46 protein-coding genes are annotated in these 57671 nt (G+C 61.1%); 5 read left to right on the top strand and 41 right to left on the bottom strand.

Annotated features, from left to right (window positions below):
- Positions 1 to 93: 93 nt before the first annotated feature.
- The 3 genes from rplT to infC form a co-directional block, all read right to left on the bottom strand.
- Complete coding sequence (gene rplT / locus HMPREF2749_RS09000; protein ID WP_005507127.1) at positions 94 to 474, bottom strand: 50S ribosomal protein L20; 381 nt, start codon at positions 472 to 474, stop codon at positions 94 to 96.
- Between the two features lie 114 nt (positions 475 to 588).
- The gene (gene rpmI / locus HMPREF2749_RS08995; RefSeq protein ID WP_004006287.1) at positions 589 to 783 is read right to left on the bottom strand and encodes a 50S ribosomal protein L35; all 195 of its coding nucleotides are present in this window, start codon (positions 781 to 783) and stop codon (positions 589 to 591) included.
- Between the two features lie 197 nt (positions 784 to 980).
- Positions 981 to 1682 (bottom strand): translation initiation factor IF-3, encoded by a 702-nt coding sequence (gene infC, locus HMPREF2749_RS08990; protein ID WP_005507875.1) that lies wholly within the window; start codon positions 1680 to 1682, stop codon positions 981 to 983.
- 293 nt (positions 1683 to 1975) lie between these two features.
- Here infC and HMPREF2749_RS08985 point away from each other — a divergent pair, with 293 nt between their 5' ends.
- Positions 1976 to 2398 (top strand): DUF1844 domain-containing protein, encoded by a 423-nt coding sequence (locus HMPREF2749_RS08985; RefSeq protein ID WP_070594146.1) that lies wholly within the window; start codon positions 1976 to 1978, stop codon positions 2396 to 2398.
- Between the two features lie 173 nt (positions 2399 to 2571).
- Here the strand turns inward: HMPREF2749_RS08985 and HMPREF2749_RS08980 are convergent, their stop codons facing one another.
- The 3 genes from HMPREF2749_RS08980 to HMPREF2749_RS09170 all read right to left on the bottom strand — a co-directional run bounded on the left by HMPREF2749_RS08980 (position 2572) and on the right by HMPREF2749_RS09170 (position 4917).
- The gene (locus tag HMPREF2749_RS08980) at positions 2572 to 3360 is read right to left on the bottom strand and encodes a HisA/HisF-related TIM barrel protein (protein ID WP_049350157.1); all 789 of its coding nucleotides are present in this window, start codon (positions 3358 to 3360) and stop codon (positions 2572 to 2574) included.
- Positions 3360 to 4127, bottom strand: a complete 768-nt coding sequence (locus HMPREF2749_RS08975) for a type 1 glutamine amidotransferase family protein (protein ID WP_080977156.1) — start codon at positions 4125 to 4127, stop codon at positions 3360 to 3362. Before HMPREF2749_RS08975 ends, HMPREF2749_RS08980 begins: the two co-directional genes overlap by 1 nt.
- 118 nt (positions 4128 to 4245) lie before the next feature.
- Positions 4246 to 4917, bottom strand: a complete 672-nt coding sequence (locus HMPREF2749_RS09170; RefSeq protein ID WP_049350156.1) for a LysM peptidoglycan-binding domain-containing protein — start codon at positions 4915 to 4917, stop codon at positions 4246 to 4248.
- 839 nt (positions 4918 to 5756) lie between these two features.
- On the opposite strand from HMPREF2749_RS09170, the gene lexA reads away from it, so the two are divergent.
- A complete protein-coding gene (lexA, locus tag HMPREF2749_RS08965) occupies positions 5757 to 6431 on the top strand; it encodes a transcriptional repressor LexA (protein WP_005507121.1) in 675 nt (224 codons plus the stop codon).
- 245 nt (positions 6432 to 6676) lie between these two features.
- Here lexA and HMPREF2749_RS08960 read toward each other — a convergent pair whose 3' ends face one another.
- Both HMPREF2749_RS08960 and hflX read right to left on the bottom strand, forming a co-directional pair.
- Positions 6677 to 8749, bottom strand: coding sequence for an ATP-dependent DNA helicase (locus tag HMPREF2749_RS08960; protein ID WP_070594145.1), 2073 nt, complete (start codon positions 8747 to 8749; stop codon positions 6677 to 6679).
- A gap of 6 nt (positions 8750 to 8755) precedes the next feature.
- The gene (gene hflX, locus HMPREF2749_RS08955; protein ID WP_070594143.1) at positions 8756 to 10468 is read right to left on the bottom strand and encodes a GTPase HflX; all 1713 of its coding nucleotides are present in this window, start codon (positions 10466 to 10468) and stop codon (positions 8756 to 8758) included.
- Between the two features lie 142 nt (positions 10469 to 10610).
- On the opposite strand from hflX, the gene HMPREF2749_RS08950 reads away from it, so the two are divergent.
- Positions 10611 to 11234 carry a class I SAM-dependent methyltransferase gene (locus HMPREF2749_RS08950; protein ID WP_049352687.1) on the top strand — a complete coding sequence of 208 codons (624 nt, stop codon included), beginning with the start codon at positions 10611 to 10613 and terminating at the stop codon, positions 11232 to 11234.
- A gap of 126 nt (positions 11235 to 11360) precedes the next feature.
- On the opposite strand, the gene dapF is transcribed toward HMPREF2749_RS08950, so the two are convergent.
- From dapF to miaB, 3 genes are all read right to left on the bottom strand, one after another.
- Positions 11361 to 12296: a diaminopimelate epimerase gene (gene dapF, locus HMPREF2749_RS08945; RefSeq protein ID WP_070594141.1), complete on the bottom strand. Its 936-nt coding sequence runs from the start codon at positions 12294 to 12296 to the stop codon at positions 11361 to 11363.
- A gap of 96 nt (positions 12297 to 12392) precedes the next feature.
- Positions 12393 to 13313, bottom strand: a complete 921-nt coding sequence (gene miaA, locus HMPREF2749_RS08940) for a tRNA (adenosine(37)-N6)-dimethylallyltransferase MiaA (protein WP_070594139.1) — start codon at positions 13311 to 13313, stop codon at positions 12393 to 12395.
- Positions 13314 to 13397: 84 nt separating this feature from the next.
- The gene (miaB, locus tag HMPREF2749_RS08935) at positions 13398 to 14912 is read right to left on the bottom strand and encodes a tRNA (N6-isopentenyl adenosine(37)-C2)-methylthiotransferase MiaB (protein WP_049341725.1); all 1515 of its coding nucleotides are present in this window, start codon (positions 14910 to 14912) and stop codon (positions 13398 to 13400) included.
- A 35-nt stretch (positions 14913 to 14947) separates the two neighbouring features.
- Between miaB and HMPREF2749_RS08930 the strand changes: the two genes are divergently transcribed.
- Positions 14948 to 16330 (top strand): hemin ABC transporter substrate-binding protein, encoded by a 1383-nt coding sequence (locus HMPREF2749_RS08930; protein WP_070594137.1) that lies wholly within the window; start codon positions 14948 to 14950, stop codon positions 16328 to 16330.
- A 178-nt stretch (positions 16331 to 16508) separates the two neighbouring features.
- Here the strand turns inward: HMPREF2749_RS08930 and HMPREF2749_RS08925 are convergent, their stop codons facing one another.
- From HMPREF2749_RS08925 to dapB, 11 genes are all read right to left on the bottom strand, one after another.
- Positions 16509 to 18470 carry a regulatory protein RecX gene (locus HMPREF2749_RS08925; RefSeq protein ID WP_070594135.1) on the bottom strand — a complete coding sequence of 654 codons (1962 nt, stop codon included), beginning with the start codon at positions 18468 to 18470 and terminating at the stop codon, positions 16509 to 16511.
- A gap of 224 nt (positions 18471 to 18694) precedes the next feature.
- Complete coding sequence (gene recA / locus HMPREF2749_RS08920; protein WP_005507111.1) at positions 18695 to 19798, bottom strand: recombinase RecA; 1104 nt, start codon at positions 19796 to 19798, stop codon at positions 18695 to 18697.
- Positions 19799 to 20188: 390 nt separating this feature from the next.
- On the bottom strand, positions 20189 to 20410 hold the full coding sequence (locus HMPREF2749_RS08915; RefSeq protein ID WP_005507110.1) for a DUF3046 domain-containing protein: 222 nt from the start codon (positions 20408 to 20410) through the stop codon (positions 20189 to 20191).
- A gap of 145 nt (positions 20411 to 20555) precedes the next feature.
- Positions 20556 to 20963, bottom strand: coding sequence for a helix-turn-helix domain-containing protein (locus HMPREF2749_RS08910; protein ID WP_012903910.1), 408 nt, complete (start codon positions 20961 to 20963; stop codon positions 20556 to 20558).
- A 290-nt stretch (positions 20964 to 21253) separates the two neighbouring features.
- Positions 21254 to 21844 (bottom strand): CinA family protein, encoded by a 591-nt coding sequence (locus HMPREF2749_RS08905; RefSeq protein WP_070594133.1) that lies wholly within the window; start codon positions 21842 to 21844, stop codon positions 21254 to 21256.
- A 99-nt stretch (positions 21845 to 21943) separates the two neighbouring features.
- Positions 21944 to 22591: a CDP-diacylglycerol--glycerol-3-phosphate 3-phosphatidyltransferase gene (pgsA, locus tag HMPREF2749_RS08900; protein ID WP_049356045.1), complete on the bottom strand. Its 648-nt coding sequence runs from the start codon at positions 22589 to 22591 to the stop codon at positions 21944 to 21946.
- A gap of 199 nt (positions 22592 to 22790) precedes the next feature.
- A complete protein-coding gene (locus HMPREF2749_RS08895) occupies positions 22791 to 25985 on the bottom strand; it encodes an FtsK/SpoIIIE family DNA translocase (protein WP_070594131.1) in 3195 nt (1064 codons plus the stop codon).
- Positions 25986 to 26242: 257 nt separating this feature from the next.
- Positions 26243 to 27958, bottom strand: coding sequence for a ribonuclease J (locus HMPREF2749_RS08890; RefSeq protein WP_070594129.1), 1716 nt, complete (start codon positions 27956 to 27958; stop codon positions 26243 to 26245).
- Positions 27959 to 28349: 391 nt separating this feature from the next.
- Positions 28350 to 29285 carry a 4-hydroxy-tetrahydrodipicolinate synthase gene (gene dapA, locus HMPREF2749_RS08885; RefSeq protein ID WP_005507104.1) on the bottom strand — a complete coding sequence of 312 codons (936 nt, stop codon included), beginning with the start codon at positions 29283 to 29285 and terminating at the stop codon, positions 28350 to 28352.
- Between the two features lie 193 nt (positions 29286 to 29478).
- A complete protein-coding gene (locus HMPREF2749_RS08880; RefSeq protein WP_049348889.1) occupies positions 29479 to 30141 on the bottom strand; it encodes a tetratricopeptide repeat protein in 663 nt (220 codons plus the stop codon).
- Between the two features lie 9 nt (positions 30142 to 30150).
- On the bottom strand, positions 30151 to 30921 hold the full coding sequence (dapB, locus tag HMPREF2749_RS08875) for a 4-hydroxy-tetrahydrodipicolinate reductase (protein ID WP_070594127.1): 771 nt from the start codon (positions 30919 to 30921) through the stop codon (positions 30151 to 30153).
- A gap of 253 nt (positions 30922 to 31174) precedes the next feature.
- Here dapB and HMPREF2749_RS08870 point away from each other — a divergent pair, with 253 nt between their 5' ends.
- Positions 31175 to 33121, top strand: a complete 1947-nt coding sequence (locus HMPREF2749_RS08870; RefSeq protein WP_070594125.1) for an acyltransferase family protein — start codon at positions 31175 to 31177, stop codon at positions 33119 to 33121.
- Between the two features lie 206 nt (positions 33122 to 33327).
- Here the strand turns inward: HMPREF2749_RS08870 and HMPREF2749_RS08865 are convergent, their stop codons facing one another.
- The 19 genes from HMPREF2749_RS08865 to HMPREF2749_RS08775 form a co-directional block, all read right to left on the bottom strand.
- Complete coding sequence (locus HMPREF2749_RS08865; protein WP_005507100.1) at positions 33328 to 34659, bottom strand: M16 family metallopeptidase; 1332 nt, start codon at positions 34657 to 34659, stop codon at positions 33328 to 33330.
- A gap of 200 nt (positions 34660 to 34859) precedes the next feature.
- Positions 34860 to 37079, bottom strand: a complete 2220-nt coding sequence (locus HMPREF2749_RS08860; RefSeq protein WP_070594123.1) for a polyribonucleotide nucleotidyltransferase — start codon at positions 37077 to 37079, stop codon at positions 34860 to 34862.
- Positions 37080 to 37484: 405 nt separating this feature from the next.
- On the bottom strand, positions 37485 to 37754 hold the full coding sequence (gene rpsO, locus HMPREF2749_RS08855; RefSeq protein WP_005507098.1) for a 30S ribosomal protein S15: 270 nt from the start codon (positions 37752 to 37754) through the stop codon (positions 37485 to 37487).
- Positions 37755 to 38043: 289 nt separating this feature from the next.
- Positions 38044 to 39459, bottom strand: coding sequence for an amino acid permease (locus tag HMPREF2749_RS08850; protein ID WP_070594121.1), 1416 nt, complete (start codon positions 39457 to 39459; stop codon positions 38044 to 38046).
- 252 nt (positions 39460 to 39711) lie between these two features.
- A complete protein-coding gene (locus HMPREF2749_RS08845; RefSeq protein ID WP_049341701.1) occupies positions 39712 to 40050 on the bottom strand; it encodes a hypothetical protein in 339 nt (112 codons plus the stop codon).
- A gap of 248 nt (positions 40051 to 40298) precedes the next feature.
- Positions 40299 to 41192, bottom strand: coding sequence for a 5'-methylthioadenosine/S-adenosylhomocysteine nucleosidase (gene mtnN, locus HMPREF2749_RS08840; protein ID WP_049341700.1), 894 nt, complete (start codon positions 41190 to 41192; stop codon positions 40299 to 40301).
- Positions 41192 to 41650 (bottom strand): S-ribosylhomocysteine lyase, encoded by a 459-nt coding sequence (locus HMPREF2749_RS08835; RefSeq protein WP_049341699.1) that lies wholly within the window; start codon positions 41648 to 41650, stop codon positions 41192 to 41194. Before HMPREF2749_RS08835 ends, mtnN begins: the two co-directional genes overlap by 1 nt.
- A 261-nt stretch (positions 41651 to 41911) precedes the next feature.
- Positions 41912 to 42928 (bottom strand): bifunctional riboflavin kinase/FAD synthetase, encoded by a 1017-nt coding sequence (locus tag HMPREF2749_RS08830; protein WP_049345127.1) that lies wholly within the window; start codon positions 42926 to 42928, stop codon positions 41912 to 41914.
- A 262-nt stretch (positions 42929 to 43190) separates the two neighbouring features.
- Entirely contained in the window at positions 43191 to 43928 is a 738-nt protein-coding gene (locus HMPREF2749_RS08825; protein ID WP_070594119.1) for a DUF4345 domain-containing protein, read from the bottom strand.
- A gap of 221 nt (positions 43929 to 44149) precedes the next feature.
- A complete protein-coding gene (gene truB, locus HMPREF2749_RS08820) occupies positions 44150 to 45247 on the bottom strand; it encodes a tRNA pseudouridine(55) synthase TruB (RefSeq protein WP_070594118.1) in 1098 nt (365 codons plus the stop codon).
- Entirely contained in the window at positions 45248 to 45688 is a 441-nt protein-coding gene (gene rbfA, locus HMPREF2749_RS08815; RefSeq protein ID WP_005507090.1) for a 30S ribosome-binding factor RbfA, read from the bottom strand.
- A 173-nt stretch (positions 45689 to 45861) separates the two neighbouring features.
- A complete protein-coding gene (gene infB / locus HMPREF2749_RS08810) occupies positions 45862 to 48729 on the bottom strand; it encodes a translation initiation factor IF-2 (RefSeq protein ID WP_070594116.1) in 2868 nt (955 codons plus the stop codon).
- A gap of 219 nt (positions 48730 to 48948) precedes the next feature.
- Positions 48949 to 49290, bottom strand: a complete 342-nt coding sequence (locus HMPREF2749_RS08805; RefSeq protein ID WP_049341695.1) for a YlxR family protein — start codon at positions 49288 to 49290, stop codon at positions 48949 to 48951.
- Between the two features lie 253 nt (positions 49291 to 49543).
- Positions 49544 to 50629 (bottom strand): transcription termination factor NusA, encoded by a 1086-nt coding sequence (gene nusA / locus HMPREF2749_RS08800; protein WP_070594115.1) that lies wholly within the window; start codon positions 50627 to 50629, stop codon positions 49544 to 49546.
- A gap of 109 nt (positions 50630 to 50738) precedes the next feature.
- Positions 50739 to 51410: a ribosome maturation factor RimP gene (rimP, locus tag HMPREF2749_RS08795; RefSeq protein WP_049341694.1), complete on the bottom strand. Its 672-nt coding sequence runs from the start codon at positions 51408 to 51410 to the stop codon at positions 50739 to 50741.
- 100 nt (positions 51411 to 51510) lie between these two features.
- Positions 51511 to 53343 carry a proline--tRNA ligase gene (locus tag HMPREF2749_RS08790; protein WP_070594113.1) on the bottom strand — a complete coding sequence of 611 codons (1833 nt, stop codon included), beginning with the start codon at positions 53341 to 53343 and terminating at the stop codon, positions 51511 to 51513.
- Between the two features lie 112 nt (positions 53344 to 53455).
- Positions 53456 to 54694 (bottom strand): GNAT family N-acetyltransferase, encoded by a 1239-nt coding sequence (locus HMPREF2749_RS08785; RefSeq protein ID WP_083301097.1) that lies wholly within the window; start codon positions 54692 to 54694, stop codon positions 53456 to 53458.
- A gap of 192 nt (positions 54695 to 54886) precedes the next feature.
- Positions 54887 to 56029, bottom strand: coding sequence for a flavodoxin-dependent (E)-4-hydroxy-3-methylbut-2-enyl-diphosphate synthase (gene ispG, locus HMPREF2749_RS08780; RefSeq protein WP_044142245.1), 1143 nt, complete (start codon positions 56027 to 56029; stop codon positions 54887 to 54889).
- Between the two features lie 139 nt (positions 56030 to 56168).
- The gene (locus tag HMPREF2749_RS08775) at positions 56169 to 57524 is read right to left on the bottom strand and encodes a M50 family metallopeptidase (RefSeq protein ID WP_012903941.1); all 1356 of its coding nucleotides are present in this window, start codon (positions 57522 to 57524) and stop codon (positions 56169 to 56171) included.
- Positions 57525 to 57671: the final 147 nt, after the last annotated feature.

The following is a 57671-nucleotide window of genomic DNA, read 5'->3' as shown; positions in this document are numbered from 1 at the left end:
CGCCCACACTCAAAAGTGCAGACGGCCGCTCATGACGCTTAAGTATCCTACCCCGAACCTAGATCTTCGAGGTAAGAACACAACCTAGGCTAATTAAGCCTTGGGAGCCGAGGTGTCCTCGGGCAGGTTGTTCTTAGCAATCTCAACCAGTGCGTTGAAGGCAGCGGGCTCGTTAACAGCCAGCTCAGCCAGCATACGGCGGTCAACCTCAACACCAGCAGCCTTCAGGCCCTGGATGAAGCGGTTGTAGGTCAGGCCCTGTGCGCGGGAAGCAGCGTTGATACGCTGAATCCACAGGCGACGGAAGTCACCCTTCTTCTTACGACGGTGGTCGTAGCTGTAAACCAGCGAGTGAGTGACCTGCTCCTTAGCCTTACGGTACAGGCGAGAACGCTGACCGCGGTAGCCGGATGCACGATCGAGAATAGTACGGCGCTTCTTGTGCGCGTTAACCGCGCGCTTCACACGTGCCACGTGTGTCTCCTTCGTCTTATGTCCTGAACAGCTCACATATCACGCTGAACAGGAGCGAGTCTTTAATCAGTGCGCACCACTATCGGTGCGCCAGGTGCAGAGAGTAAGCGTTGCTTACTTACCCAGCATCTTCTTGACAACCTTTGCCTGGCCGCCGGTAACGATCTGGTCAGAAGCCAGACGACGGGTCAGACGAGAGGACTTGTGCTCCAGGTAGTGGCGACGGTTCGCCTGCTGGCGCTTAACCTTGCCGCTACCGGTGAGCTTGAAGCGCTTCTTAGCACCAGAGTGGGTCTTCTGCTTCGGCATAGCTGCCGTTCTCCTTACATTCATCCCCCGCCACAACGGCGGGGTAGCTTAGTGGGGTTGAGCGATACACGCATCAGCCCCAAGGACCAAAGGTGAGGCACCCCCAACGAGGTGCCTCGGAACCGGCACCGGGTGAACCCGCAACACCCACCCAACGGTGGAGGCGCGTGCCCATCCTAAAGTGACGACCCGGTTCCCTACTCGGCGGAAGCCTGTGCCTTCAACTCGGCAGGCATAGCGTCTGCCAGAGAATTAGTTACGGGCTTCGCCTTGGTCGTGTCAATACGCTCGCGACCCTTGCGACCGCCGGCGCCCTGCTCACGGCGAGCCTCTGCCTTACCGCGAAGCGGAGCCAGAACCATCACCATGTTGCGGCCATCCTGACGGGGGCGAGACTCGACGGTGCTCACCTCAGCCAGCTCAGCCGCCAGACGCTCCAGCAGACGCACACCCATCTCGGGGCGCTGCTGCTCACGACCACGGAACTGAATCATTGCCTTGACCTTGTCACCACCGGAAAGGAAACGACGAGCGTGTCCAACCTTGGTTTCGTAGTCGTGGGTATCAATCTTCAGGCGGAAACGGATCTCCTTCAGAACGGCATTAGCCTGCTTCTTGCGGGATTCACGAGCCTTGATTGCGGCTTCGTACTTGTACTTACCGTAATCCATGAGCTTGCACACGGGCGGCTTCGCGTTCGGGGCAACCTCGACCAGGTCGAGTTCGGCGTCCTCAGCCAGACGCAGAGCGTCCTTCAGAGGGACAACGCCTACCTGCTCGCCACCGGGACCGACAAGACGGACCTCGGGAACGCGGATACGATCGTTAATGCGTGGTTCGCTAATGACTAGCTCCTGTGCTCTGTGGGTTTCCCCGTGAATACTATCCGTTGCGGGCACTAAAAAAGCCCCCGCAGTTACACAAGCGGAGGCACAAACCAGCGTACGCCGAAAGTAGCGTACGAACCCGTTCACCTCAAAACTCGCAAACTAACGCCTGCGGCGGTCAACCGGGTGGGAGGCATGCTCCACTTGCAAACTGCCTACAACCATACCGCAGAATCCCCGATAGACGCAAGGAAATAGACGCAAAACACCATAAAAATTGCGGGGACTCCCCCAGAAAGTCCACAGAAGCGCCCACTCTTAAGGACGCATTTACCGAAACAAACGAAATATGAGATTCTAGGACTATGAGCACTGAAAACACGAGTTTCCGCTTCACCGCGGAAGAAGAAACCCCCGTACACGGCCACACCGAACTCACCGAAGAGCAGGTCGAAGCCGTCAACGAACAGCTGCGCGACATCGCAGACGTACCCGCCATCGAAATCATCAGCTCCGCAGCCATCCACATGATGAGCGCCGCAGCCGTCAAGTGCGGCCTCGCAGCCGAAGAAAACGCCGACGACCTCAAGGACCTCGACGAAGCACGCAAGCTCATCACCGCACTGGCAGGCCTCGTCACCGCCGCAGCACCCGAAATCGGCTCCCAGCACGCAGCACCCCTGCGCGACGGCCTGCGCACCCTGCAGCTCGCATTCCGCGAAGCATCCCCCTTCCCGGACGAACCCGGCAAGGGCCCCGGCGAAAAGCTCACCGGCCCGGTGTACTAAACCAACTGGTGTACTAAGCCAGGACGTGCGCTAAACCAGCAGGCCTACTAAGCCATATCTGGTGTATGCCATCACGAAGCCCCGCATCCCTCGTATTGAGGAAGACGGGGCTTCGTCATATATAAAACCTATGCGGATAAGAAATCTACGCGGGCTAAAGCAGAGCGGTAGCTTTAGCGGGAGCCAGCGACCTCAAGAGCCTGTTCAAAACTAAAGTTACCCACATACAGCGCCTTGCCAAGCACCACGCCCTCCAAACCATAAGGCACCATAGAACGCAGCTTCACAAGATCAGCCAGCGACGCCACACCACCGGACGCCACCACCCGACAGGCAGTCTGAGCCAGCACCTCATCCAGCAGCTCCGCACCCGGGCCCGCCAGAGAACCGTCCTTACTCACATCCGTGACGATATAGCGGCGCACACCCGCGCTCTCCAGCCACGCCAGCGCCTCCGCCAAATCAGGCCCCGACCAATCGGTACCGCGAGCCACCGTCACCCAGCCCCGCTCGGGGTTATAACGGGCATCGAGGCCAAGAGCCAGAAGATCAGAATCGGCATAATGAGCCAGAACACCTTCAAGCCAGGAAGAATCCGCCAGAGCCGCACTAGTCACGTTCACGCGGTCCGGATTCAGGCTCAGGGCGCGCTCCAGACTCTCAGCATTACGCACACCGCCACTGACCTGAACACGAACCGGAGCGGAGCCGGTCATCCAGGCATTCTCGGCGCGGACAGCGGCAACCACCTCAGCCAGAACCTCAGTATTCGTGCCACGACCAAACGCCAAATCAAGGTCAACCAGGTGAATCCAGCGAGCACCAGCCTTCACCCAGGTCAGAGCCGCCTCAACGGGGTCGAGGCGCTGCTCACCACCGGACAGGGTGCCACCCACCGGGCGCACCGCGTAGCCTTCAGAAATATCAACGGCGGGCAGAAGTTCAAGAACGGGTGCAGACATTAGTTACCTCCCGCAGCAGTAGCGGAGTCACCAGAAGACAGGCGACCGGTCGCCGCCAGGGATGCAACCCAGCGGCGCATAAACTCCGCACCCAGCTCACCAGATCCCACCGGGCAGAACTGCACCGCCGTCAGCGGACCGTTCTCAACCGCCGCGATATAGGCGGGCTCGGTGACAGTCCACGTCACCGCCGGAGGGGCAATATATTCAATGCTCTGATCAAAAGCCCACTCAAAAACGCCGTGCTCAGATTTGAAGTGAGCCTCACCCTCAAGATCCTTGAGCAACGTACTATCGGAGGAAGAACGCAGGGCAGAAGCACCGGGCGCCAGGTCTCGGGCAGAAAGCTCCACGCTCTCACCGGGCCACTCCCCCATGCACTGCACCTGAACCTGCCCCATCTGCGGATGCTCCACCGTCACCGAGTCGAAGAGGCAGCTCAACGCCGCACCGGCAACCAGCACCGGACGACCGCCAGCAACACGGCGACCAATCACGCGCTCAGCGTCCTTAGCTTTCAGGTCTTCGTACGCCTCGAGAGAGCTCACACCGCCGGTCACCACCATGCCGTCAGCTTCACGCAACTGGTCGGGCACAGCGGTCACGATAACGTCCGCCCCCGCATCCTGAAGAAGCTTCACCAGAGGACCACGAGTTCCGGGTTCCCCCAAAACGGCAACCACGGGACGAGCGGGCTGAGTGGTCTGTACAGATTCAGTTTCGACGGGTGTGGTTGCAGCGGGTGTGGGTTCAGCGGGAACAGGCATCGGTGCGCTCCTATTTCATAGGCTCAAGAATTCGACTCAAGCGCTCAGCTTGAGAGATAGCGGGTTCGGAGTCAAGACATCAACCTCATGCAGAAGCCAACCACGTACGTGTCCATGCTTAGCGCTGAGTCTGAGGAATTTCCAGACGCTGACCGGCATCAACAGAGGTGCTGGTCAACGAGTTCAACTCCATAATACGAACCACAGTATCACGGGTGTCACCCTGCGGATCCACCGCCTGAGCAATATCCCACAGGGTCTCGCCATGCTTGACCACAACGACGGTTCGAGTCACCGAAGCGTTCTCCACAGAAGCAGAAGCCGCCGGGCCAAAGAAGCTAATAGCACCGAGCACAATCAGCGCCGCCAAAGTCAGCAGAGGCAGCCCCTTCAGGAAACCGCGCACAGTACCAAGACGACGAATAGAAGCGGGAACCGCGCGCAGAAACTCGCCGCCCTTAGCCAGAAGAACACTCTTCACGCTAGGGGTCTGCGCATCAGAAGCAGTCTGCGCGCCAGAAGCTACAGAGCGAACCGGTGCCTGAATAGAGCCAGCAGGGGCAGAAGCGGCGGGAACACGAGTAGGCTGACCCACCTGAGCGGGGCGAGGCGCATGAGCCGCACGAGAAGAGCGAACAGACTGCGAAGACGCAGGCACACGAGAACGCCCCTGCATGGTGCGGGCCGACACGGTGCTGGCGGACGCAGTGCGGGCGGGGTGAAGTACCACCAAACCTGCCGGAAGGTGTGCAGAAGTGCCACGAGAAGCAATAGGTGCTGCAGTAGTCATTGTGGTTCCTTTCTCTCAGCTCGCCCCGGGGTTGCCCCGCGGGTCTAGCAATGCCGAGCGATACCCGCTCGGAGGTCCTAGTTGAGTGATAACTATGGAGTGGTGATTGTTAGGCGATAACTATTGGGTAGCTAGTCCCTAGTTAGGTCAGAGCGTCGGATGCACCGGGCTGCGCTGGGTCGCACTGGGTGACCCCGGAACCCCATCCCCTGCGCTCTCTCTTCGCCAGATGCTCCCTAGAGCATCCAAGGTAGATCATGCGAAGAGAGAGGCAGAGGATTCGAATACATTCGAACACCCATTCACTCTCCTCTCCCGAAAGACTCCGGGTTGAATCTTCGAATATTTTTCGAACATTCACCCGTAAATCCTGAATTCCAGGAGAGATTCAAGAGTATATACGAACTCTTGTTCTAAAGTCTAGCAGAGATGTACTAAAAATTTCTTCGAGTTTCGAAGAAAAAATCTAGAATATTTGTTTGAGTTTTTCGGTGTAGTGTTCTACACTGGTGTCAAGAGACGTTCCACACGCTCCTGATGAGTCCTACTCACAGCAGGTTTCTGTACCCGTTACAGCTTGGTTCTGTATCTAAATGCAGGTGCTGCTGACTGAGTTTTATAGGGCGGAGGCGCATACTCGTTGCCCGCGTATCGCTCCGGCACGGATAGAATTCCTCCACCCCCTGACGAGATAAGACCAATTTCAGCAGAACCAAAAAATTTTTAGGACACCATCGGAAAACGTGTGAAGCACCCATCCGTGCCCCGACCGGACTGTGTCTCAAACAGACTGCAGAGACCGGAATACAGAAATCGGGGCACAGACCGAAGGAAAAGAAATGGCAACAGCACCCCGTCCGGCGCTGACCGCGCGCCAGCAGAAGATTCTTGACGCGATCCGCACCGAGATTGAACAAAAGGGTTACCCGCCGTCCATGCGCCAGATTGGTGACATGGTGGGTCTTGCGTCCCTGTCTTCGGTCACTCACCAGCTCGGCCGTCTCGAGACCATGGGCTACATTCGCCGCGACCCCAAGCTCCCCCGCGCCATTGAGGTGCTGGATGAGAACGGCGTCGGCATCCACGGTAGCGCTTCCTCTTCCCTGCCCGAGCTGCCGAACTTCGAAGTCGGCGATGAGGACCTCGTACCCGTTCCCCTGGTTGGACGAATTGCAGCGGGCGGCCCCATTACCGCCGAGCAGTCCGTGGAGGATGTGCTTGCCCTGCCCCGCCAGCTGGTCGGTAACGGCAAGCTTTTCATGCTCAAGGTCAAGGGCGATTCCATGATTGACGCCGCAATCTGCGACGGCGACTGGGTGGTTGTCCGCGAGCAGCACACCGCAGACAACGGCGATATCGTTGCTGCTCTGCTCGACGATGAAGCAACCGTAAAGGTGTTCCGTCAGGTTGACGGCCACACCTGGCTCATGCCGCGCAACTCCAACTACGAGCCGATTATGGGTGACCGCGCAACCGTCATGGGTAAGGTCGTCTCCGTGCTGCGTAGTCTCTAGAAAACCACAGCCTCTAGAAGATGCAGTCTCTGAAAGACGCGGGCTCTAAACAGCCACAGCATCTCAAAGAAGCTGTTTTAAACAACACAGCCTCTAAAAGACATAGCTACGAGGCTTTTAGCTCTCTATAGAAATCACCCCGGTGATACGTAAACGTTCACGTATCACCGGGGTGATTTCTATATGTCTAAATCTATATGCCCAAAACGGGGCGGCGGCGCGGCAAGGAATGGATCTCGCCCGAGCTAACGCTCAATACTCGCCGAAAGACGAGCCAGCGCACCAATCACGGCTGCCTTATTCTGCGTCGACCACATCGGCGGCATCGCCTTCATCAAGAAACCGCCGTAACGTTTAGTCGCCACACGAGAATCCAGTACAGCCACCACGCCGCGGTCAGACACCGAACGAATCAGGCGGCCCGCGCCCTGCGCCATACGAATCGCCGCATGGTGAGCAGAAACCGCCATAAAGCCGTTACCGCGGTGACGGTTCACCGCCTCCGTACGAGCCTGCGCAATCGGGTCGTCCGGGCGGGGGAACGGAATGCGGTCCATCACCACCAGGCGGCAAGAGTCACCCGGAACATCCACGCCCTGCCATAGGCTCATCGTTCCGAACAGGCATGAGTCAACGTCCTCGCTGAACTCCTCCACCAGAGCCTTGAGCGAAGACTCACCCTGCAGAAGAATGTTCAGGTCGCTATGCTCACGCATGTACTCGGCGGCACGCTCAGCGGCACGCTTCGAGGAGAACAGGCCCAGGGCGCCGCCCTCCGACGCCTCGCACAGCTCACGCAGACGCTCCAGCTGACCCTCGTGCACACCAAATCCCGGAGGCTTCAAATCTCCGGCAACGTACATGATGCCCTGCTTGCGGTAGTCGAAAGGTGAACCCACATCGATACTCGTCCAGCGCGGCGCACCCTCCCCTTGCAGTCCCAGGGCAGCGGCTGCAACATCAAAAGAGTCACCCACCGTCAGGGTCGCACTCGTCAAAATCACGGTGCGGTCAGCGAACAGGCCGTCACGCAACTGCAGGCCAACGCTCAACGGAGCGATATTCAGGGTCGCCGGGTCGGTATCGGAAGCAGCCACGTAGCGGCCGTTCTCCCAACCACCCTGACGAGAAATCCACAGAACGTCCTGCTCGCCCGAAGCCTCCAGAATGCGGCTGCTCATATCGTGCACCTCAGAGACACGCGAGCGCGCCATCTGCAGGCCGGCGTCAACGTCCTGACCGTCCGGTTTGGTATCGGACAGGGCGGTGCGGGCGGCATCATTTACCGCAGAAATAGCGGTCAAAAGGCGACCGTCCAGGCCCTTCAGAAGGCCCTCGGCAAGACCCTCGAAAGCGGTCTCCAGGGTGCCAGCAGCCATTTCCAGCGCGCCGGAATCAGCCTTCGAATGCTTCTTCACGCTACGTGCCGCACGGCGAACCATCGCAACCGTCAAAGAACCAGACACGGCACCGGTCACACGGTCCACCAGTTCATGAGCCTCATCAATAATGACCGTCTCATGTTCGGGCAGAACCTTCATGCCTTCAAAAGCGTTAATCGCCAGCAGGGCGTGGTTCGTGATGACAATGTCAGCCTCAGCGGCACGGCTACGCGCCATCTCGCTAAAGCACTCTTCCACCAGCGGGCAGCGGCGGCCCAGACACTCGGCGGCACTGACCGACACCTGAGCCCAGGCGCGGTCAGAGACGCCGGGCTTCAGCTCGTCACGGTCGCCGGTCTCCGTGAGGTCAGCCCACTCGCGCAGGCGCACCACTTCCTCACCCACGCGGGAAGTCGAAGAAGGCATGTCAAAGAGAGCATCCGGCTCGTCTTCCGGGTAGCCGCCCTCCAGCTTGTGCAGGCAGAGGTAGTTATTGCGGCCCTTGAGCAGAGCCACTTGCGCCTGCGACTCCGGGCGCGGCTCCAGCGCTTGTAGAAGACGCGGAATATCGCGGTTCACGATCTGCGCCTGCAGGGCAAGGGTCGCCGTCGCAACGACAATCGGCTGGTCCGACTCCCCCACCCGCGCCAGGGCAGGAACCAGGTAGCCCAGGGACTTACCGGTACCGGTACCCGCCTGGACCAGCAGGTGACGCTGCAGTTCAAGAGCCTGCGCCACATGCGCCGCCATGGTGCGCTGACCGGCACGATTCTGACCGCCAGTGGCGGCAACCGCCTCATCCAGCAGGGTCAGGGCATCCTTCGCACCGGGCAGGGTCTCAAGCTCCTGCCCGGTGAATCGGGTGCTGTCGGTCGCCGATCCGGGCAAAGTTTCCGGGGCGTTTTTGGGCGCGTTGATGCTCTCGGTCACGCTCATCCGCTCCTAGAGAGCCTCAGAGTTAGAGGGCTGCTCGGAGTCAGATGCGGTCGCCTCAGTGAGGGCGTGTGCCTCCGCAAGTTCCTCTTCCAGGACCTCCAGCAGGTCGCCCTCCAGCACATACTCGGACAGTTCGGAGGCGACATCCTCACGGACCAGAGCCACCACGAAGGTGCCGTCCGATACGAAATCGGTGCTCTTAATTTCGGCGTCCCACTCGTGCAGGCGCGAAATAATCTCACCGTGCGAGTACGGAATCAGCAGCTTCACCTCAATGGAGGGGCGCGGAATGGTGTCCGCAATCTTCTGCTTCAGCTCCTCAATACCCTCACCGGTACGCGCCGAAACAATCACATGCTCCGGCTCGCGCTGGCGCATACGCTCCAGCACGAACGGGTCGGCGGCATCCGCCTTATTCAGCACAATGATCTCGGGGATATGGCGGGCGTCAACCTCCGCGATGACCTCGCGGACAGCACGAATCTGCCCCTCCGGGTCCGGGTGCGAAGCATCCACCACGTGCAGGATGACGTCAGCGTCAGCGACCTCTTCCAGGGTGGAGCGGAACGCCTCCACCAGCTGGGTCGGCAGCGAACGCACGAAACCCACCGTGTCAGAGAGGGTGTAGCCGATACCGTCCGGGGTCTGAGCCTTACGGACGGTCGGGTCCAGCGTCGCAAACAGGGCGTTCTCCACGAGCACGCCGGCATCGGTCAGGCGGTTCAGCAGGGAGGACTTACCCGCGTTCGTGTACCCGGCAATAGCCACCGAAGGCACGCGGTTACGGCGACGGTTCAGACGCTTCGTCTCACGCGCCGGCGCCATCGCAGCAATCTCACGCTTAAGCTTCGCCATGCGAGCGCGCAGGCGGCGGCGGTCCATCTCAATCTTGGTTTCACCGGGACCACGCGAACCGATACCCTCACCGGCTGCGGCACGGCCACCCGCCTGACGGGACAGGGACGCACCCCAACCACGCAGACGCGGCAGCATGTACTCCAGCTGAGCCAGCTCAACCTGCGCCTTACCCTCGCGGGACTTAGCGTGCTGAGCGAAAATATCGAGAATCAGGGCGGTGCGGTCAATAACCTTGACCTTCACAATGTCTTCGAGGGCGCGACGCTGAGAGGGAGCCAGTTCAGAGTCGACAATGACGGTGTCGGCGCCGGTCGCCTCCACAATGTCCTTGAGTTCCAGTGCCTTACCGGAGCCGAGGAAGGTGCCGGGGTCCGGCTTGAGGCGGCGCTGAACCAGGCCGTCCAGAACCTCGGAACCTGCGGTTTCAGCCAGTGCCGCGAGCTCACGCAGGGAGTTCTCTGCGTCCTCTACGGTGCCTTCAGTCCACAGACCAGCCAGCACCACGCGCTCCAAGCGCAGCTGGCGGTACTCGACCTCGGTGACGTCTTCAAGTTCGGTTGAGAGGTTCGCGGTACGGCGCAGGGCGCGGCGCTCAGCGAGATCTTCCTGATCACCGTCATATTCGGAGTGCTCGCGCTGAACGTCAGAAATTTCGCGCGCGCGAGTATCCAGCACGCGGCGGCTATTGTTACCGTGGGTGCTGGAGGAGTTATCACTGTGATGCGCGGTACCGGCGGCGTCATAAGTAGTGACGGAGGCGGCGGCCTGGGATCGGCCCAGAACGCGGTCTACGGTGCGGCGCAGCTGCTCATCGCTGGGCAGCTTTTCGGTATCAGATACGGGGGTGTTCTTAGAATTCATACGATTCTAATTCTACCGCCGTTGCCCGCATCGGGTAGGGGGTTCGGTCGCCTGTGCGCTCAGGGCGTGCAAGCTATTGCCCCACCCGCGCATACTCTGCCCGTGTGCGGCGGGTTCTTGCCCTACCGGTACACTGGATAGCATGAGCGAGCAGCATTATTTCTCTGAAACCCCCGAGACCGAGTTCAAGCCCCGCCCCGTGCAGGTGGAGCTTGCCGGTCGCAAGGTCACTGTCACTACAGCCAACGGCATTTTCAGCCCCTCCGGCATTGATAAGGGCACCGCTATTTTGCTGCAGGAAGCACCCGACCCGCAGGGCGAACGCATGCTCGACATCGGCTGCGGTTGGGGCCCCATCACCCTGACTTTGGCGATGCTCGCACCGCAGGCGCAGGTGCACGCGGTGGACGTGAACTCCCGCTCCATTAGCCTGACCGAACGCAACGCCGCCGCTCTCGGCCTGTCCAACGTCACCGTGGGAACCCCCGAATCGGTTGACCCCGAACTGCGTTTTGACACCATCTGGTCGAACCCGCCGATTCGCGTGGGCAAGGAGGTTCTGCACGAGATCCTGCTGACCTGGCTGCCGCGTCTGGCGCCCGGCGGTGACGCCTACCTGGTGGTTCAGAAGAACCTGGGCTCCGATTCACTACAGAAGTGGATGGACGCGCAGCTTGAGGAGCTGCACCCCGGCGAGTTTGAGGTGTCGCGCTATACGACTTCGAAGGGCTTCCGTATTCTGCAGGTGCACCGCTACGAGGACTAAAGCCCCTGGCGCTGATTCCTCTGGCGCTCATTGCTAAAAACGTAAAAGCGGCGGGTGTTTTCTGAATGTGTTATCAGAAAACACCCGCCGCTTTTCTCTATAAAATCTCTGTTCTAAAACAGCACGTTATCGCAGCACGACGGTTGCAACCATCTGCGCCGGACCAGCCAGAACAACATGCTCCAGGTCATCCGGGCCCAGCACGAAAGTCACCGCGAGGGTACCGCCGGGCACATGCACCAGCCACTCATCCGGTGCTTCCTCGCCGCCCCAGAAACGGGTCGCAGCAGCAGCCGCACACGCGCCGGTACCGCAGGACAGAGTCTCGCCCACGCCACGTTCGTGCACGCGCATACGGATAGCGCCCACATGCGCGCCGCTCTCAACGTCCAGGTCGACCGGCACCACAAACTCAACGTTCGTACCGTTGACCGGGGCGGGGCTCACCTGAGGCAGGCTGTGCAGGTCCAGGCCGTCCAGCTTACCGTCAGAGCCGAGCATCACCACGGTGTGCGGGTTACCCATCGAAATGGACAGGCCAGCACGCGGAGTCTTCAGGCCGCGAGCAGACACCAGGCAGTCCTCGCCACCCTCGCGGGCAGCCTCACCGTGAATGAAGCTCCACGGACCCATATCAATCGCGTAGCCCTCTTCGGTACGCGCCACAGTCTTCACGCCGGCACGGGTACCAATCTTGACGGTCTCGCCCACCTCAAGCTCAATCAGGCCCTCAGTGCGCAGGTACTCCACGAACGCGCGCACACCGTTGCCGCACATTTCAGCGATAGAGCCGTCACCGTTGCGGTAGTCCATGAACCAGACAGCGTCCGGGTGCTCCTCGAGCAGCTTCTGGCCCGCGCGGGAGGCGGTGCTGCGGGTAGCACGAATGAAGCCGTCCGCGCCAATGCCGAAGTGGCGGTCGCAGACGCGGGCTACCAGCTCGGGGGTAAGGGCAATTTCTGCGTTCTCATCCGTCAGAAAGATGAAGTCGTTACCGGTGCCGTGACCCTTGGTGAGGGTCAGGCCTGCCAGCTCGCCCCAGATGGAAGGGTTCTCGCTCATATGCTGTCCTTAAGGTTGGTGACCTGTCCGTTTATGATTTTACCGCGCCGACCGACTCGACGAGGTATCTGTTCGGCTGCGGCTCGTTATTGTGGCTTATCGGGTGCTTTCGCGGATGATGGCTTCCGCTTCGTCGGCAAGGGTGGGTGAGAGCGCGTCCAGCCAGTGCACGCGCGGGTCCGCGCGGAACCAGGTCAGCTGGCGGCGTGCAAACTGGCGGGTGGCAATCGTCGTATCCTCAATCGCCTGCTCCACGCTGTAATCCTCATCTTCAAGGGCGCGGGCAAACTGCGCGTAACCAATCGCGCGGGAGGCGGTCTTCCCCTCCTGCAGTCCCTGCTCGTTCAGGGTGCGCACCTCGTCCAGCAGGCCGCGCTCATGCATCAGCTCCACGCGGCGGTGCAGACGCTCGTGCAACAGGGTACGATCCATATCCAGGCCAATCTGCACGCTCTCAGTCACGTACTCGCGCACCGGCATGAACGCCGAGAACGGGCGGCCCGTCACCTCGAACACCTCCAGGGCTCGAATAATGCGGCGCTCATCCTTCACCCGCGCAGCCGACTCCGGGTCGACCTCCGCCAGGCGGGCGTGCAGAACACCAATACCCTCGGTACGTGCCTGCTCCTCCAGACGCTCACGCACCCGCGCATCCGTGCCGGGAAACTCCAACTTATCCAGGGCGGCACGCACATACAGGCCGGAACCACCCACCAAAATCGGGTACCGGCCACGGGCACGAATCTGCTCAATCAGCTCACGGCTACGCTCCTGAAACTCTGCCACGGACGCCTCATCCCGCACGTCCATAATGTCCAGCAGGTGGTGCGGAACGCCGCGCATCTCCTCCGCAGTGACCTTCGCGGTACCAATATCCATACCCCGGTAGAACTGCATAGAGTCAGCGTTAATGCACTCACCGTTCAGGCGCAGAGCCAGCTCAATGGCGAGCGCGCTCTTACCGGTGCCGGTCGGGCCCACAATAGCGATAACGGGCAGAGTTTCGGAGATAGTCATGCGCCCCATTCTACCGGTTCCCCCACCCCCACTTGCGGTGAGGATGAGGACCCGAAGAACAGGGCGCATGATTCGATATAGGTTTTAGGGGCGCAGACCGATGGTCGGCATGCCCAGACCCACCGGCGCACCGGGCACCTGGGTGGTGCCGGTACCGCAAGAGTCAGCCTGGGAGCGGTCCCACGCGTCACCGGCGCGGGTGCGGCGCAGCTGGTACTGCTCGGCGGTCGGGTCAGAAATCAGGTGGAAGGAACCAGCCTCGGTAATCGGCACGGTCACCATGTCGCCGGGGCGCGGAGTCTCGCAACCTTCGGGCACGGAGAAGTGCACGAGGCGCTGGTCCGGGCCGCGGCCCGAGAGGCGGTGAGTCTGCTCAGCCTTACGACCTGCCTCGGCAACGACCATCAGCTCAACGGTCTTACCGAGCTGCTTGCGGTTCTCTTCGCCGGCGATGCGGTCCTGCAGGGCAATCAGACGCTCGTAGCGTTCCTGCACGACTTCCTTCGGAATCTGGTTCTCCATGGTCGCCGCGGGGGTACCGGGGCGGATTGAGTACTGGAAGGTGAACGCGGAGGAGAAACGAGCCTGCTCCACAACCTTCAGGGTGTCCTGGAAGTCCTCTTCCGTCTCGCCGGGGAAGCCCACAATGATGTCGGTGGTAATCACGGCGTTCGGGATGCGCTCGCGCACCTTGTCCAGAATGTTCAGGAACTTCTTGGAGCGGTAGGAACGGCGCATGTCCTTGAGCACCTTGTCGGAACCGGACTGCAGCGGCATGTGCAGCACGGGCATGACGTTCGGGGTTTCGGCCATCGCGTCGATCACGTCGTCGGTAAACATGGCCGGGTGTGGGGAGGTGAAGCGTACACGCTCCAGCCCCTCAATCTCGCCGCAGGCACGCAACAGCTTGGAGAATGCCTGGCGGTCGCCGAACTCCACACCGTAGGAGTTCACGTTCTGACCGAGCAGGGTCACCTCAATAGCGCCGTCATCGACCAGCGCCTGAACCTCGGCGAGAATGTCGCCGGGGCGGCGGTCCTTCTCCTTACCGCGCAGAGACGGCACGATGCAGAAGGTGCAGGTGTTGTTACAGCCCACCGAGATGGACACCCAGCCGGAGTACACGTGGTCGCGCTTGGTCGGCAGGGTGGAGGGGAAAACTTCGAGGGATTCGAGCAGTTCTGCCTGCGCCTCGTGGTTGTGGCGGGCGCGCTCCAGTAGCGCCGGCAAGGAACCAATGTTGTGGGTACCGAACACGACGTCCACCCAGGGTGCCTTCTCAATGATGGCGTCCTGGTCCTTCTGCGCCAGGCAGCCGCCCACAGCGATCTGCATGCCCTTGTGGGCGCGCTTGACCGGCGCCAGCTGACCGAGGTTGCCGTACAGGCGGTTGGAAGCATTTTCGCGGACCGCGCAGGTGTTGAACACCACCAGGTCGGGCTGGGTGCCTTCCTCAGCGCGAACGTAGCCGTTAGCCTCCAGCAGGCCGGACATTCGTTCGGAGTCGTGCACGTTCATCTGGCAGCCGAAAGTGCGCACTTCGTAGGTGCGGGGGCTGGTTTCGGGGGTCTGGGCGGAATCGCTGAGGGTCGAAGTCATGCCCTATAGGGTATCCGATGGGGGATAATGGCTCTATGCAGGTTTCCCTTAGTAGCAACTTTCCGGCTCTGTCACCGAACGATTCTTCCGCCCCCGCCCCTGACGGGGAGCTTCTGAACACCCTCATTGAGGAGGCGATTGCCGCCTACTCCCCTGTTCCGCCTCAGGCGAGCGCTGATTCTGCCTCGATGCGTCAGACCCTGATGCAGCTGCTCAGCTGGGCGCATTCTTTGGAGCAGGTGGCTGCCCGCACGGTTGAGCGCGTGCAGATTCTGGGCACCGGCATGCGTTCCGTTGTGGTGCGTGTGGCGTATGAGCCTGCCGCCGAGTCTGCCCAGTCTTTCGAATCTGCACAGTCTTTGCCGACCTCGATTATTGTGAAGCGTTACCGCCGTAAGGATTCGACGGTGAACGCCGGCGGTTTCGGGTACCTGCGTGAGCGCTACGGTTTGGAGGCGCTGAACCGGCAGGTTCCGGGTCTGTTCCCGCAGCTCTACGGCGCGGATCCTGAGCTGCGCGTGCTGGCGCTGGAAGATGTGAGCGCCGGAACCGTTGAGGGCGAGCAGTATTCGGTCGCCCACGCCCTACTGGAGGGCACCGAACAGCAGGCGCTGGACGCGCTGAACTACTACATTGAGGCGTATCGTTCCCTTGCCGCCAGCGGCATTATGGGCGAGGCGGTGGAGGATTACCGCCTGAACCTGGCGCGTGCTGACCGCAAGGCACAGTTCCCGGGCGCTATTGCCTCGCCGGGGTTGGCCGAGCGCGGTTTGAAGAAGCTGTACGGTGTGACTGATGAGGCGCGCGCCCCCGAGCACGATGCTGACAGCCCAGCTTCCAGCTCTGCCGCGCATGGGGACGCGCCCGTTCTTCCCGCCGCCGTTGAGGAGCTGTCCTTCCGTTTCCGCCGCGTTCTGCAGCCTTTCTTTACCAAGCGCCCGCCGGTACCCGAGCAGTTCAAGCTCAACCGCGGCAGGGTATATATGCTCTCTTCGGGTGATTTTTCGCCGCAGAACGTGCTGATCGGTTCGGCAGACGGCGCGCAGGTACGCATGGTCGATGCGGAGGGCACCTGCCTGCACCACCGCGGCTTCCCCTTCGTTGAGGCGATGCTGGGCTTCCCTTCCTCGCCGGAGTACCCGCGCTACCGGGTGGACCGCAAGAAGGCGCTGCCGGCGCTGTACTCTGCCCTCTTTGAGGACGCCCCGCTGGATGAGCACCTGGCGGAGGATTTGGCGGTGTGCACGGCGGTGACCGTGTGCGCTCTGTTGGAGCTGTACTCTTCTTCGGCGCGTTCCGATCTGTTGCCTCGTATTCGCCGTGAAGGTGCGCAGCTGATGCGCCTGCTCCTTGAGATTGCCGGTTCTCAGGATGCAACCCTTGCCGAATTCGCGGACCGTCTGGGGGCCGCTGAATAAGCAGCAGAGTAAACAGCGGATATAGCCTTCGACAAGGCGTTTTATAAAGCTCAAAACGTAAAGGGGGAGCCCGCCACAGAGTGTGTCTGTAGCGGGCTCACCCTTTATTGTGCCTATTATTTTCACGGTCGCCCCGGCATGGGTCTATTCGTGCGTGCGAACCGTATTTATTCGCCCTCTACCAGAGCTCGTCCTCCTCACCGTAGGCGGCAAGCTCCTCACGAATCACCGACATCGACACCGAAGAGGAGTACCCGCGGCGCGCGAGCATCCCCAGCAGGCGACGGGTGACCCTATCCTTCTCGGCGCGGTCGCTCAGATCCATGCCGGGGCGCAGCTTCTTGCACACCAGCTCGGCGGCGTCCTCACGTTCCTGCTCGTCGGTGCGCTGGGCCAGGGCGTTCTCCGCTTCCTCGCCGCGCACCCCGCGCTCAGCGAGCTCACGGCGTAGCGCGGCGCGGGAGAGCTTCTTGGTGCGGCTCTTCTGCGCCACAAACGTTTGGGCGTATTCGGCGTCGTCAATGAGTTTTGCCGCCTCAAATTTATCGAGCAGCGGCTCAATGAGCTCCGCGTCGAAGCCTTCTGCCTGCAGCTTCTTCCGCAGCTGACCTCGGGTTTTTGCCGAGTACGCCAGCTGGTTGTACAGGATGGTTTTAGCGCGTGTGTAGGGGTCTGTTTCTTCCGCGGCTCGGGCGGCACGCACCTTCTGCTTCCAGGAAGGCACGTTACTTTCCGGTTGTGAGGAAGCATGTCCCATCTGAGAGCCGCCCGGTTGGGAGCCGCGTGCTCGAGAACCACCCTTTGGGGATCCAGCCGAAGCGGCACGGCGCTTGCCAATACCGACGCCCTGTGCTTCCTCCTCGGCAATACCGCGAATGAGTGCTTCTTCGGCGGGGGTGAGTTCTTCGTTCAAGCTACTTCCCTCCCTAAATAGGTTGCTCCCCGAGCCGCGGCCCGCAGGACTCTTGCGGGTTTCCTCGTCGTCATTTCGAGCCCCGAAGGCGGGCGCGTAGGGCGATCGGCTCCGCATTTTCTCTTGCTGCGCCGCACTCATGCGGCGGAACCCGCGCTTGTAGTCGGTGTTCTTGGAGGCACGCGAAGACTTGCGTTTCTTCTGCTTATCCCGCTGAGCGGCTTGCCTCTCGATTTCTTCCTTTTCTTCGGCGGTGAGCCCCGATCCGATGGAGGCGGCACCGGCTCGACTCATGCGCCCCGCCGCCATAGGGCGCGGCTCGGCACCGCCGGGGGTGAAGGCACGAGCGGGCGCTTCGTCAATGGAGACGGCGGGTAGGTTCGGGTCAACGAGCAGGCTACGGCGCGGCGATTCGCCATCTCCCCCAGAACTGCCATCTTCAAAGTTGCCGGGCACAGCCTGCAGGGGCAGCTCGGGCACGCGGAACTCCCCGGCGTAGTCGCCGCCGTTATCGCGGGCGATGCTTTCTTCAACAAAGCCGTGCGCGGCGGGGTGCCAGTCCGGGAACTCCTCAGCGGCTACCGAATCCGCGGTCCTGTTCCGCACCCACTTTTTGGGTGCGTTTTCTGTGGCCGCTGACTTCTTCTGAGGCGCTGGCTTCTTCTTATGCGCGGGCTTTTCAGCCTGCCGCGCTTTCGGCTTAGGTTTCTGGGGTGCGGTTTCTTGGCCCCCATGCTTCTTCGCTATCGCGTCTGCGGGTGCCGCTTCGTCCGAGGGCACCCAATATTCCCCCGCATAATATTCCCCTGTGTACTCTGCTTCAGGGTACAAAGGCTCTGCCGGATACGCAGGTTCATCCTCGTAGGGAGGCTCGTCAGGGTATGGGGGCTCATCCTCATACGGGAGCTCTCCAACAATAGGAGGCGCAACAACAGGAGGTGTCTCCCAGTTGAGGGTGGGCTCCGCCAGGGCGGCGGGCGCCTCAAAATTGAGCGCCTCGAAGCCGCCTACCTCAACCGGCGGGGCGGTAGATTCAAACGAACCGGTAGCTTCAAAGGAAACAGGCGCAGAGAAAGTCGAGTCCTCGAAGGCAGGGTCATGGAAGGCTGACCCCTGCAGAGCTGAGGAGCCGAAGTGCGGTTCGGTCGCATCCAGCGCCGCAAAACCAGCGTCGCCGTCACGCGCGCTGTTTCGCTCGTGCTCTTCATGACCGTTCTGTTCCGTCATGTTCAGTTCCTCCTCTCCCCTGTGTTGGCTCGCTTGATGGCCCGTGCGCCGGGGTTGTACGGCGCTCCCCCATTGTAACGAGGCTTTATCTCGGCGCCCCCGATACTCCCCTTAATGCACGCCCGTTAATGCGCTTCCGTTAACGACAGATTGCCGTGCACCGTGCGGAATGCACAGCACACGGCAATTAGTCGTGGCGTTAGCAAGAAGCTACGCGGGCCGGTTTAGAACTCCTCAGCCAGCTCGTCCAGCGGGTCGTTACCCTCGGACTCAGCAGCTGCCTGCTCGTCAGCTTCTTCCTCAATGATGCCCAGCTTCACCAGAACCTTGTACTGCAGTTCCTCGGTGAGCTCGGGGTTGTCCTTGAGCAGCTTACGAACGTTCTCGCGGCCCTGGCCCAGCTGCTCACCGTCGTAGGTGAACCATGCGCCGGACTTCTTGACGATGTCGTTCTCCACCGCCAGGTCCAGGATGCCGCCCTCAACGGAGATGCCCTCACCGTAGAGGATGTCGAACTCAGCCTGCTTGAAGGGCGGAGCCATCTTGTTCTTCACAATCTTGGCGCGGGTGCGGTTACCGATCGGGTTAGCGCCGTCCTTGAGGGTCTCAATGCGGCGGATGTCGATACGGACCGAAGCGTAGAACTTCAGCGCCTTACCACCGGTGGTGGTTTCGGGAGAGCCGAAGAAGACACCAATCTTCTCACGCAGCTGGTTGATGAAGATTGCGGTGGTGCCGGTTGCGGAGAGGCGGCCGGTAATCTTACGCAGCGCCTGGCTCATGAGGCGAGCCTGCAGACCCACGTGGGAGTCACCCATGTCGCCTTCAATTTCGGCGCGGGGAACCAGCGCGGCGACGGAGTCGACGACCACGATATCAACGGCGCCGGAACCAACCAGCATGTCCATGATTTCCAGTGCCTGCTCACCGGTGTCGGGCTGAGAGACCAGCAGCTGGTCGATGTCCACGCCCAGCTTAGCCGCGTAGATTGGGTCCAGTGCGTGCTCGGCATCGATAAACGCCGCCACGCCGCCTGCCTTCTGAACGTTCGCTACAGCGTGCAGCGCAACGGTGGTCTTACCGGAGGACTCGGGACCGTAAATCTCGATGACGCGGCCGCGGGGCAGACCGCCAATACCCAGAGCGGCATCCAGGGCGATAGCGCCGGTGGAGATAACCTCGGTCTTGGTGATTTCCTTATCACCCAGGCGCATGACTGCACCCTTGCCGTAGTTCTTGTCGATCTGTGCCATCACGGCTTCAAGTGCCTTGGCGCGACCCTCTTCGGGAACGCGAGCTACGCTCTGAGACTTGGTGTTCTTAGCCACGGTAGTACCTCGTTCTTTGTGTTGTCAGTGGTTGACGGGAGTAATGTTTCTTCGGAATCGGTGGGACTCGTAATCGAGACCTTGAAGGTTTTGGCCTACCGGTTCCTTCTGAGACTACTCTAGGGTCACAGCCTGACAGGATAAGGCCATTTTTTAAAATCTGTGGAAAACTTTGAAGATTTTTCCAAAAAATTCCTGATGTGGAAAAGTCTAGCATGAGTCGAACAAAATTACGACCCAGTTTCGAATAAATCGGATAGGGTTTCGGCATATATTTTCGAAAAACCCCGGATTATCGGCTAATTATTCGAAAATACCTCCCGCGCAGGCGCTAGCACTCGAACAAACGGCAGGCCCCGCCCCTACGCGAGAAAACGCCAGACTCACCGACTAGCGCAATGGCTCCTTATCGGGACCCAGGCGGCGCTCCTGCGGAATCTCCTGCTCCTCACAGATCGCAAGCCACACATCCTTCGGGTTAACGCCCTGGTCCAGCGCCTCCGCAGCGGTCACATGCCCCAGAGAGCCCAGCACCAGGTCCCGCGCAAGTACCGGAGCATACCCGGCACCGAACTCATACTCCATGCACGCCCAAAATTCGCTCAGCTTCACAAGCGCTCCTTCCGCTTCACCGCTAGTTTGCTTCATAATTCGTCACATCGCTCGGTAATAAACCGAGAATAAGCGATGCCGCACACCCACCTTACGGGGATGCACGGCATCGCTTCACGTTTAGTGCGGCATGTGCCGCCTCGCGTTACTTCGAGAGAATGTAGTAATCGCTCTTGTACTGCTCAGACATCTCAGCCGGAACAGTATCCGGGATCTGAACGCCCTCGAGAACCGCCATACGGTCGGCAACCTCACGCAGCATCTGGGACATCGGAATGTCCAGAGCCTGGCAAATCCATGCCAGCAGTTCGGAGGAAGCTTCCTTCTGACCGCGCTCAACTTCGCTCAGGTAACCGAGGGAAACACGGGCACGCTGGGAAACCTCACGCAGGGTGCGGCCCTGACGCTGGCGAACGTCGCGAAGGACCTCACCGATTGCCTGTCGCAGGGGAACAACCTTGGCTTCCTCAACGACCGGGGCGGCCTGTCGGGGGGTCTCCTCGATTTCCTTCCACTTAGTAATGCCATTAATCGATACGCGCTGCTTAGCCATGAGCTTCTATATCACTTTCCTGAGTAGGTATTCCCGACGCGCGGGACTGTACATAGTTAAGCCTAACTGATTTTTGGAGCGTGAGCTAGGAGCCCCGCCATTTTTGTCTTTTTCTTACGGCTTGTATCTATTCAAACAGACGAACCTATGCCTTTATTCCCTCGGAGCTGAAAGAACCCTGTGAATATATTTGAACCGTAAAATTTTTTCTCAGGTAGGCGCTGCACAGACGACTACACAGCCGTTCCAGGCGCCGCACAGCACAGCACAGCACAGTCTAGCCCAGCACGCTACGCCTGCTCGTTCTCCAGAACCCCACCGGCACCGCCGCGCACCGCACGCGCCAGCAGGGCAATCGCATCCGCGCTCGCCGCCGCACGAATCTGCGCCCGGTCCCCCGAATAGTGCCGCTCAAACACCTCAGAACCGGACGGGGAACACACACCAATATAGACCGTACCCACCGGCTGACCATCCGCAGAATCAGGACCGGCAACACCCGTGGTCGACACCGCATAATCGGCACCGCACACACGCGCCGCACCGACCGCCATCTGCACCGCCACCGCAGGATGCACCGCTCCCTCACGTGCCAGCAGCTGAGCGTCCACGCCCAGCACCTGAGACTTCACCTCGTAGGCGTACGAAATCACGCCGCCGCGGTAATACGCGGATGCGCCCGGCACCGTACAAATCGTGCCGCCAACATCCCCGCCGGTCAGCGACTCAGCCGTCGCCACCTGCACCGGGCCTTCCTGGGAGGCACGCAACCGCACCGCATCACGCAGCAGCAGCGCCGCCGCCTCCGGGGTGCCGGAGAAAACCTCAGCGGAGGAAAGCCCAGCGGACAGAGCATCTTCAAGTACGAGGGGAACCATCATTCTCTCCTTTCAGCGGCGCACCGCCGCCCGAACCTTACGCGGTACACACCGCACCGCAGGTACAGCGAAGGGGAGCAGCACACGCCACTCCCCTCGCCTCTAGTTACCGCCGCCCTGGGAGGCCTGAGCCTGCAACCAGTTACGACGCAAAATATACGCATCACGCACATACACCAGACCGGTCCACACGGTAATCGCGGTGACCGCGCCCATCAGAACCCAACCCGGAATCAGCCAACCGATACCCAGCTGCCCCAGCGGCAGAAGCATCAGCACCAGCGCCACCGTCTGCAGCACGGTCTTAATCTTGCCGCCCTTACTAGCGGCCATCACACCGTACTTAATGACGAACAGGCGCATGATCGTAATGCCCCACTCACGTAGCAGAATCACAATCGTGACCCACCACCACAGCTCGCCCAGCGCCGACAGCACAATAAACGCCGCGCCGGTGAGGAACTTATCGGCAATCGGGTCAGCAATCTTACCGAAGCTCGTAATCAGATTACGCGAGCGCGCCAAGTAGCCGTCCGCCCAGTCCGTGAGCATGGCAAGAATGAAAATAATCCATGCGAGCCAGCGGTGCGTTGGATCAGCGGCACCAAAAGTACCGCCCGCAACCAGGGCAACGATAAAGAAAGGAACCGCAATAATACGCAGAACCGTCAACACATTCGGCACATTCCAGTTCGAAGGTTTCGCTGTGCTGACCGCACCTGCGGGTGCGGAATTGCGAGCTTCACTCATAACGGCTCCTTACGGGTAGATGGCTTTCGACGGTGAGAGACCGCGTACGCACCGACACCTAAACGTATCGGGGGTACGCAAACACCCCGTACCGTCCATTATACGTGTGCCGTAGCAGACATCACAGGGACGATGCGGGGTGCATGTCGCGCGCTCACTCAACTGAGTGGGTCAGCCGAGCGGGCAGGGCGCTGAGGCACTAGCGGCCGGTCAGCTGCCAGGCGTCCTCCGAGCCCTCATCATCGGGCTCATCGAAATAGTCGGTGACCGGTTCGCCAGGGTCAACCGCGTTCGCGTACGGGTCAGCCGCCGGAGGCTCCTCACCGCGAATACGCGCCAGGGTCGCCTGCAGGTCATCCGGGCGGACCAGCACCTCACGTGCTTTCGAGCCTTCCGAGGGGCCCACCACGCCCTGCGACTCCAGCAGGTCCATGATGCGGCCAGCCTTCGCGAAACCCATGCGCAGCTTACGCTGCAGCATCGAGGTCGAACCGAACTGGGTCGTAATCACAATCTCCGCCGCCTGCAGCAGATCGTCGAGGTCATCGCCGATTTCCTCATCAATCTGCTTCTTCGCGGCAGACACCATCACGTCCTCACGGTAGATGGTCGGCGCCTGTTTCTTCACGTGCTCAACCACGGCGTGAATCTCAGACTCAGATACCCACGCGCCCTGAACACGCATCGGCTTCGAAGCACCCATCGGCAGGAAGAGCGCATCACCCTGACCAATCAGCTTCTCTGCGCCGGGCTGATCCAGCACCACGCGAGAGTCAGTGACCGAGGAGGTTGCAAACGCCATACGAGACGGAACGTTCGCCTTAATCAGACCGGTCACCACATCCACCGACGGACGCTGGGTCGCCAGCACCAGGTGAATACCCGCCGCACGCGCCAGCTGCGTAATACGAACAATCGCCTCTTCCACGTCACGCGGAGCGACCATCATCAGGTCGGCGAGCTCGTCAACAATCACCAGCAGGTACGGGTACTCGTGCACCGTGCGCTTGCTACCGGGATCGGGCTGAATCTTACCCTCACGCACCGCCTTGTTGAAGTCGTCCACGTGCTTGTAGCCGTAGTGGGCGAGGTCATCGTAACGGGCGTCCATCTCACGAACTACCCACTGCAGGGCCTCAGCGGCCTTCTTCGGGTTCGTAATGATGGGCGTAATCAGGTGCGGAATACCCTCATAGGCGGTTAGCTCCACACGCTTCGGGTCAACCATCACCAGGCGCACCTGGTCCGGAGTCGAACGCATCAGAATCGAGGTAATCATCGAGTTCACAAACGAAGACTTACCCGCACCGGTCGCACCAGCGACCAGCATATGCGGCATCTTCGCGAGGTTCGCCAGCACGAAACCGCCCTCAACGTCCTTACCCACACCCATGACCATCGGGTGGTGGTTCGCGTGAGCCTGCGGGGAACGCAGCACATCACCCAGGGCAACGGTCTCACGGTCCGTATTCGGAATCTCAATACCAATCGCGGACTTACCCGGAATCGGGGACAGAATACGAACATCCGGGCTCGCCACAGCGTACGCAATGTTCTTGCTCAACGCCGTCACACGCTCAACCTTCGTGGCGGGACCCAGCTCAATCTCATAGCGGGTCACGGTCGGGCCGCGCGAGAAGCCGGTGACCTGCGCATCCACCTTGAACTGCTCCAGCACGTTCGTCAGAGCCTCAACCACGTGCTCGTTGACCTCGGAGGATTCCTTAGCGGGCGGGCCAGAAACCAGCATCTCCTCAGAAGGCAGCACGTACGCGCCGCGGGAGGACTGCACAACCTGCTCGCCGCGCGCCTGCTCGGTGGTCGCCACCTGAGTGTTGTTCTGCAGCGGGCGGGATGCACCAGCCTCGGGCGCTCGCGAAGCCGCGGGAGCCGCGTTCTTCGGGTGCGCACCCGGCGAGTGCATGCGGGTCGGAATCGGCGGCTGCGCCGCTGGTGCGGCAGGAGCCTGGGATGCGGAAGCCGAGGTAGCAGACTGCGCAGGGTTCACCACCTGGTGAGGCTTGGTCTGCGGTGAAGCTTCCTCAGAAGCACCGAAGCCGTCATATGCCTCAACGTCAAAGAGAGGCTCCTCGCCAGGAATACGGTTCACGCGGCCGTTCGCCACGGCGGCGCGCTGCACCTGGTCCAGGCGGGCTGCGGGCGCATCCGACGCCTCAACGTCAAAGAGGTCAGGGCTGCTCGAATAAGCACCGTTCTGTGCAGAAGAACCCTGGGCGGACGCACCCTGCGCGGCCGGTGCCTGGTTGAGGCGACCGGGCAGACGGGACAGACGGTTCGGCTTAGCCGCCGGGCGCGTCTGCTGAGCGGATCCCTGCGCAGAATCCTGTGCAGAGTCCGCCGGCTGTACCGGCATCTGCGTGGTCTCCGGGTGAGTCTCATCCACCACGGCACTCACGAATGCTTCATCACCGGCGTACTCGTCCAGGGAAGAATCGGTCGAGGCAGCGGGAGCAATGCCCAACCAACCGCGCAGACGAGAGAACAGGCCGCCAGACTTCGGAGCCGTACGCGCCGGCTTCTCATCCTCGTACAGGTAGCTGCGGTCGTGCTCCTCAGCGTTCAGGTCCACGGTCTGAGTCGCATCCGAAGGGCTGTCCTTCGCGGAGGTTCGAGTCGTGCCGTTCGGTTTCTCGCCCAGAGCCAGTCCGACCAAATGCAGGGTACGCGGCACCACCTGACGAATCGGAGTGTTCGTCAGAACCATCAGACCGGCAATACCCAGCAGCAGGTGGATCAGAATCTCAACGAACGCAATACCGCCGCTCACACGCACAATGGGGGTGCCCAGCAGCACGCCAGCCACGCCACCACCAGCCCAGACGGCGTCAAAACCATCCGCGAAGGTCGGGTGACCCGCATGGCGAGCAAAGAACAGCGAGGCCGCCACCAGCATGATGAAGGAGCCCACCGCTACGCGGTTATTACGTTTAATCAGGTCGGGCCCACGGAAAATGCACCACGCCATGATGAGGCAGAACACCGGGACCAGCAGGGCGCCCTGACCGAAAATACCGCCCAGCATGGTGTGCCAGGCGTCCAGGGGCGCACGCAACAAACCGAGGGAGGTGTGGGCACGCCAGTTGTACCACTCCACTCCGGCGCTGATCAGGCCGAACAGCAGGATGGTGAGCGCGCCGCCGTCACGGCGGTCTTCGGGCGCAAGGTCGGTGCGCACCGCGCCGATGGAGCGGAAGAGCCCACCGATAGCGTGAGCGATGCTCAGCCAGACGGAGGAGATAGCGCCCGCTACAGGGTTCGCCGCATTGGCACCGCGCTGGGCACCGCCTCGGGAGGTGGTGCGCTTGCGGGTGGTCTTCTTAGTATTTGCTTTAGTAGAGGTCGTGTTACGACCCTTCGTGGTCCGTGGAGCCATACCTTTTAGGGTATCAACCTTCCCGTTAATGTACCGATTCTTTCGTTATCAGTGAGCTAAAAAGTGTGCCCCGCCCGGTGCCTATAGAGGTGTTGATAGGGCACTGATGAGGCACTTCTCCCCTACTGCGGTCGCGCTTACGCAGCTTTTCGCGTAGCTTTCGCGCATACATTCGGCAGATACACGGCAGGCGGGGCCGACACCAAGTATCGACCCCACCTTTTCGCTATGCCAGGCAGTTAGCCTCGCGCAGAGTATTAGTTCTTCGCAGCCTTCGAGGTGTTCTCAACCACCACGGGAACAATCATGGGCTTGCGGCGCAGACGGCGAGAAATCCAAGCACCGATGGTGCGGCGCACAATCTGCTGCAGCTGCTGCACGGTGTGCACCTTCTCGGGTGCGCGGTGCAGAGCATCTTCCAGAGCGGCGGTAATCTTCGGAACAATCTCGTCAAAGACCGAGTCGTCCTCAGCGATACCGCGAGCGTGAATATCCGGGCCGGTCACCACGCGCTTAGTTGCGCGGTCAATGACGGTCACGATGGACACGAAGCCCTCTTCACCCAGGATGCGGCGGTCCTTCAGGTCGCTCTCGGTGACCTCACCGACGGAGCGGCCGTCAACGTACAGGTACTCGCAGGGAACCTCGCCCACCACGGACGCCACGCCATCGCGCAGGTCCACGACGGTGCCGGACTCGCAGAGCAGCACGTTCTTCTTCGGAACGCCGGTCTCCATCGCCAGGTCACCGCTAGCAATCAGGTGGCGAACCTCACCGTGAACCGGCATAACGTTCTTCGGCTTGAGGATGTTGTAGCAGTACAGCAGCTCACCCGCGGCAGCGTGACCGGAAACGTGAACCTTCGCGTTGCCCTTGTGCACCACGTTAGCGCCCAGCTTCATGAGGGCGTTAATGATGCGGAAGACGCTGGTCTCGTTACCGGGAATCAGCGAGGAGGCGAGCACCACGGTGTCGCCGGGCTCAATCTGAATCTTGTGGTCACCGTTCGCCATGCGCGACAGTGCCGCCATCGGCTCGCCCTGCGAACCGGTGCACATCATCACGATCTGGTCGGGGCGGTAGTCGTCAACCTTCTTCAGGTCCACCAGCACGTTGGCGGGAACCTTCAGGTAGCCCAGCTTCTCAGCAATGGTCATGTTACGCACCATGGAGCGGCCCACGAGCACGACCTTGCGGCCACGCTCAGCGGCTGCATCCAGCACCTGCTGCACGCGGTGAACGTGCGAGGAGAAGGACGCCACAATGATGCGGCCGCTTGCGTCACGGAAGACGTTCGACAGCACCGGACCGATGTGCTTCTCGGTCGGGGTGAAGCCGGGAACCTCAGCGTTGGTGGAGTCCGGCAGGAACAGGTCCACGCCCTCCTCGCCCAGGTGAGCAAAGTGGCGCAGGTCGGTGATGCGGCCGTCCAGCGGCAGCTGGTCCATCTTGAAGTCACCGGTGTGCAGAACCTTGCCGGCCTTGGTGCGGATGTAGACAGCCAGCGCGTCCGGAATCGAGTGGTTCACAGCAACGAACTCGCACTCGAACGGGCCGAAACGCTCCACCTGGTGTTCCTTCACCGCGAGGGTGTAGGGCTTGATGCGGTGCTCGGCGAGCTTTGCCTCAACCAGTGCCAGGGTCAGTTCGGAACCGACCAGGGGGATGTCGGGACGGCGGCGCAGCAGGTAGGGAACCGCGCCGATGTGGTCTTCATGGCCGTGGGTCAGCACCATGGCAACCACGTCGTCCAGACGGTCGACAATGTAGCTGAAGTCGGGCAGGATCAGGTCCACGCCGGGCTGGGACTCTTCGGGGAAGAGCACGCCGCAGTCAACAATCAGCAGCTTGCCGTTGATTTCGTACACGGTCATGTTACGACCGACTTCGCCCAGGCCGCCCAGGGGCACCACGCGCAGGGTGTCCTTCTTCAGGCGGGGAGGGAGGGGAAGATTCGCTTCAAAGACGCTCATCGTGTGTCTCCTCTTTCTTCTATGTTTTCTTGTGATGTCTGTGATTCGTAGGCGACGCTTCGTACCGCAAGCGCTCCCGCCGGTTCGGCTCTCACATGCCGAGGAGGTGGGGTGCTGCCGGTGCGTCCAAATCACCGAAAGTATTCAAAAGTATTCGGGGGCGTAGTGCGCGGGTGCCTCTGCCTAAGCTGGGCCCCTGTCTGAGTGGGGGCCGAATCATTGGGCGGTAAACCGTGGCAATACGCCAGAGCGGACCCCTCACCCATTGCTAGGTGTGGAGTCCGCATCCGTTGACTACATCATGCGCCCCAAAAGCGGGGTGTGACGGTAGCCTAAGTCCTCTATATATACGCGCTCTGCACGATAAGTTGTGCAGGTTCTGCGTTAAAGTTTAGGCGTTCTTCAGGGTGTGAGCGATACTCGAGGAGAGCAAGTCAGCTCGCATAGCCTGGGCAACCTCCGGTTCGGAGAGTACGTGCGGCAAGCGAACGACGGGCTCATCCAGCACACCCTGCCAGGAGAGAATTTCCTTGGCGGCAACGCAACCGGGGGCACGACCCATGGTTGCTCGGACAATCGGAGTCAGTTCCAGGTGAAGACGCTGAGCCTCCACCAGGTCCTGTGCAACGACAGCATCAATCAGGGCACGGAAGAGTGCAGGTGCCACGTGTGCGGTCACCGAAACGAGGCCGACGGCGCCCATTGCCATCCAGGGAAGGGTCAGTCCGTCGTCGCCGCTGTAGTAGTGCAGGTCGGTGGTTGCCATGACCTCGGTTGCGGCACCGAAGTCTGCCTTGGCGTCTTTCACCGCTACAATACTATCAATTTCTGCAAGGCGACGGTAGGTTTCGGGTGCGATGGGGATGCCCGCACGACCCGGAATATCGTAAAGCATGACGGGGGTCTCAGTTGCCTGCGCAACGGTCGCAAAATGGGCGTAGACACCCGGCTGAGTCGGCTTGTTGTAATAGGGGGTCACAACCAGCAGGCCGTCCACACCAATCTTTTCGGCACGGTGCGCCAGCTCAATAGTATGCGCCGTATCGTTCGAACCAACACCGGCAATAATCTTCGCGCGAGAACCGACGGTATCCTTCACAATCTGGAAGACGCGCTCGTTCTCGTCATCGGTCATGGTGGAGTATTCACCGGTGGTACCGCAGACCACCAGACCATCGTGGCCGTTCTCCACAAGGTAGTTCGCCAGGTCTGCGACCTGCTTTTCATCAACGGAGCCGTCCTTCGCGAAGGGGGTCACCATTGCGGTCAGGAGGCGACCGAAGACGGGTTCAACAAAAGTACCGGGGTTCGAAAGGTTCTCAGACATATGTCCAGAGTACGCCCGAAATGCAGATTTTTCCGTTAGAACGCATAAGTTTTCATGCGTGTTCTACTATTCGGACTCTTTCAAACCCGCGGTACTTCCACGAGAGCCTATGAAACCGGGCACATAGCCTCGGCGTTATCAGTCTCATACCGAAAATAAATGTGGCATTGACTAGGGATCGCAGGGTCAGAGCCTAACGCATGCCCTTCGCCTGACCGCCCGAACGCAACGCCCACGCGTTGCGCATCGCCGCACGGGCACGCTTGCGTTCACCACCGGCATCGTACATGCACGCCAGGTTGAACCACGCCTTCCAGTTCTCGGGGTCCTGCTCAACCGCCGCCGCAAAGCCTTCAAACTCCACCGCCGCCGCCTCACGGTCCACACGACCGGAGGGGGTGCGCGGCAGGGTATCCTCCGCCAGCTCACCCGAAGCAGCCAACTCCTGAGCCATACGCTGAATACGAGCACCGAAAAGCACCTCACGCACCAGCGCCCACGCACCCAGAATCGGCAGCAAAATCATACCCGCGCCAAGCACAATGCCAGCCACCGAACCGGAGGTGAGCATCACGAACCCCTGCTGCGCAATGTGTACCAGGTACAGGGTCAGCAGCGCGCAAGTCAGTGCCGCGAAGGTCTTACCCCAGCCGCCGGCATCCACCGTCACAAAGACGGCACTAAAAATCAGCACGCCCAGGATAGAGGCACGCGCCGCCAGAGGCAGCGGCAGAATCAGCACGGTCAGCACCATCAGCACGCAGGCGCAGACAGTCCACAAACGTAGCGAAGTCCACCAGGGGCTACGAGCCTCGGAAGATACCGGCGAGGTGTCGGGTGAAGTCTGTTCAGACAATATTCTCTCCTAGGACAAATCCATGTAGGCGTCCAAGCCCACGCTCAAACCCGGATGCGCCGCCACCTCACGCACACCCAACAGCACGCCGGGCATGAAGGAGACACGGTCAAAGGAATCGTGACGAATCACGAGCTGCTGACCGGGATCGCCCAGCAGAATCTCCTGATGCGCCACCATGCCGCGCAGACGCACCGCGTGTACGTGAATATCGTCGACCACGGCACCGCGCGAGCCCAAAGGATCGGAGGTGGTGGCATCCGGGCTTGCGCCCACGCCAGCCTCCGCGCGGGCGGCTGCCACCTTGCGGGCGGTGTGCACAGCGGTACCGGAGGGGGCGTCCACCTTGTTCGGGTGGTGAATCTCAATGATTTCTACCGATTCGAAGTAGCGTGCCGCCTTCGCCGCGAACTCGGTGGCGAGAATCGAACCAATCGCGAAGTTCGGGGCGATGAGCACACCCACCTCGGGGTGCTCGGTCAGCAGTTCGCGCAGGGAGTCCAGGCGCTCGGGGGTCCAACCGGTCGTACCAACCACCGCGTGCATACCGTGCTCCACCGCGAAACGCACATTCGCCTCGCTGGATTCGGGAACGGTCAGGTCAATAACAATCTCTGCGCCGGCATCGACCAGCTCCTGCAGGTCGTCGCCACGGCTCAGTGCCGCCACCAGGTCCATGTCTGCGGAGGTGTTGACGGCGCGCACCGCCTCAGAGCCCATGCGGCCTGCGGCACCGAGTACCGCTACCTTCCAGATTTTTTCGTCGCCCTCGTGGGCCATCTTCTCTCCTCCGTAGCTTTTGTGCACCCCGACGATGGGGCAGACGCTGTGACGTACAGCCTCTATTATCCCCCGTGTGGGCGCGGTGCACGCCATCGCACACACGGGGTGAGATGCCCTGCGGAACCTCAGCGGCATAAAAAGCGAAGTAATCTAACCGTCATACAAGCCGTTTAATACGTTATCTAAAGTTAGCAACCATATAATTAGGAAGTATTTCTATAATTTCCATCCTACGGAGTGCCTTGACAGTATGAAGTCCCTCTTTACCTCCTCCGTGCGTCCAGATGAGGCTAACCGGCGTTATATTCTGCCGGGTCTGGACGGTCTGCGAGCAATCGCTGTGCTCCTCGTGATGGTGTACCATTTCTGGCCCACCGTACTACCCGGCGGCATGATTGGCGTGGATATCTTCTTCGTCATCTCCGGTTTCCTGATTACCTCCCTGCTTCTGCGTGAAGGTGCGCTCACCGGCAAAATTGCCCTGGGCAACTTCTGGATCCGCCGTGCCCGCCGACTGCTTCCCGCCATTACCCTGCTGATTCTGGTTCTCGGACCGGTCAGCCTGCTCATTGGCGGCGATATTCAGGTGAACCTCGGCCGACAGCTCGCCGGTGCGGCGACCTTCTCGTCCAACTGGATTTCTATTTTTGCCGGTAACGACTACTTCACGCAGACCTCCCCGGAGCTCTTCACGAACTTCTGGTCCCTGGCGGTGGAAGAACAGTTCTACGTGGTGTGGCCGCTGCTGATTGTTGCGGCTGGTCTGTTGCTGCGCCGCCGCTGGCGTCGTTTTAGCGTGGTCATGGTGCTGGGTATTATTGCGTCGCTGAGCACCGCCACCGCTCTTCTGATGTCTGGCGCACCCATTAGCCGCGTCTACTACGGTACCGACACGCACCTGTACGGCCTGCTGCTCGGCGCCCTGCTGGCGTTCGCGCGCCCCTGGTCGCTGTACCCGCCGCTGCAGCAGTCCGTGCTGTACCGTGTGGCTCAGCCCTTCGGCCTGGTCGCGTTCGCCCGCGTCATGATCAGCTGGCTGTCCCTGTTCGCGCTGATTCCCTACGCAATTCTGGTTCCCGAGTCGGCACCCGGAGCGATTCCCTGGGGCCTGTTCGGCGCCTCCCTGCTGGCGCTGGGCGTGATTCAGGGTATGCTGCCCGATATGCTCGCTGGCGCCTCCGAAATACTGCGCCGCCTGCTGAACTTCGCTCCCCTGCGCTGGGTGGGCGAACGTTCCTATGGCCTGTACCTGTGGCACTGGCCGCTTGCCGTGGTCATGCACTACCTGCTGGGTGCGGACCGTTCCCCGCTGGTGAACGTGGGTGTTCTGGTGGCGACCTTCGCCATTGCGGAGATGTCGTACCGCTGGGTTGAGACCCCGATCCGCCGCTACGGTTTCCGCGGTAGCGCTAACCGTGCGGTGGCGGCTTTCCAGTCCTCTCGCACCAAGTTCCTGCCGGTTTCGGTGGCTCTTGCCGCTGTTGTGGCGGCTGCTTCGACCGGTCTGGCGGTACACACCGCTCCGGCGATGACCACCGCCCAGCAGTCCGTTGAGGACGGCAAGCGTGCCGCCGCTGAGCGTCTGAAGGCACGCCAGGAGGCGCAGGCTGCGAGCGCATCTGCAAGCCCGAGCGCTGCGGGCAAGGACGCGAAGGCTTCGGCAAGCCCCTCGGCTTCTAAGGCTGCTACAGGTTCGGTGGATTCTTCGAAGGTGACCATTGTGGGTGACTCCATTGTGGTGGCTGTGTCCCCCGAGCTGTACGACAAGATGCCCGAGGCATCTATCGATGCGGCTGAGGGACGAACCATTGCTAAGGCCCTGCCGATTATTAAGTCTATGGGTTCCAACGGCCAGATCCGTAAGACCTTCGTGCTGTCGGTGACCGCGAACTCGACCATTCTGGATGGTCAGCTCGACGAGGTTCTGGCGGCTATGCCCGCCGATTCTAAGCTGGTGCTGGTCACCGGTTACGGCCCGCGCAACCTGACCTGGATTGACTACTCGAACGGTAAGATTCGTGAGTTTGCGGCTCAGCATTCTGATCGTGTGATCATTGCGGATTGGAACTCTACGATCCGCCAGGCTCTGCAGACTCAGAGTGGTCTGCTGGCCTCTGACGGTGTTCACCCTGAGGTTGCTGGTCAGGAGCTCTACGCCCAGGTGCTGATGGAAGCTATTGCCAAGGCACAGAAGTAGTAGCTCTCAGCGGTAGCTTTTTCGGTTCTGCCGCTCATGCTGAGCGTCAAGAGCATGGGCGGCAGAACACTCGGAAGCACTTCTTGGAAGTATCTCTTCGTAGATACCGATGCACACAAAATGCCCGTTCCCTCCCCCGCTTTGGTGGGGTGTGGGAACGGGCATTCTATGCCTTACCAGCGTTGTGCGTTAGGGATGTTCAGGGGTTAGCGCACGATGGTGGTAATCATCTGCTGCTGCCCCAGGTACGCCGCCAGGTCGCGAACCTCCTCCAGGGAGACCGCGCGAATCTTCTCCAGCAGCTCATCGGTGCTGGTGAACAGTCCAGAGTCCAGCTCGGCGCGACCCAGGCGGGACATGCGCGAACCCGAATCCTCGCTACCGAGCACGGTAGAGCCAGCCAGCTGGCCGCGGACCTTCGTCAGCTCCTCCTCAGTAATACCGGCGGTGGCGAGCTTATCGAACTCGTAGCCCATGACCTCACGCACCTGCTCGGTCTTAGCGGGCAGGCAGCCCGCGTACATGCCGAAGTAGCCGGCATCCGAGTACGCACCGGAAAACGCGAACGTGCTGTAGGCCAGGCCGCGCTTCTCACGAATCTCCTGGAACAGGCGCGAGGACATGCCCGCACCGAATGCGCTGGTCAGCACGCTCATCGCGTAGCGGCGGTCGTCACCGGCGATAATGCTCGGGCAGCCCATCACAATGTTGGTCTGTTCGAAGCCCTTCTCCACCTCACGCAGCTCGCTCAGCGGAACAATGCCGCTGTCGGTGCGTACACGACGCGGTGCCGGTGCCACGCCCTCCTGCAGGTTCCAGCCGTAGCGGGTCAGCGCCTCCAATACGAGGCGGACCATGGTGCTGTGCTCCAGCGAACCAGCGGCAGAAATGACCAGGCGGTCCGGGGTGTAGTAGCGCTTGTAGTGCTCCCACACGGCGTCACGCGGCACCTCGGTAATCTCCTGCGGGGTACCGCCGATGGGGCGGCCCAGCGGGTTCTCTCCCATGAGCTGCTCCACGAAGTTCTCGAAGGCAACGTCGGTCGGGTCGTCCTGGTCCATGGCGATCTCTTCGAGGATCACGCCGCGTTCCTGTTCCAGGTGAGCCGGGTCCAGCAGGGCGTTGGTGACCATGTCGGTGATGACGTCCACCGCCATGGGCGCGTCATCGTCGAGCACGCGCGCGTAGTAGCAGGTGTGCTCCTTAGCGGTCAGGGCGTTAGATTCGCCGCCTACCGCGTCGAAGGAGGATGCAATGTCCAGGGCGGTGCGGGTGCCGGTGCCCTTGAACAGCAGGTGCTCCAGGAAGTGGGTGGAGCCAAGCATGCCGGGGGCCTCGTCGCGGGAGCCGACTCCCACCCAGAAGCCGATGGATACGCCGCGAGTACCGGGCATTTTTTCGGTAATCACGCGCACACCACCGGGCAGGATGGAGCGGCGCACCTCATTGCCGCCTACACCCTCGTAGATGAGGCGGCCGTGCTCGTAGTTGAGCTCTTCGGCGATGGCCTCAAGCTCGACGGGCAGGGAAATAGACATAGGGAGAAGAACCTTTCAACAGGTACGTCTGAAGGTAAGCATTCCCGCCCCACTGCCTGTAGGCAGTCCCACAGTTGGTGGGGTGGGTGAGCATCAAAAGATGCAGGGCAAGCACAGCGAAGGGGCGCCCGACACACCCGGCGGGGAGTGAACCGCACCGGGTGCGCCGAACGCCCCTCATCACTTAGCGGGGGTTACGACTACTCGTCGTCGCCACCCTCAACGACCGGTGCCAGCGAGAGCTTGCCGCGGTCATCAATCTTGGTGATCTCCACCTGGACCTTCTGGCCCACGGAGACAACGTCCTCAGCGTCAACAACGCGCTTGCCGTCGTTGAGCTTACGCATCTCGGAGATGTGCAGCAGACCGTCCTTACCGGGGGTCAGGGAGATGAACGCACCGAAGTCGGTCACCTTCACTACGGTACCCAGGTAGCGTTCGCCAACCTCGGGAACCTGCGGGTTAGCGATAGCGTTCACTGCCGAACGTGCAGCCTCGGCGGAGGGGCCGTCAGCTGCGCCGATGTACACGGTGCCGTCGTCCTCAATGGAGATGTCTGCGCCGGTGTCTTCCTGGATCTGGTTGATCATCTTACCCTTGGGGCCGATGACCTCACCGATCTTGGCTACCGGGATCTTCACGGAAATAATGCGCGGTGCGAACTCGCTCATCTCATCCGGTGCGTCAATCGCGCTGACGAGCACCTCGAGGATGTGCAGGCGAGCCTCACGTGCCTGGGTCAGTGCGCCAGCGAGCACGGATGCGGGGATACCGTCGAGCTTGGTGTCCAGCTGGATAGCGGTCACGAACTCGGAGGTACCTGCAACCTTGAAGTCCATATCGCCCAGTGCGTCTTCCGCGCCGAGGATGTCGGTCAGGGCTGCGTAGCGGGTCTCGCCGTCAACCTCGTCAGAGACCAGGCCCATTGCGATACCTGCAACGGGTGCGCGCAGCGGCACACCGGCGTTCAGCAGGGACAGGGTCGATGCGCAGACCGAACCCATGGAGGTCGAGCCGTTGGAGCCCAGAGCCTCAGAGACCTGACGGATTGCGTAGGGGAACTCTTCGCGGGAGGGCAGCACCGGGGTGATTGCACGTTCTGCGAGTGCACCGTGGCCGATTTCGCGGCGCTTGGGCGAACCCACGCGGCCGGTCTCACCGGTGGAGTACGGCGGGAAGTTGTAGTGGTGGATGTAGCGCTTGGACTTGACCGGGTGCAGGGAGTCCAGCTGCTGCTCCATCTTGAGCATGTTCAGGGTGGTGATACCCATGATCTGGGTTTCGCCGCGCTCGAAGAGCGAGGAGCCGTGAACGCGGGGCAGGATTTCGACCTCAGCGGTGAGCTGGCGGATGTCGGTCAGGCCGCGGCCGTCGATACGGACCTGCTCGGTGAGGATGCGCTGGCGAACCACGTGCTTGGTCAGGGCAGCGAATGCTACGGAGACCTCGTTGGAGCGCTCTTCGAATTCCTTACCTTCGCCGGTGAGAGCTTCCATGAGCTCTTCCTGCAGCTCAGCTGCCGCTGCTTCGCGTTCCTGCTTGCCAGCGATGGAGTACACCTCTGCCAGGCGGTCTGCTGCGAATGCCTCAACTGCTGCGTCGACGTCCTCACCGTGGCCGCCGAAGAAGGGCAGTTCCAGGGCGGGCTTGCCTGCGCGAGCCACCAGGTCAGCCTGCGCCTTGCACAGTGCTGCGATGAAGGGCTTAGCTGCTTCCAGGCCCTCTGCGACAATCTCTTCGGTGGGGGCAGTCTGGCCGTCTTCCTTGATGAGCTTCCAGGAGTTGTCGGTTGCTTCTGCCTCAACCATCATGATGGCGACGTCTTCGGTACCGTCAGCCTTGGTGACGATACGACCTGCAACAGCCATGTCGAACACAGCGTTTTCCAGCTGGGAGTACTTGGGGAAGCAGACCCACTGGCCGTCGATCAGTGCCATGCGCACGCCACCGATGGGGCCGTTGAACGGCGCACCGGACAGGGAGGTCGATGCGGACGCAGCGTTGATTGCGAAGGTGTTGTAGATTTCGTCCGGCTCGTAGGTCAGGACGGTCACAACGACCTGAACCTCGTTGCGGATGCCCTTGGTGAAGGCGGGGCGCAGCGGGCGGTCAATCAGGCGTGCAGCCAGGATTGCCTCGGTGCTGGGGCGGCCTTCGCGGCGGAAGTACGATGCGGGAATCTTGCCGCCTGCGTACATGCGCTCTTCCACGTCCACGGTCAGCGGGAAGAAGTCGAAGCCCTCACGGGGAGACTTGCCGATTGCGGTTGCGGAGAGCAGGGTGGTCTCGTCATCGATGGTGACGAGGACGGAGCCAGCAGCCTGCTTTGCGAGGCGGCCGGTTTCAAAGCGCACGTGGCGCTTACCGTGAATGCCGTTGTCGATTTCGACTTCAGCAAACTTGATTTCGGGACCTTCCACGGTTCCTTCTTTCTTCTTGGCAGGCCGTACGGCGCACGAGTCGGCCTTCGATAGGAAACCACGGCACCTCTCCCCCGCCTTTTCGTGTGCTTGACGTGTGTCGGCACGGTTGTGGGAGTGGTGTTATTCCGTAATTCGCTACCGAGGACCGCGGCGTGTGTGCCAGTACGGCCTTCTGTTCTTTCTTTCAGGTGGGGCGGCGTCTTCTACCGATTTCTCGCAGTGAATCTAGCGTTGGAATCTAGCGCCGAATCTAGCGAGCGGAAGATGCGCCCCTCAACGCGGCAGTACGGACGCGCTGGCGCTACCCGCCTCCGTGTTGGAGGGTTGGTAGTGCTGACAGCACGTCCGCACACACCGCCTAAAGGCGATTAATCACCACAAAAGCGTCAAGACGCTCCTGTTTTATCGGCGCAGACCCAGGCGCTCGATCAGCGAACGGTAACGCTCGATGTCGACGCTCTTCAGGTAGCCGAGCATGTTGCGGCGACGACCAACGAGGATCATCAGGCCACGACGGGAGTGGTGATCGTGCTTGTGGAACTTCAGGTGCTCGGTCAGGTCGGCGATACGACGAGACAGAACTGCAATCTGAACCTCGGGCGAACCGGTGTCGCCCTCGTGGGTTGCGTATTCCTTGATGATTGCCTGCTTGACAGCGGGATCCAGTGCCACTTTTAACTCCTAGAGTTAGTACCGCATACGTCCCGTACGGACGGTTGCCGCCGGGTGGTGGGCTTACGCCCTGTAATACACGTCGTCTACTGCGGACTGCAGACGCGTTCTTCCCATTCTACGCTACCGGGGCGCTTTCGTGGAAGGGTGAGCAGAAGCCGGCGACAGGTAGCTCATCACACTACCGGTCGCCGGGCTTCACAGTCGGGTTCTCACGCCGAGTCCTCGCACCGGGCTCTACGTTTATTCAGTGGGCTCTACGTTTATTCGGTGTCTGTGCTTCTGCTCCCTATGCTTCTGCTGCTTCTGCACGAGCGCGCACAACCACGAGGCGGTAGTAGACCAGCAGGAACAGGCACCAAATTGCGCCCATCACCAGCGCCAGCTGGGTGTCCGCGAAGCAGCCGAAGAGCACCACGATAAAGACCATGAACGCCAACGCCATGTAGCTCAGCCACAGGGGCTGGTGTACCGGCTGCGCCTCGGTATCGGCGCCGCTACGCTTGAAGGCAATGTGCGCCAGCAGAATCATGACCCACACGAATACGGTCGCGAAGGTTGCCAGGGAGGCGACCACCTCGAACGCGTTCTCGAAGAGCACGTTCACAATCACGCCGACCGCCATAACCAGCACCATGATGAGGGTGGTCATCCAGGGCGCACCATTCTTCGTAACCTTCGCAAAGGAAGCCGGCGCCAAGTTCTGCTTCGCCAGGCCGTACATCATGCGGCCGGCACCGTACACGTCCGCATTCAGCGCAGAGATTGCGGCGGTAATGATGACCACGTTCAGAATCGAAGCGGCAGCCGGAATGCCCAGACCTTCAAAAATCTGCACGAACGGCGAGTTCGCCTTCGTCACCGAGTACCAGGGGTACAGGGACATGATGACCGACAGGGTCAGAATGTAGAAGATGAGGATGCGGAACGGCACCGTGCGAATCGCCTTGGGAATTGAGGTGCGCGGGTCCTTCGCCTCACCGGCGGCAATACCGATGTTCTCGATACCGCCGAAGGCAAACATCACCACGGTAAAGCAAGCGAGGAAGCCGGTAAATCCGTTCGCGAAGAAGCCGCCTTCAAGAGCCCAGAGGTTCGTAACCGAGGGCGCTACGGAGTCGTGTGCCTGCACGCCCACGAAGAGCAGAATCACGCCGCCAACGATCATGGCGATAATGGCGCTGACCTTCACGAGCGTGAACCAGAATTCGGTTTCGCCGAACGCCTTGACCTTCGCCAGGTTAATGGCGAGCAGAATCAGCAGAACCGAGACGATCCAGATCCAGGAGGGGCTGTTCGGGAACCAGAACTTCATGTACACGGCAAAGGCGGTGACGTCCGCGATGGCGACCAGCGCCATTTCCAGGGCGTAGGTCCAGCCAGTCACAAAACCCGCCCAGCGTCCAAGGTAGCGGGTGGCGTATTCGGAGAACGCTCCGGAGACCGGGTGCGCCAGGGCGAGTTCGCCCATTGCGCGCATTACCATGAACACTGCAGCGCCACCAATAACGTAGGCAAGCAGCACGGAGGGGCCCGCCAGCTGAATGGCGGATGCAGAGCCGTAGAACAGGCCGGTGCCGATGGCGGAGCCGAGGGCGATGAACATGATGTGACGCAGGGAGAGTCCACGCGCTAGCTGCGGGCTCTCGGAGGTAGCCTCAGCTACGCCCTGCTGTACCGGGGATGAGTCCGGAGTGGTATTCATCTTCTTCTTTTCCTTTACCTCGTGGGGTGTACCCGCCGGTGGCGGGGAAACTTATCGGGCGGTGCCGCAGCTTAGCAGGTGGCTGAGAGCGGTACCGGTTGATTCACTCCCCATCGAGTGATGGGGCGATGCGCAGAAGGTGTTGCCTTCGCGCGTCGCCCCGTCGCATCCCCACCCAACCGGTACGGTGGGAGGGAACGCAAAAGACGGCGGGAAGGCAACGTTGCCTTTCCGCCGTCTTTTCGTCAAAGACTACTTCTGTCGCTTACGTCCAATGACGATAGAGCACAGAGCGGTTGCAGCAGTCACGGTGTAGACTGCAGGCCACGCGCCAAGCTTCTTGGCGAGCGGATGAGCGGCGCCGAACGCGCCGAGGTAGACAGCGGTGAGGAAGGTGGCACGGCCTGCGCCAGCCTTACGCTTCCAATTCTTGTAAGCCACGGCACCGCACAGTGCCAGGACAGCGCCACCGAGCGGGCGGATGCCGGTGCTAGATGCAACCTTGTAGCCACCGAGCAGACCGGTGACGGAGGCGAGAGTCGGGCAGAACTTCACGACGTACTCCTCTGTGAGATCGGACAGTTTCCTCATTCATAGTACTCCACGACACACAGAATGTATATTCACCGCGGTTAATATTTCTGCGTTTCTTACGGACCGGGTACATCAGGTGCCTAATCAGAAAAAGACTGGGGTACAAAAACCAGTACAAAAAGACCGGCACAAAAGGACCGGGGCGCAAAAATACCGGGACGCAAACCCGTCAGGTTCACGCCCCGGCACTTGCCGCATGCGAGCTCACATCGTGCCGCATGCTCTGGATCGTTAGTTCTAGAGCTTTAGAGAGCCAGCTCCAGCGCCTCCAGCTGCGCCTCGGTCCACAGCTCAGCAGCCAGCTGCAGAGCGTAACGAGCCGAACGAGGAGCCACCACATCCACGGAGAGGTGGAAGTCCTGGTCAGCCTCCGGGCCGCACAGATCAGACACGCAACGCACTCCGATAAACGGAATCTCGTAGTTGTGGCAGACCTGCGCAATAGCGGTGGTCTCCATGTCGGTGCTGATGGCGCCCTCAAACGCCTCGCGGGTGTCCTTCACGTTGTGGGCGGTTACGAAGGAGTTACCCGCCAGCATCTGGCCGCGGCGCACCTCCCACACGCTCTCAGCCTGCTCACGCACCGGCTCAAGTGCGGCGAGCGCATGCTCCAGAGCATCCTGCCACTCGTCCGCCTGGCCGTCGTAGCTTTCGGGCATGCCCGGAACCTGGCCGCGCGCGTAACCGAAGGCGGTCGCGTCGGCGTCAGTGTAGGTGTAGTTCTCGCCAATCAGCACGTCGCCCACGTTAATGCCGCGAGCCAAACCGCCGGCGGTACCTGCGCTGATGACGCCCAGGCAGTTCGAGGAGTAGCTGATCGCCTCGGTGACGGCGCTCGCCGCGTTCACCAGACCAATCTTGGAGCGAACCAGCAGCAGCGGAACCTGGTCCTCGCCCACCTGCAGGTAACGCGGGTGGAATACCGCCGCACCCTCGGTGAAGGAGGGCTGCAGCTCCTCGGTCACCTTCAGGAAGGGTGCGAGCTCCTCATCCATAGCCACCTGAATGATGATGGCGTTGGACATGCCGTCCATCAGCTCAAACATGCTGTTGAATGCCTCAGCCGGGTCGAAAGCGTTCGGGTCAAAGTCCACCGGGTTGAAGGCGGATGCGAAAGCATCAGGGATCTGTGCGCTCATTACGCCATCACCTGAGCCCACTCATCGCGTGCCGCGAGGAACTCGCGAGCCGCAGCCTGCGCACCTTCGAGGGTGTGGTTGGCACCCCAACCGCACTGCACCTCGTTCGCTGCCGGAACCTCGGTCGCGTTGAGGATATCGTTGAGGGTTGCTTCCAGGATGGGGAAGAAATCCTCGGGCTCCAGGCCCAGGGTCAGCGCGTAGAAACCGGTCTGGCAGCCCATCGGGGAGAAGTCAATCAGACGGTCGGTGTGGTTGCGCATGTGCTCGGCGCTCAGGTGCTCGATGGAGTGCACGGTCGGCATTTCCAGGTGCGCGGTGTTCGGCTGGGTGAAGCGGATATCGTACTTGATGAGGGTGTCGCCACCGGGCAGGATCTTGCGGTCTGCGATACGCACGTAGGGTGCTGCTACGGCGCGGTGGTCGAGGTTGAAGGATTCGACGTTCATTTTTTCCATGACTCTATCTTCTCTTAAAACGAGGACGACTAAAACAGGGGTGCCTCACGGGAGGCGCAGGACATCAAGGCGTGCGGCGCGGGTTGTTTCTTCGGAGGCGCAGGCGGTCAGGCGCGAAGAAGGTGCCCGCTTTTGCCCGTCCGGTCGGGTACGCAAAAGCCCCGGCGGCAGATCCGAAAATCTTACCGCCGGGGCATCACACGTCATCACCGCAGAAAATGCAGGCTGCGGCGCCCTGTGGCTGGGTTACCCGTGGTGGGGTTAGAGCTGGGGATGCTTCACTTCCGCCTGCACCGGGCACTCCGGCGGGCAGTAGTTCTTCGCGTCCTCAGCCAGCACCTCGCGGGTCTGCACCACATCATCGTTAATCTGCTCAATCAGCGCCTCAACACCGGTGTACGCCACCATGGGACGCAGACGCTTCACGAACTCAATCAGCACACGCTGACCGTACAGGTTGAAATCCTCCACGCGCTCTTCCGGGCGGTCAATCACGTGCGCCTCAACCTGGCGGTGCTCAATACCGTCAAAGGTCGGGTTCGTACCCACCGAAATAGCGGAGGGGTGACGGTTACCGGATTCGTCCACCAGCCAGCCGGCGTACACACCGTCGGCGGGAATCAGGCCGCGTGCCTCAAGCTCAAGGTTCGCGGTCGGGAAGCCCAACTCGCGGCCGCGCGCCAGACCGTGTACGACCTCACCAGCCATCATGTGGTGGCGGCCCAGCAGCTCGGTTGCGGCGGGCATATCGCCCTCCAGCAGCAGCTGGCGGATGCGGGTCGAGGAGCAGCGGGTGTTCTCATCCACCATCAGATCCTCAACGACAACCACCTCAAAGCCGTACTTCTCCCCCAGCTCACGCATGGTGTTCAGGTCGCCGGAGTTGTTGTTACCAAAGCGCACGTCGTCACCGATGACCACGAAACGCGCGTTCAGCGCATCCACGAAGGTGGACTTCACGAACTCTTCGGGGGTCTGCGCAGCGAACTCCAGGTTGTAGTTCAGCAGCAGGTAATCGTTCAGACCCAGCAGGCACATGAAGTAGCGGCGCGAACCCTGACCCATAATGTCGTGGTGGGCCGCCTCGGGACGGTGCACCTGCATCGGGTGCGGGTCAAAAGAGACCGCGATAGAGCTCAAACCGTGCTCTTCAGCAAGGGAGACCACGCGCGAAATCACGCGGGCATGTCCACGGTGCACGCCGTCAAAATTGCCGATGGTCACGACCGAGGGGCCGTAGCCGGCGGGGACCTCGCTCAAAGCGGTGTAGAGGGTCACGGGCTCTCCTGAAAAAGATAAATGTACCTAACCATCCTAGACCACAGGCGGCAGGATGCAGAATTCAAAACGGGAATCAACAGGGAATGGAACGGCGCCCCTCGCAGGCGGTGCCCTCTCCCCTACCTTTGCGGATGCGGCGGGGTATCTGGCACTCAACTGTGCAGCCTCCGCACCTGGAAAATCCATGCGCAGCACCCACCCATAAGAAAGCCCGGGCAGGCACCCCACCGTGCGGCAGGAACCTTCCCGGGCGTTACGACTACTTACGAGCCTGGTTACGAGAAGCCTTCAGCATCTCCTCGCGAATCTTATTGGACTTGTTAATCCAGCCGTACCACACCAGCAGGCACGGAGGAATCACAAGCTCAGTCACCATCAGCACGATCAGCGACCAGTGCGGGGTGCCGAAGAACGCCCACGACAGGATACGACCCACGCCGCCCAAGAAAACCACCAGGCAGGAGAACACGAGCATGTTCACCCACTTGAACTTCAGGGCAATGAACACGAAGGACAGGCCCACACCCACATAGGCTGCCGCGAAGAACACGTAGTTCGACTGCACCGAGGCGTTCGCAAAGTCCTGAGGCGCATCCGGAATGACGCGGACACCGCCCAGAACCTGCCACACACCGTACGCAATCATGAACAGACCGTACAGCGCCACCGCCGCGCGGAACGCCGCACGGTTCTGAGGCTTAGCCGCCTCCTCAAGGCTCTTGGGGCGGGCAAACGCCTCGCGGGTTGCCTTCTTCTCAGCCTTCTTAGCCGCCTTCTGCGACGCCTTATCGCCGGACGCCGGTGCGGCTACGCGAACACCCTCGGGTGCCTTCGCCGCAGAAATAGGCTCAGCGTTCTTAGCACCGGCAGCCTTCGCGGCACCGCTCTGAGTAGCAGCCCCGGTTACGGTAGCTTCAGCCTGTGCAGACTCCACGCGGGGTACCGGCGCGGTACGAGGCTCACTCGCCTTCTTAGCAGAGCTCTGGTTCTCGCTCATCTTCTCTCCTTCAGCGGGGCCGGGCGGCACCCGCACGAGTAGTCATGTGTGTTCAGGGGTTGTTTACGTTAGCGTGTTGAATGAATAGGGGGCGCACATTCGGTAGGGCGCATATTCAATAGGCACTGGATCAATCAGGCTTGAGGAATCAGGCTTGAAGGAATCAGGTGTGGGCAGGCGCAAACGCCGAACCCTCTTCGCCCATCATAAGCCCTCAACGCCTAGTTGAAGGAACGATTCGCCTCAAAAACCAGCACCGGGGCGGCCTGCACCTTCCCGCGCTGCTTCTTATTCTCCAGAAGGGCAACCAGGGTACCGTCCGGGGCGAAGCCCGCCACAATACCCTCAACGCTGGCATGCTGCACCGCGCCGGACTCATCCGCGCTCGCGTGCACGGAACGCTTCACCACGGAACCGTCACCGCTGGGGCTAATACGACGACCGTAAGAAATGTCGCTCGCCTCCGCGGCAGAGAGCTCACGCGCACCAAAGATGCGGCGTGCCGCCTCCTCCAGGGGAAGCAGCGGCAAATCTTCCAGCGGTGCCTCCGACTCTTCACGGCGCTGCTTCAACTGCGCCAAATCGGCGGCATCCTCAAGCACCACCGCGCCCACACGGGTACGGCGAAGAGCCGTCAGGTGGCCACCGGTGCCCAGAATCTTGCCCAAATCACGCGCCAGGGCACGAATATAGGTGCCCGAAGAGCACGAAACCGTCACCTTGCAGTCAATCACGGGAACCGAGGTTGCCGCGTGTTCGCCCTCATTCTCGGGGTCCTCAATCACGTACTCGGCAAAACCAGGGTTGATGGAATGTACCGTGAACTCGCTAATCGTCACCGGACGCGCCGCCAACTCAACCTGCTCACCGCTACGCACACGCGCATACGAACGAACACCGTTGATCTTAATAGCGGACACCGCAGAAGGAACCTGCAGAATATCGCCGCTCAGCTGCGCCACAGCCTCCAGGATGCGCGAGTGCATCTGCTCAGCGTCCAGACCGGTCAGCGCCTCGACGGCATCAGGATGCGCGGCGGTGTGCTCGCCCTCGGCATCCTCAGTCAGCGTCTCAATGCCCAGGCGAATCGTCGCGTCATAGGTTTTATCCTGACCGACCAGGTAGGTCAGCAGCTTCGTCGCCTTATTGATGCCCAAAATCAGCACGCCGGTCGCGGCGGGATCCAGCGTACCGGCGTGACCAACCCGCCGGGTGCCAGCAATACGACGCATCTGAGAGACCGCATCGTGGCTGCTCATCCCGGCGGGCTTATCAATGACCATCAGGCCGGACGGGCCCTGAGGTTGTTTCTTCGCCACTTAGGCGTCCTCACCCTCGGCAGGCTCATCCTTCTTGTAGGGGTCAGCCTCACCAGCGTACTCGGCACCCTCGGCTGCAGCAGCCAGGGCGGCGTCGCGCTCGCGAGTCTCACGCAGAAGCGCCTCAATGTGGAAGGCGTTCTCGGGAACCTCGTCAGCGACGAAAGTCAGGGTGGGGGTCAGGCGGGCAGTGATGTTCTTACCAACCTCGGCGCGCAGAATGCCCTTAGCGGATTCCAGCGCCTTCTTGGTGTTTGCGGCGTCCTCTTCGGAGCCGAACACGGTGTAGTACAGGGTTGCGTGCTGCAGGTCGTTGGTCACGCGGGCATCGGTAATGGTCACAAAACCGAGGCGGGGGTCCTTAACACGACGCTCCAGCGCCTTCGCCACAATTACCTTGATGCGGTCGGCAAGTCGTGCCGCGCGGGCTGCATCAGCCATGTGTTTCTCCTTGAAATGTTGTGGCGCTTCCGTGGGCACTCGAGGTGCTTTGGAAGCGTTCCAGGTAATGCGGAAGCGCCCGCCCCGCCAGCACCCGCCCCGCAGGCTCTAAGTTTTAGAAGCCTGCGGGTGCGGGAACACTAGCGGGTGACGGGCGCATCAGCGTGTGAGTCTTAGACACGCGGCTTTTCGCGCATCTCCCAAGTCTCGATAATGTCGCCTTCCTTGATGTCGTTGAAGGAGCCGAGGCCAATACCACACTCGAAACCTTCGCGAACCTCGGTAGCGTCGTCCTTGAAACGGCGCAGCGACTCGATGGTGAGGTTGTCTGCCACCACGGAACCGTCGCGCACCAGGCGTGCCTTGGCGTTGCGCTTGATGATGCCGTTCTTGACGATCGAACCTGCGATGTTGCCCCACTTGGAGGAGCGGAAGACCTCGCGGATCTCTGCGGAGCCGAGCTCCACTTCCTCGTACTCGGGCTTGAGCATACCCTTGACGGCCTGCTCAATTTCCTCAATCGCACGGTAGATGACCGAGTAGAACTTCATCTCGACGCCTTCGCGGTCGGCAAGTTCTGCAACGCGCTCTGCCGGGCGGACGTTGAAGCCGATGATGACCGCGTTGTCCACGGTAGCCAGGTTCACGTCGTTCTGGGTAATAGCACCCACACCGCGGTGGATGACGCGCAGCTGAACCTCGTCGCCACCGGCGTCGATCTTCATCAGGGACTCTTCCAGCGCTTCCACAGCACCGGAGACGTCACCCTTAATAATCAGGTTCAGGGTGTCCATCTTGCCCTCAGCCACAGCGGCGTCGAAGGACTCGAGGGTCACGCGCTTACGACGCTTAGCCAGCTGAGCGTTACGATCAGCAGCCTCACGCTTCTCAGCGATCTGACGAGCGGTGCGCTCTTCCTCGGTGGAGAGGAAGGTGTCGCCTGCACGAGGAACGGTGGACAGACCCAGCACCTGAACGGGGCGGGACGGGCCAGCTTCCTTCACAGCCTGACCGTTCTCATCGAACATTGCACGAACGCGACCGTGAGCAACACCGGCAACGATAGCGTCACCGACGTGCAGGGTACCGGACTGAACCAGGACGGTGGAAACCGCACCGCGGCCCTTGTCCAGGTTTGCTTCAATAGCAACGCCGCGTGCTTCCTTGTTCGGGTTAGCGGTCAGTTCGAGCACGTCAGCGGTCAGGGTGACAGCCTCAAGCAGCTCGTCGATGTTGGTGCCGTTGCGAGCGGAGACGTCCACGAACATGGTGTCGCCACCGTACTCTTCGGGGATCAGACCGTACTCGGTGAGCTGGCCGCGGATCTTGTCCGGGGACGCGCCTTCCTTATCGATCTTGTTCACAGCAACCACGATCGGCACGTTAGCTGCCTGTGCGTGGTTCAGTGCTTCAACGGTCTGGGGCATAACGCCGTCATCAGCTGCGACCACGAGGATTGCCACGTCGGTGACCTTCGCACCACGGGCACGCATAGCGGTGAACGCCTCGTGACCGGGGGTATCGATGAAGGTAATCGCGCGGTCTTCACCCTCAACGGTGGTGTGGACCTGGTATGCACCAATGTGCTGGGTAATGCCGCCGGCCTCACCCTCAATGACGTTGGTGTTACGGATAGCGTCCAGCAGGCGGGTCTTACCGTGGTCAACGTGACCCATGACGGTAACAACCGGGGGACGAACCTCCAGGACGTCCTCGCCCTCAGCTTCTGCTTCGGCTTCGAGGTTGATGTCGAAGGACTCGAGCAGCTCGCGCTCCTCATCCTCCGGGGAAACGATCTTGATGACGTAGCCCAGTTCGGCACCCAGCAGCTCGAAGGTTTCCTCGTCCAGGGACTGAGTCTGGGTAGCCATCTCACCCAGGTGGAAGAGAACCGTAATCAGCGATGCCGGGTTTGCGCCAATCTTCTCAGCGAAGTCCATGATGGACGCGCCACGGCGCAGACGAATCTCGGTCGAGCCGTCGCCGCGAGGAACAACCACGCCACCGGGTGCCGGTGCGTTCAGCTGCTCCTGCTCATGGCGGCGAGCTGCCTTGGACTTGCGGCCCTTACGCTTGGAGCCGCCGCGACCGAATGCACCCTGTGCATTACCGCGACCGCCGGGGCCGGGACGACCCGGACCGCGGTTGAAGCCGCCGGAACCGCCGCCGCGACGTGCGCCGCCGCCGTTACCGCCACCGTTGTTGGAACCGGACGCGCCGCCACCAACGTTGGAAACCTTGGGCATCATCGAGGGGTTCGGGCGTGCGCCGCCGCCGCCAGCCGGACGGGGTGCACCGGGACGTGCGCCACCTGCCGGGCGAGGACCGCCGTTACCACCGGGACGTGCGCCACCTGCCGGGCGGGGACCGCCGTTACCGCCGGGGCGTGCGCCACCGTTGCCACCGGGACGACCGTTACGTGCCGGACGGGGACCGCCGGAACGCTGGGAGTCGCCGCCGCCACGCTTCATGCCCTGCTGGGATGCGAAGGGGTTGTTACCGGGGCGAGGACCGGGCTTGGGGCCGGGCTTCGGAGCGGCAGGCTTGGGTGCTGCCGGCTTCGGTGCTGCCTCGGGGCGTGCCATGCCCTGCTGGGATGCGAAGGGGTTGTTACCCGGACGGGGGCCGCCGGGCTTGGGTGCTGCTGCCGGCTTTGCGGCGGGCTTAGCTGCTGCAGGCTTGGGAGCTGCGCTCTCAGCTACGGGCTTGGGTGCCGGCTTAGCGGCAGGCTTTGCCGCTGCGGGCTTGGGTGCCGGCTTAGCGGCAGGTTTAGCCGCTGCGGGCTTGGGTGCCGGCTTAGCTGCAGGCTTAGCCGCTGCGGGCTTGGGAGCCGGCTTAGCTGCCGACTCTGCGGGACCTGCCTTTGCGGCAGGCTTAGCGGCTGCGGCGGGGAATTCCGCGCGCAGCTTCTTCAGAACCATGGGGTTCAGGGTGGAAGAGGAGCTCTTAACGAACTCGCCCATATCCTTGAGCTTGGCGATAACTTCCTTGGAAGGTACGCCTACTTCTTTAGCAAACTCGTGTACTCGAGGCTGAGCCAAATTTTCTCCATTCCCGGTCCGCACCGGGAATGGTGCGGACACTAATGTTTACGGGGTGCACGCCCGAAGGCGCGCCAATTCGTGAAATTGCCGGTGGGTGAGCACGAAAGGGTACTCATTTCGCGGCACTCATTAGATATCCATCAGTTTTCTGACTCGCTTTCAGATAAGAAGTCGTCAAACTCGTTGACTTACAGAGGGCATATACCCGAAAAGCGTCTACGAGGGGGTCGAGTCCGCAATCACGGCTCGAATCTGCTCGCAACACGCCTGCAGCTGGGCTGCAGGGACCGCTTTTTTGAAGGCGCGCGCCAGACCGTTCTTTTTCTGCAGAGCGGCTACGCACTTTTCGCTCGGATGGATCCAAGCGCCTCGTCCGGGCATAGTTCCCGCCGTATCGGGCTGATAGGGCGGGGTGTCCGCCTGCTCGGTAGCAGACGTGACGGGTGTGCGGGCGATGCGCAGCAGGTTGCGCTGTTCATCGCGGGCACGGCATCCGATGCAGGTGCGGACCGGTCCTTCAAACGCTTCGGAGGTTGCGGTGAGGTCGTGATTGCTCATGGTCCTCTCCCCTCTCTAGCGTGTGTGCAGAACCGCGTTCGCAGTACATTCGTGATGCTCTATCCGGTGTGTGCGAGGGCGCGTTAAAGCGCCCGGTTACACACCGGCACATCTTAATAGTGTATCCCGTTTTTAAGAATCATGGGCAAAACTGTGACGCAGGCGCAAGAACACCGGGCACGTACCTGCCCGATATCTTGCGCCTGCATCAAACGGATATGCCGCGGGATACGCCCCTCACCGGGGCTAATGCTTATTCAGCGTTCTGTGCGGACTCTTCTGCTGCCTCTTCAACTGCAGCTTCTTCAGCCAGGCTACGAGCCACGCGAGCTGCAACCTCTTCCTCGGCACGAACCTGAGCGTACTTGGACTCGGAGAGAATATCGATACGCCAGCCGGTCAGCTTCGCTGCCAGGCGCGCATTCTGACCCTCACGGCCGATAGCCAGGGACAGCTGATCGTCCGGAACCACGGCACGAGCGGAGTACTCACGCGGGTTCGCGATAATGACCTCGGTGACCTTCGCCGGGGACAGCGCCGCAGCGATGAAGGTTGCCGGATCGGTCGAGTAGTCGACAATGTCAATCTTCTCGTCGTTCAGCTCGGCAGCAACCGCACGCACGCGGGCACCCATATCGCCGATGCACGCACCCTTAGCGTTAATGGTCGGGTTCTTCGCGGACACAGCAATCTTGGAGCGGTGGCCAGCTTCACGTGCGATGGAGTTAATGGAAACCAAGCCCTCAGAAATTTCGGGAACCTCGTGCTCGAACAGGCGCAGAACCAGGTTCGGGTGCGAACGAGAAACCACAATCGAGGGGCCCTTCGGGCCGCGGCGAGCCTCAACCAGGTAGGCGCGCAGGCGGGTACCGTGCAGGTACTTCTCGCCCGGAACCTGCTCGTTGCTGGGCAGAACAGCCTCAACGGTGCCCAGGTCAACCTGAACCATACGCGGGTTGTTGCCCTGCTGAATCACGCCGGACACCAGGGTGCCCTCACGGTCCTTGAACTCACCCAGAACGGATGCGTCCTCAGCGTCACGCAGACGCTGTGACAGAACCTGACGGACGGTTGCGGCAGCGATACGGCCAAAGTTGTTCGGGGTATCGTCGAACTCGTCAATCTTCTGGTTGTCCTCATCAAGCTCAGGAGCCAGAATGACGAACTCGCCGGTGGTGCGGTCGATGACGGCACGAGAGCCCTTAATAGCGCCGGGCTGCTTCATGTATGCGAGCAGCAGGGCGTTCTCAACCAGGGTGAAGAGCTCCTCCATGACGAGAGAGCGCTGCTTCGCCAATGCGCGCAGTGCGCCCAGGTCAATAGTTTTAATATCCTCCACGCTTTTCAGCCTTTCCCAGTTAGCACGGCGCCGGGACGCTTAGTGCGCCCCGGCTCCCGAACGGTATATACCTGGCACGGAGCACCCCGTGCCTGAAGCTTTAATAACTCTATTCTACCGGCTCAGCAGGCGAATTGAAGTCAATCTCGACGTGAGCAGAAGCAATATTTTCCCACGGAAGCAAAGACGGCTCGTGGTAGGACTCCTTCTGGCCCTTCTTCGTGTTCTTCTTACGAGCCAGCACCGGCCCCTCATCCTGCACCTCGTGCAGACGCGCCAGGTACTCGGTGCCGTCGGGTGCGGTGACCGCAATCAGGCGGGTGCGGGCACGCTCCCAGTGGCGGCGCTCGGTCAGGGCGCGGGTAGCGCCGGGCGAGGACACCTCCAGCTCGTAGGGGAAGAACTCGTCGTTTTCATCCGCACGATCCAGGGCGCTCGAAATCGCACCGGAAATCTCCGCGAGGGAATCCAGCGACAGCGAATCGGTACGCTCAGCGGTGTAGTCCACCGTAATCTTCACGGTGCGGTTCGCCGCCGGGCCCGAAATCTTCAGGCCCTCCAGCACCAGCGAGAATTCGGAGATAACCGGGGCAATCGCCTCGGCAACTTCTTCCTCACGGATCGCGCGGGTACCCACGCGCACCGGTGCCTCCACCACGGGCTCACTCTCAACGCGAGTGCGGGGAGTGTTCACACCATTGGCCACGCGGGATGCGGCACGGCGAGCGCGCGCATTCGGGGCGCTCTTCTTAGAGCCAGAACGCTTCGGCTTGTATGCCATAGTTCTCTTCTTTCATTCTTCCGCCGCTTGCTCTGCCCCACCTCTTGGGAGGTAGGGCAGGTGGCGACGGTTTTACGTCTTTGCGGGCTAGTGGCGTGCCTTAGGCGCCGCGCACCTCAGCGATGACCTCAGCCACCGCGTTCTCGACGGACACCTCGCGAGCCTCACCGCTGCGGCGGTCCTTCAGCTCCAGCACGCCGTCCTTGAAGCCGCGACCAATCACCAGGATGGTGGGCACACCCAGCAACTCGGCGTCGCCGAACTTCACGCCGGGGCTGGTCTTCGGGCGGTCGTCCAGCATGACCTGCAGGCCGGCGGATTCCAGGGATGCGCTGAGCTCTTCAGCGTACTCGTGGGATGCTGCATCCTTGCCGGTGATGACGATATGCACGTCTGCCGGTGCCAGGTTACGCGGCCAGATCAGGCCCTTCTCGTCGTGGTTGCCCTCGGCGATAGCGGCAAGTGCGCGGGTCACGCCCACGCCGTAGGATCCCATGGTCACGGTCTGCAGCTTGCCGTTCTGGTCCAGGACCTTCAGGCCCAGTGCCTCAGCGTACTTGCGGCCCAGGGCGAAGATGTGGCCCATCTCGATACCGCGGGCTGCGACCAGCTCGCCGGAGCCGTCCGGTGCCGGGTCGCCTTCGCGTACCTCGCACGCCTCAATCACGCCGTCGGCGGTGAAGTCGCGGCCGAAGACCAGGTTCGCCACGTGCTTGCCCTCTTCGTTTGCGCCGGTCACCCAGCGGGTACCGCGCACCACGCGGGGGTCAACGAAGAAGGGAATACCGGTTGCGGAAGCTACCGCATCCTCGTCCTCGGTGTGCGCGCCGAACAGGGGCGCATCCAGGCTCAGGCCGGGGCCAATGTAGCCCTTGACCAGCTGCGGGTATGCCTTCAGGTCCTCTTCGCTGGCTGCCTCAACCTCAACCTCGCCGCCGATGCCCAGCAGGGCGCCGATGTTGACCTCAACGCGGCCCAGGTCCACGGCACGGTCGCCGGGAACGCCCACGGCGAAGACCTTACGCTCGCCGGAGGGGGTGATGACGGTGCCGAGGAAGCACTTGAGGGTCTGCGAAGCTTCCAGGGTGCCGCCGGTCACCTCGGAGTGCAGTTCGTTCATGCGCTCCACCAGGGTCTCAATGGTGGCGGAGTCGGGGGTGTCCACGACGATTGCCGCCGGGGTGTCCTCGGTGATTTCGATTTCCTCGGGAACCACGGTGGTCACGGCCTCAACGTTTGCCGCGTAGCCGCCCGCGGAACGCACGAAGGTGTCCTCACCGATGGGGGTCGGGTGCAGGAACTCTTCACTGCGGGAGCCGCCCATTGCGCCGGACTGTGCGGTCACAATGACAATCTCCAGGCCCAGGCGCTCGAAGATGCGCTGGTATGCGGCGCGGTGCGCCATGTACGCCTCGTTCAGGCCCTCATCGTCAATGTTGAAGGAGTAGGAGTCCTTCATGACGAACTCGCGGCCGCGCAGCAGACCCGCGCGGGGGCGCGCCTCATCGCGGTACTTGGTCTGAATCTGGTACAGGTAAACCGGAAGGTCCTTGTAGGAGGAGTACAGGTCCTTGACCAGCAGGGTGAACATTTCCTCGTGGGTGGGTGCCAGCAGCATGTCGGCACCCTTGCGGTCCTTGAGGCGGAAGAGGTTATCGCCGTACTCGTCCCAGCGGTTGGTTGCCTCGTAGGGCTCGCGGGGCAGCAGTGCGGGGAAGTGAACTTCCTGCGCGCCGATGGCGTCCATCTCTTCGCGGATGATGTTCTCGACCTTGCGCAGTACCTTCAGGCCCAGGGGCAGCCAGGTGTACACGCCCGGGGCTGCGCGGCGGATGTAACCGGCGCGAACCAGCAGCTTGTGGCTGGCGACCTCAGCGTCTACGGGGTCCTCGCGCAGAGTGCGCACGAAGAGGTTGGAAAGGCGAAGTACCACGATTCTCCTTGAAAGGTCGATAGGTTTAGGTAGGGTGCCCACGGCTCACCGGGTAAGCCACGAAAAAGGCACAGTCGTCTTTAATTTTATAGCGTTTTAGGGTTCGGCGTGTTTAGCGCTCAAAAATGATGGTCGAGAACTGCCCAATCTGCTCCCAACCGGTCCCCCGGTACATGGCAAGAGCGCGGGCATTGTAGTCGTTCACGTACAGGCTCAAATGCGGGTAGCGGCGCTGCAGAATCTGCGCGGCGGCGGCAAAGAACGGCTTAGCCAGCCCATAGCCGCGGTAGTCCGGGTGCAGCCACACGCCCTGCACCTGCGCGGCATCCAGGTTCACGATGCCCGCATCCGCCTTGAAGATAACGCGACCGTTCACATCGGTGACAATGGCGCAACGCTGACCGGCAATCAGCGTGCGCAGGCGCGCCGCATAGCCGTCACCGTAGCGGGCAACCGGGTCGAAGCCGACCTCCTCGGTGAACATGGCGGCTGCAGCGGGCAGAAGCTCCCCCAGGTCCGCGGAGGTGGCGAGGCGCGCATACCCGGCAGGCTCACCGCTGAGTTGGACAGCACCGGCGGGGCTCTGCCCCGGCTTGAGGGGCTCGGGTTTGATGGGCACGGGTTTGAGAGGCGCGGGCAGGTGCGCCGGCAGCTCAGGAAGCTCCGCCTCGTAGAAGCGGGCGAGGTCCTTCTCCGGCGGCAAATACAGCAGCGGCTGATTGGGACGCTCCGACAGAACCCGCGCACGGTGATCGCAACCGTCACCCAGGCTCGGCTGCAGCATCTGCAACAGCGGGCTCTTACCGCCGCGAGTCTGCTCGCACAGCTCCTGCATGCGCGTCCACAGGGGCATCACGAAGGTGCTCTCACCGAACATGGAATCCAGGCGAGAACCCACCTGCAGTAGCAGCTGAGCCAGCGCGTCACGATGCGCGAGCGCCGTAGCATCCAGAGCGGGAGTATCCAGGGTGGTGGCGTCATAGGTTTCTACATGTTCGGCAACATCATGCTCAACCGCGGCACCGCACAGCCGCACCGGCACCACATTCGAACCCAACAAAAGCACACAGCACAACTGCCCATCGCGCTCACAGCCCACAAAACCCTGATAGTAGTGCAGCGGAATACGCGGGGACCTCACCGGAAGAGGGCACGCCAAATAATGCTCAATGGAGTACAGATTCGGGACCGGGTCACTAAACAGGACCTCCTCCAGCTCATCGCACCACCGAGCATCCAGAGCAAAAACGTGTTCCTTCACGCGATCAGGCATAGGGGAAGAATCCATCGACGAAACAGCAGCACGCCGGGCACGATCAGCCTTACGGCGGCGAGAAAAAAGAGTGAACATGACCTGTTGAGTGATAGAGAAAGAGCGACAAAAAATAAGTGAAAATACGGGGACACGCACCCCGAAAAAGCAACCGGATCCTGCGGCCACAACCAGCAGCGGCAAGCACCAAGCCTGCCACCACCATAACCGGACATAACCGGAAAAGCGCGGAGGCGCCCTCACCAGGGCGCCTCCGCGCACAAAAGCTAACTAGCTCACCGAAACAGCCGGGGAACCCTCGGGAACATACTCGCCCGAAGCCTCCATCTCAGCAGCAATACGGGTCGCCTCTTCAATCAGAGTCTCAACAATCTGATCCTCAGGCACGGTCTTAATGACCTCACCCTTCACGAAAATCTGGCCCTTACCGTTACCGGACGCCACACCCAGGTCAGCCTCACGAGCCTCACCCGGACCGTTCACCACGCAACCCATCACGGCAACACGCAGCGGAACCTTCATGTGCTCCAGGCCCTTAGTCACGTTCTCAGCAAGCTCCCACACGTTCACCTGCGCACGACCACACGACGGGCAAGAAACAATATCCAGCTTACGGGGGCGAAGGTTCAGCGACTCCAGGATCTTGGTGCCCACCTTCACCTCCTCAACCGGAGGAGCAGACAGCGACACGCGAATAGTATCGCCAATACCCTGAGACAGCAGAGTACCGAACGCCACCGAGCTCTTAATAGTGCCCTGGAACGCCGGACCAGCCTCAGTCACACCCAGGTGCAGGGGCCAGTCACCGCGCTCAGCCAGCTGACGGTACGCCTCCACCATCACCACAGGGTCATTATGCTTCACAGAAATCTTGAAATCACGGAAACCGTGCTCCTCAAAGAGCGACGCCTCCCACACAGCAGACTCAACCAGAGCCTCCGGAGTAGCCTTACCGTACTTCTCCAACAGACGCTTATCCAGCGAACCAGCATTCACACCAATACGCAGAGAAACGCCGTGGTCCGAAGCCATCTGAGCGATTTCCTTCACCTGGTCATCGAACTTACGGATATTACCCGGGTTCACACGCACAGCACCGCAACCAGCCTGAATAGCCGCATACACGTACTTCGGCTGGAAGTGAATATCAGCAATCACCGGAATACGGGACTGCTTCGCAATAATGGGCAGAGCCTCCGCATCCTTATCAGTCGGGCACGCCACACGCACAATATCGCAACCGGCAGCGGTCAACTCAGCAATCTGCTGCAGAGTCGCACCAATGTCGTGGGTCTTAGTGGTCGTCATCGACTGCACCGAAATCGGAGATTCAGACCCAACACCGACAGAACCCACCTTAAACTGGCGAGTCTTACGACGCGGGGACAGAACCGCGGGAGCGGGCTTCGGCATACCAAGGCTGACCGACAAGGTTTTCCTCCATACATGGGTTATGAAGGACGTACGACGCATCCTTCGTTCAACTTTTTATTGTGCCACTGACGCGAAAGAAAGCACTAATACGGGTACCCTTACCGCGCGTGACAACACACTAAAACAGGGTGATGGGCTTAACAATATCCGCCACAATCAGAATGACAGACATCACAATGAACGCGCCCGCCACCACATACGTCAGCGGCAACAACTTCACCGGATCAAACGGACCCGGATCCTTACGCCCAGTCAAACGTGCAAAGAAACGACGCACACCCTCCCAGAGCGCACCCAACACGTGGCCACCATCCAGAGGCAGAAGCGGAATCAGATTAAACGCAAAAAGCATCAAATTCATATTCGCCACCAGCGAGACCAACATCGCAGCCTTCGCCTTCACATCAATACGGTCAGTAGCCGTCACCTCACCGGCAATACGACTCACACCAACCACAGACACCGGCGACTCAACACTACGCTCACCACCAGTCACCAAAGTCACCGTCAACTCCCACACACGCTGCGGCAACGACAACATCGACGAACCCACACGAGAGAGCGTATCGCCCACCATCGCAGGCACCTCAGTAATAGAACCAGGCACCAACTCACTCGACGGCGAAACACCCACAAAACCGCCGCGAGTCGTCGCAATCGAACCATCCGCAGCACGCGCATACTGGCCCTTACCATCAGAAACCGGGCGGATCATCTCAACCGGAGTCACCGACAAATCCAGACGCTGACCATTACGCTCCACCGTCAAAGTGCTCGGGTGAGAACCCGCCGCACGAATCGCCGAAGACACAGCCTCCCACGAACCCGTCGACGCACCATTCACAGCAACCACACGGTCACCCACCTGCACACCAGCAGCCTTCGCAGGCGACGGAGTGGACTTATCAGTACATTCGCCATAGCTAATCGAATCATGAGTGACATTCACGCTCGGCACGCACTCAGACACCGCCGACACCTTATTCGTCACCTGAGCCGTACCAAAACCACAAATCAGCACAGCAGTACACACCACACCAATCAGCAGGTTCATGGTCGGGCCGCCCAACATAATCACCATGCGCTTGAGCACCGGCAACTTATAGAAAAGGCGGTTCTCATCACCGGGCTTCATGCGCTCAGCATCCGCCGCACGCGCCTCCTCAGCCATGGACGCAAACGGGCTGGTACTGCCCGAATGGCCCTCCTCATGGTGCTCCTTCACCTCAGCAGGGCTCGGCGGGTACATGCCAATCATCGAAATGTAACCGCCCAACGGGATCGCCTTGAAACCGTACTCAGTCTCGCCGCGGCGGAAAGAGAACACGGTCTTACCGAAGCCAATCATGTACTGCGGAACGCGCACATTAAATAGCTTCGCGGGCACCAGATGCCCCACCTCGTGCAGGGCAATCGAGACGGCAATAGCGATTGCCATGAGGATAATGCCCACAGCGTACAGCAGGATTTCCACGCTTTTTCTCGTTTCGGTTCGGGGATACGAAGCTTCTAGGATACTCGCTTAGCCTGTGAAGGCACCCTCCCCCGCTTTCTGGAGGGGCTGGATGGGGACGATAAAAGGGGCGGTGTTCGTCCTCGTTCCTACAGGGGCACCCGCCCT

Origin of the sequence: Rothia sp. HMSC075F09 (assembly GCF_001810515.1) — a bacterium.
Classification (GTDB): Bacteria; Actinomycetota; Actinomycetes; order Actinomycetales; family Micrococcaceae; genus Rothia.
Note: the sequence above shows the minus strand (reverse complement) of the source record. Positions and strands in the feature narration are given on the sequence as shown.

Bases quoted from the DNA above. Each gene is read 5' to 3' on its own strand.
- dapA (WP_005507104.1), bottom strand. From the start codon at position 29,285: ATGTCTGAGAACCTTTCGAACCCCGGTACTTTTGTTGAACCCGTCTTC.
- HMPREF2749_RS09170 (WP_049350156.1), bottom strand. From the start codon at position 4,917: ATGACTACTGCAGCACCTATTGCTTCTCGTGGCACTTCTGCACACCTT.
- HMPREF2749_RS08905 (WP_070594133.1), bottom strand. From the start codon at position 21,844: ATGATGGTTCCCCTCGTACTTGAAGATGCTCTGTCCGCTGGGCTTTCC.
- HMPREF2749_RS08980 (WP_049350157.1), bottom strand. From the start codon at position 3,360: ATGTCTGCACCCGTTCTTGAACTTCTGCCCGCCGTTGATATTTCTGAA.
- HMPREF2749_RS08890 (WP_070594129.1), bottom strand. From the start codon at position 27,958: ATGAGCGTCTTTGAAGCGAATCTTCCCCTCCCTCCCCGCCTGAAGAAG.
- HMPREF2749_RS08805 (WP_049341695.1), bottom strand. From the start codon at position 49,290: ATGAGCAATCACGACCTCACCGCAACCTCCGAAGCGTTTGAAGGACCG.
- HMPREF2749_RS08930 (WP_070594137.1), top strand. From the start codon at position 14,948: ATGCAGGTTTCCCTTAGTAGCAACTTTCCGGCTCTGTCACCGAACGAT.
- ispG (WP_044142245.1), bottom strand. From the start codon at position 56,029: ATGCCGAAGCCCGCTCCCGCGGTTCTGTCCCCGCGTCGTAAGACTCGC.
- HMPREF2749_RS08845 (WP_049341701.1), bottom strand. From the start codon at position 40,050: ATGAGGAAACTGTCCGATCTCACAGAGGAGTACGTCGTGAAGTTCTGC.
- HMPREF2749_RS08870 (WP_070594125.1), top strand. From the start codon at position 31,175: ATGAAGTCCCTCTTTACCTCCTCCGTGCGTCCAGATGAGGCTAACCGG.
- HMPREF2749_RS08910 (WP_012903910.1), bottom strand. From the start codon at position 20,963: ATGGCTAAGCAGCGCGTATCGATTAATGGCATTACTAAGTGGAAGGAA.
- HMPREF2749_RS08960 (WP_070594145.1), bottom strand. From the start codon at position 8,749: ATGAGCGTGACCGAGAGCATCAACGCGCCCAAAAACGCCCCGGAAACT.
- HMPREF2749_RS08850 (WP_070594121.1), bottom strand. From the start codon at position 39,459: ATGAATACCACTCCGGACTCATCCCCGGTACAGCAGGGCGTAGCTGAG.
- lexA (WP_005507121.1), top strand. From the start codon at position 5,757: ATGGCAACAGCACCCCGTCCGGCGCTGACCGCGCGCCAGCAGAAGATT.
- rbfA (WP_005507090.1), bottom strand. From the start codon at position 45,688: ATGGCTGATGCAGCCCGCGCGGCACGACTTGCCGACCGCATCAAGGTA.
- HMPREF2749_RS08865 (WP_005507100.1), bottom strand. From the start codon at position 34,659: ATGTCTATTTCCCTGCCCGTCGAGCTTGAGGCCATCGCCGAAGAGCTC.
- rimP (WP_049341694.1), bottom strand. From the start codon at position 51,410: ATGGCATACAAGCCGAAGCGTTCTGGCTCTAAGAAGAGCGCCCCGAAT.
- mtnN (WP_049341700.1), bottom strand. From the start codon at position 41,192: ATGAGCGCACAGATCCCTGATGCTTTCGCATCCGCCTTCAACCCGGTG.
- miaA (WP_070594139.1), bottom strand. From the start codon at position 13,313: ATGACTATCTCCGAAACTCTGCCCGTTATCGCTATTGTGGGCCCGACC.
- HMPREF2749_RS08975 (WP_080977156.1), bottom strand. From the start codon at position 4,127: ATGCCTGTTCCCGCTGAACCCACACCCGCTGCAACCACACCCGTCGAA.
- HMPREF2749_RS08825 (WP_070594119.1), bottom strand. From the start codon at position 43,928: ATGAGCGAGAACCAGAGCTCTGCTAAGAAGGCGAGTGAGCCTCGTACC.
- HMPREF2749_RS08785 (WP_083301097.1), bottom strand. From the start codon at position 54,694: ATGTTCACTCTTTTTTCTCGCCGCCGTAAGGCTGATCGTGCCCGGCGT.
- HMPREF2749_RS08925 (WP_070594135.1), bottom strand. From the start codon at position 18,470: ATGACGGAACAGAACGGTCATGAAGAGCACGAGCGAAACAGCGCGCGT.
- miaB (WP_049341725.1), bottom strand. From the start codon at position 14,912: ATGACTTCGACCCTCAGCGATTCCGCCCAGACCCCCGAAACCAGCCCC.
- HMPREF2749_RS08895 (WP_070594131.1), bottom strand. From the start codon at position 25,985: ATGGCTCCACGGACCACGAAGGGTCGTAACACGACCTCTACTAAAGCA.
- HMPREF2749_RS08835 (WP_049341699.1), bottom strand. From the start codon at position 41,650: ATGGAAAAAATGAACGTCGAATCCTTCAACCTCGACCACCGCGCCGTA.
- pgsA (WP_049356045.1), bottom strand. From the start codon at position 22,591: ATGAGTGAAGCTCGCAATTCCGCACCCGCAGGTGCGGTCAGCACAGCG.
- hflX (WP_070594143.1), bottom strand. From the start codon at position 10,468: ATGAATTCTAAGAACACCCCCGTATCTGATACCGAAAAGCTGCCCAGC.
- dapF (WP_070594141.1), bottom strand. From the start codon at position 12,296: ATGAGCGAGAACCCTTCCATCTGGGGCGAGCTGGCAGGCCTGACCCTC.
- HMPREF2749_RS08950 (WP_049352687.1), top strand. From the start codon at position 10,611: ATGAGCGAGCAGCATTATTTCTCTGAAACCCCCGAGACCGAGTTCAAG.
- HMPREF2749_RS08985 (WP_070594146.1), top strand. From the start codon at position 1,976: ATGAGCACTGAAAACACGAGTTTCCGCTTCACCGCGGAAGAAGAAACC.
- rpmI (WP_004006287.1), bottom strand. From the start codon at position 783: ATGCCGAAGCAGAAGACCCACTCTGGTGCTAAGAAGCGCTTCAAGCTC.
- dapB (WP_070594127.1), bottom strand. From the start codon at position 30,921: ATGGCCCACGAGGGCGACGAAAAAATCTGGAAGGTAGCGGTACTCGGT.